Here is a 55,799-nt window from a genome sequence, read left to right as displayed (position 1 = left end):
AGCGAATAGCCAATTTGATGCGAATAAAAAAATGGCAAAGGTGTGGCAGCCTGTCAGCGATAACAAATGGTTATCATGCGAATTATCATAGGGCTCACATTGGCCAAGCTCTACACCTTACATTCCTATTTGCGCTTCAAGCTTTTTTACATGGTACCGCACAGTTCCCGTGCTCATAGGCTGCATACGGCTTCTGCCAGCAAAGATAAAAGCCTCAGGGTCGATTCCCAACTGATCTACCTTCATTAAATGAGGCAGCGGCCCGAGGAGCTCGTAGCGCTCATCATCCACAGTAATGAACACCTTTCGGCTGGATTGCACAACGTGTGCACAGCGAAGCATAAGTACCTTTTTTAATGGCAACTGATAAAGCATTGAAATTGCTGCAGGCATTAAAGCTTTAGCTTCGCGCTCGTTCGGTGTTGAAACAAGCTTTTCCATTACTGCCTTAATTTTTTTAACGTGTTGCTTATTGCTTATCCCTTTATTTTTTTTCTCAGGTAACACGAGATTAACGGCGTATTTATCTTTGGCAAAGGTTCTGAAAACAGCTAAGGAAGCACAATGCCCTGGCTTTTTCTTAGCATGAGATACGATAGCTTCTTCGGGAAGTTCCTGAATGGAAGATACCTTGGCTGACATCAATAGCTCTATAGCTGCTCGCAGATAGTTCCTAACAGTCAAAGGTTTGATTGGTGTCTCTTTGTAAGTAACTCTCTCACTCAATTCTTTTGCATAGTCGACGACCTCACGATGCCAAGGCTGCTTCTCATAACATTGCAAAATATCATTAATCCTCTTATTTTCAATCGCTTGCTCTTTCTCTTCGTTATCCCACTCTATGCCTAGTTTTTCTACTAAGAAATTCACCACATGAAAAGAACGGCGAAGCTTTTCAGCTCCAAATAAATTGAATAAGTGTTGCTGATCAATATCTCTGACGGACAAAGTATTCCGTTCGAGTATGACCAAAAAACGCGCATAACTATCTATTCGCGTCGTCATATTTCCCGCTTGCCTAGGAAGCCTTTCCCAAGAGCAAAACTCAAGAAATAGCGCTCTACACCAAGAAGCTTCAAATAACTCAAGGTTCAGCATTATTCGTCGGTCTAAACGGCGTTTTAAAGAACAGTCTTGGCAAGGGGCGTTGCCACCACCGGGAGTATCTGCTCCACAGTCAGGACATGAGTGAGTTTTTGGATATGGCCCGCTGCAATCTCTACAAACAGCTCGTCCTTCAACATCATATTGATGGAGCTGACGATATTTCCGACAAACCGAGCAGGTTACAAATGCGCAGGCCTTCCTTTCGCATGCCTGGCAGATAATCTCTGAAAGTTCACCATTAGTGATGCGTGAATATCTGCTAGAAAGACATCCACAACGGGAACAGGTATGTTCCTCTCGCCCATGCGGAGCGCAGCTTTTGCAAAACGCAGCGTGACCAATAAGATAACCGGCTCTCGGCAGCGGCTTATCGCAGCGCGCGCAGACACGGTGCAGCCTGAGGCACTCACCGCAGACCGGGTTCTCTTCATACTTATGGGCTCGCACTGACTCGCCGCATTTAGTGCAAGTCTTCTTCTTAAACTCACGGGCATAACATGTCGAGCAGTAAGCGCTCCCTTTGTAGCGCCTTTGCGCCTTAAGCATGGATCGACCACAGTCATCACACTGCAAGTGGGGCTTATGACTCACAAAAATGGGTATCCTAAAAAACTTAATATATGTCGAGCTCTTTCCTGGCGGAACTGTACAAGCTCAGTTCGTCGGCACCGATTTAGACAAGGGCCTTTTGGCTGCTGATTCGTGCTGCGCGTTCTTCGTACCCCCACAGGCAGATATGACAACTGCTCAGCAAAAAAAGCAGGCATTATAGATTTTATGAATGTCCTCTGAGTTAGACCAAGCACACTTGAACCTTCTTGGAATGACGATGGCCAATCAAGAAGCCAATATGCCAAGGTTTCCAAAATTGCAGTCCTATAGGCAACACGCTGATGCTCATACAAGCAACGCTGATTTGAAGGACGATGGAAGGGTTTCAAGTCGTAATGATGCCTCAGTCGATCATGCTGTAGCGAATTAGCGAGCACGCCTGCCATTACCCGAATGACACTCAGAGCTTCCGGACTGGTGGACGCTTGTGGGAGCAAGTTAGTCGGAGTTCCATTCGCTAATTTCAGTAGCTGGGATTGAAGAGCTAACACTAATGGAGAACAGCACAAGGTTGGTAACTTGCGAGAAAGAAGCGACACCCCACATACCGTACAGCGATCCATTCTTTGCACGGTACTTAGATGTGGCATCAATGGCGCATCACAACGTGGGCAAGCATCGCTCATCATGGCGCCATGGTAAGGACAAACAACCATAAACCCTAAACGCCAGTCACGATAATAGATGGCCCCATAATCCTTGAAGCATTCGGAACAATATTGGAGGCCGTGCTGGGTACGTACCTTGTTAGATATCCCCGCTGACAGAAGAAAGGGGACATTTCCCTGACGATGAATTTTTACCAAACTCTGCTCAATTGAACGTAATGTCATCCTTTCGACTGACGCAACATCAAAACCTGAGTGGCGCGACACGGTATAGAGCAGCTCATCACTGGCACTACGATCAATGTCACGGCTCCAGATAGGAATAGATGGAGCCCAGTAATTAGCAAACCGATAGGGGGTCAGGCCGTGAGCAAAGGCGCTACGCATCAACCACGAAGTAAACAGCTCATTCTTAGCTGGTGATAGCATGATCGCCCAGCTTCCTCTGATCACAGTTTAAGCGCCTCCTTGCCATAATCAGAGAGTTTAACCCAGCCGATGTTATCAAGAAGCTTAGCGTCTATATGCTCTTTACCATCTCGGATCGCTTTAACGGTCGCTCTTTTAAGCACGGTCGCTACGCCGCCGATGGTGCCCCCACTCATACTATGTAGCTTTATCGCGATATCCTGACTAGACAGCTGAGAGGGCTCAGCTAATGGCAGTAAGCGTTCAAAGCTGGCCAAGAGGCGCAAGAAGCTAACATCTAACTGCCATCGAGGTAGTGCCAGCGGCTCAAAGCGACTTGAGAGTTGAGTATCGGTGTGCAGCGCGAGAATGGAGTCACGCGTACCGACGGCTACAAGCGGAAGCTGTAGCTTATTGCTCAATCTTTTAAGCATTCCTAGAAAATGCCTCTGTTGTCTTGCACTTCCATGTAGCACATTGTGGATTTCATCAATAATGAGCATCCTGGCTTGTACGTAAGTTAATACCGAAATAGCTTGGTTCTCCTTACGCTGCACGGGATCCGTATCTCTGTGGGCTATCTTTAATGACAGAAGTAACTCAGTCCAAAAACGCCCCTCATTTGGTTCGGAGGGCATTTCCATAACAATGACAGGTGCTAATGGCTCTCCAGAGGGAAGAATCTTCACAGGATGCTTTTCTCTGAAACGGTCGATTAATGTACTTTTTCCATTCCCGCTTTCTCCGACCAGCAACGTGTTGGGCATCCGCTGTACACGGGGATGTGCTAATTGATCCTCAAGCCGGGTCATGATTTCTTTGGCCCTAGGATAGGAAATCCAATGGTTTTGCTGAGCGAAATAAATGCGGTCTTCCGTCGTCCAGGTGAGTGTCTCAGCAATCTCTGGCTTGAGGTGATCAAAATGGGCCATATTCATTCCCTAGGCATCGTCATCGAATGGTTCTATAGGCAGTGCGAATATATCAATCTCACTTTGCACCTCTGTTTGAGGTGGAGCAGGAAAAACACTCTTAGCAGGCGCTTGTGTTTCAACAGATTCCGTTTTCTTGGCGAGTTTCTTCGTCGTATTGATACGAGCCATCTGACGTCTTGCTTGCTTCGTTTTCGTGACGGCCTGTTCAACACGATGACGCATCTTGAGAATGGTCTCAAAAATCACATCCTCATCAACATGCCGCAGTCCTTCCTCTCGAATGCGGCGAGTTGCTTCCCGTAACTCCCACACACTAATCGCTGGTCGAGTAGGATTCCGATAAGGAACCATGTAATAGATCTCACTTTCAGGGTCGTAGAAATAGACTTTACTGATATCGCGTGGATCACGACGGATAGTAAATGAACGAGCCTTCGTTTGATTTTCGGGGTCTTTTGAACCAATCCAAGGGTTCAACACTTCATGGTAGTAATTAATTTCATCCAGCTGGACGCCGTAGCGCTGCACAGTGCGTGAATAAAGAGGAAGGAAGTCTAACTTCAAACGCGTGGGGTCAGTTGGTATAGGCGGCATCCCCAAGCCCGGCTGTGTTGAGTCTCCTAATATACCGAGTTGCCACTTGCGCATTGGTGGCATGTTCAATTCAGAATGCTTGCGACGGTGATACACCCCAACAATAAATTCAACTAAATGCTGCTCAAACTCACGAAGGGTGAGCGCTGATTCTTTTTCTGAGTCATATCCTTTCCGTTGCTCAACGTTGGAAAATGTTGTGCCAGGTAAGGTGTGTATCTCATTTGCAGCAGTACCCATATAACGCTCTATATGTCCGCCGTAGTGGGGAAGCTTTACCGGACGTAATTGCAGGTCGATACCGTATTGTTCACAAGCCCGGCGCAGCATTTTCCCCCGGAATTCTTTCGCGTTATCAGCATGCAGAACACGCATTTTCCCCCAGACTGGCCACTCTTGCCCCACCCCCAGGTTTGCAAGATATTCATGCTTAGGCAACATGGCATTGGAGACACACAAACCCACTGAGATAGCACTGGGCTTTTCCATGCTAACCGCAATCCCCACCACCATTCGTGAAAAGACATCAATAGCCAGAGTTATCCACGGTCGGCCAAGCGCCAGACGATGCTCTTCATCAACTAAGATGACGTCAGCAGGCGTATGATCTATTTGAACAACAGCAAGAGGGAAATCCGCATTTGGAAACTCTCCCCTGATAGGAGCAAAGGTGTCACGCGCCTTATCTCGTAGCCCGCGGCGTCTCATCGTTTCACGTGTCGAAATCTGTTTTATGCGGTTACGGATTGTATTGGAGTGAGGAGGAAGTAAACCGGCCTGTTTGCAATGAGCTTTGACAGTGATAATTACGTCACTGGGCTTATATCGTTGACGACTTAGATATAAGTCATTGATCGCCCCTTCGATTATTGCCTCGACTTTCTTATCGAGCTTTTTCGTACCTGGCTTGCGGCCTCGCGGGGCTGGTATCAATGCTGAAATATGGCCAGCCTCGTGATAGTCCTTAACCCATTGGTATAAAGTGGCAACGTGAACACCGGCTTCTTCTGCTAACTGCTCTGCCTTTGCACGAGTACGAAATGGATCGTCAAGTAGAGGACGGATTGCTGCAAACCGCTGCTGAGCAACTTGCCAGTCTTCGTCTTCGATCTCGGATAAATCCTTTCCTTCAGCAACACCACCTTCTCCAAGCTCTATATCCGTTACGGGACGAAGCTGATGCGCAGACAGACGGTGCACCTCTCCAGTGTCGGTATCTTTAGCAAGGAGGGTTGCTGTATCCAACAAGTGCGAAACTCTATAGGTACGACCATTGGCTGTTATCACAGACCCAGTAGTTACCGATAGAAAAGCGGGCTCTGTAGCCATAAGAAACCTTCTCCGTTAGTAATCCATATGGGGCTGGACATGTTTAATGGGCGTATGAGGTCAGCATGAACACGGCCTATAGCGATCATTTGCCATAAACAACTAAGCGCACACATACGCTTTTCCTCATTCGCATAAGCAGCTGTAAGTAGAATTTCAGGTGTTGTTTCACCGAGCACGGCAAGGGTTCTAGCCAAGTGAGTAGCGGTAGCCGAGTCCTCTGCCAAGTCCCTATAGGCCCTTAGAAATCGTGCATTGTTCAATAGGCCAGTGCCTCTAATCTCTCGCTCAGTCACAATGCGAAAGCCCCAACCTTGCTGCTTGCAATAGCGTATAGCTGCCTGAAATTTAGGCTTCATAATGTGCCAATTTTCTCTCAAATCTTCGCGATACTTAACCTCATACAGAATCGGCGCCGCTTCATCCGAGTAAGTCACGAGCATATCGGGCGTGTACTGACGCCTTTTTCGATCATCATCTTGATACTTAAGGGTTAGCGGCTGCTCACAAACCGTAGCGACCAACGGATCAAAATCGAGGATCATCAGGAAATCGCGCTCTAATGATGACTCAAAATTGCAAGTGCTTCCTCGTAAGAAAGAAACCTGCCCAGTAAGGCTCCTTCGGTTAGTTCCAATAACTCTAACAGGCCGATTCATATTCAGTCGCCTATATATTTGTGATTTTAACACCCAGTCGCTTATATTGGTGTCAATTAGTAGCGTATTTACTTGTCGAAAATAACGTAAGATATTGTTCCAGTATAGCATTAGTAGCTGTTTTTAGTGGAATTCACAGCGGCTCAAAACCCAAACCAGGGGAAATCTCGCTTGCCCATCATGGTGTGCTTTTTTTAGACGAACTGCCGGAGTTTTCCCGCAACGTGTTAGAAGTTTTAAGGCAACCACTGGAAACGGGCGAAATACATTTGGCCCGCGCCAATCATGAACGCCGGTATCCTGCTCAATTTCAATTGGTAGCCGCAATGAATCCTTGCCCCTGTGGGCATTTAGGCGACCCACGCCAGCGTTGCCAGTGCACCGCCAGCCAGATTCAGCGCTACCAGGCGCGGCTTTCCGGCCCGCTGCTGGACCGTATTGATCTACAGGTCGAAGTCCCCGCTCTTCCGCCCGAACAACTTACCGCCCAGACCCAGGGCGAATCTTCAGAAGCCGTGCGCGAGCGGGTGATGGCCGCAAGAGAGCGCCAAATGGTGCGCGGCGCACTCAACAGCCAGTTAAGCGGTAAAGCCCTGGAAGCCGCCTGCGACTTGAACGATGAGGAGCGCGCTTGGCTTGCCAGCGTGCTGGAAAAGCTCAAACTCTCCGCCCGCGCCTACCACCGCGTGCTGCGCGTGGCGCTGACGCTGGCTGATTTACAGGGGGAGCCCAAACCCACTCAGGCGCACTTGATTGAGGCCATTGGCTATCGACAGCTGGATAGGCTGTTGAAGGGGGCCTGAGAGGGGCGTTTGAACTCTGGTTTGTCTGTAGCAGCACCTCGTTTGATTTTTTAGATCGCTGTTTAGCTTGCGCAGGAAGTGGTGAAACATGGCCCAGCTCCCCAACATCCATTCAAGCGAAATCAAGATCAAAGATTGCCTACTACCCATGGGACCTGGTCAGAACACTCTACCCAAGCTATGAGTATCCTTGCCTATCGTACAAATATTAAGCAAAGTATTCATTCATCCGCCATAATGCGCTTGGATAATCAGGAAGGATGCGGAATCCGCCCATACCGTTTAAATTTAAGGCTCTAGAACACGGCCTTGAGTGAAATAGTCATGAGAAATAGCACTAAGTGCGATAAAAGCCGCTTCTCTATTTCGGTTTGAAACAAGCTCTTTAAGCCGGGTTAAATACTCAATCATTTGCTTTTTAGCACTATCGGAAACCTCTGGCGAGACGGCCTGATCCTCATAATAAAAGTGATGTTTTTTAGAAAAATCATGAATCACAAGATAAACAGCTGCATAATCCGGATCATTTATAATCAGCTCGTTCATATCTTTCTTTAGCTTTACGAAGGCATCTGTGCAAGCCGGAAAATTTTCAAACTTTTCGATAGCGTCAATAAATTTCATATCAACCTCCATTTAAACTCTACTTATTAAGTTGCCATAAAGAACAACTCGATTTATAAAAATACGCCTTAACCAATGAAATTAATCAATTAAAATATTTTTCCTTATATAATCAATAGCTTTTGTTCCTTTCAGCGAACGCCCCCAAATATCGCTAGTAATATCAGTATGAAGTTTGACAGCCTCTGGTGCCGACGTGATCATCGCAACCCCTAATCTAACATTAGGAAGATCCCCTAGTGTAAATGGACTTGTTGCAATAGTGTCTCTTTTTGGTTGTTTGAATATTTGAAAAGAGGAGTTTGGCATTGTGTCTTTCAGCAATCCCACTTGAACACCGATTGGCTGATCTTCGATTAAACCGATAATATGCTCCACCTCATTTTTAGCAATAACGATTCTTTTTTTAACCAACTGATTATCAAGATTATATGTTCCAACAAACCCATTCCCAACGAAGCGCTGAAGTTCAGAAGCAGACATTAGGCTTAAAAACCCAGGCTTCTTGAGCATATAGTTTCTCTTTCTCTCCCTTAGGACATTCATGATATTATCTACGACTTTTAAAGTCTCTGAGCATTTTTTTAGATCATCAGGTAGACTTTCTTTCAGAACATCGTTTAAAACTTCATCATACTGTGGCGTTGTCAATAAATAGGCAATGGGACCAAACATTGCTGAAATATGGCGTGTTTCGACTTCTATTTGCCGCATGCGTTCCATAAAGCTGACACAAGACGATAGATATTCCACACCGACGCCTAAAAGGGTCGTCATTGAAACGGATAAAACCTCGGATATTTTTTCCAAGGTCTCAAGCTTAGGAAGTGCGCCCTTTTCATAACGATATAGCGCCGCCCTTGAAACACCGATTTTATCTGCTATAATTTCAGGCGGTATATTACTACCCAGCCGAAAAGCACGCAGCCTATCTCCAATATCATTAAATTTTTCAGACATACCCAAAAGCCTTCTTATTATAAGATATAGGGGGCATGGCCTTGAACCCGATGTATCGAGCAACATACATTAAAATCTCAATGTACTTTCGCATAACGAAGGCGTGATAAGGCTTACCAAATAAATATTTAGAATCACACATTTCGGGCTCCCAACGGCCGCCTTTTATATCAGAATGAGACACTTATCATAATATATGATTTTTGCGCACTTTGTCTCAAGGAAAGATAACACGTGTGGCAATATAGTGTGCACTGGAAGCCTTGTACCATGATAAAGAGTCGGCTTTTGGCATACACGATCAATAAGATATATCCAGGCAGCTGATCAACCAATGGTTTTTTCATCACCATCGCCGGATTTACGACCAGGAAATCGACAATATCGATGCTGTGCCGATGCGATAAGCGTAGCCTGATGCTACCTGCTTGCACGTGAAGCTCATAAAGAAGCTAAACATCAAAACAGTTACCATAAAAAATAATATCAATATCTCGTAATAACCTATATTAAGCTGATGTCGTAATATCGTACCTAGCCAACCAAGCAATGCTGATCAAGGGCCATAAAACTCGATAGTATTTTCTGCCAGAGAAGAGATCTCATCTTCTAATAAAGCTGGCCGAGACGGCTACGACGGTAAACGCTATCATATTTCGCTCAAAGGATATGGCACCTCAATACAGGTCATATTCAAGGTTACACTGTAATACTAACTTCTACGCTTCGCTTACGAAATGGGGGCTACTTTACAAGCCCCCATTTTTAACGACCGCTAAAGGTATTAGCTACCGTTATCTTGAATAAGACGATTGATAATATTGCGACCGTTGCCACAGGTAAACCACGCCGGACATGATGATACCCAACACCGTTGCCCAAACGTTTGGCCAATAGCACAACACCATTGCGATTAACAATAGGATTCGCTGACTGATATTCGTTTTGGTGCGAAAGTAACCCGCACTTACGGCACCTTGTAGAAACACTCCTATCAAGGCGGACAGCCATACAACCGCAATATCGAATGGCTCTCCATTCATCAACATGGGTGAAAAGGCAAACAGCAAGGGCATAATGTAGAGCATTTTTGATAATTTCATTGCCCTTACGCCGGTCGTAAATGGATCTGCTTTTGCAATTGCAGCTCCAGCATATGCGGCAATACATACTGGAGGCGTAATATTTGAGTCCTGACTTAGCCAGTAAACAATCATGTGAGCGGCAATCAATGCAACGCCCAGCTCGTTCAAGGCTGGTACCGCCAACACTGCTATTACGATGTAAGAGGCCGTTACCGGCAATCCCATACCGATCACTAGGCTCGCGAGAGCGATCAGAATGATCGCTAGAAGCAGATTACCGCTTGAAACCGAGAGGAATATCGAGGTGAACTCTTGGGCCATTCCGGTCAAGCTAATCATTCCCAAAATAATGGAAATGACGCCCACGATAGAACCGATAACCAGCGTACTAAGCCCGCCTTGATAAAGTGCAGCATAGATATCGCCGATTCCCATCCTCGTTTCTTTTGTCCCCCATGAGCAAGGGATTGTTGCCAGCACACCCCAAAAAGCGGCAAATGCTGGTGTAAACCCATAGACAAGCAATGCAATTACCAAGAGCAGAGGCAAACTCAGAATGCCCCGTTTGCGTAGAACTGACCTGACCTTTGGCACCTCGTCATCTGACAGGCCACGAAGACCTAATCGCTTGGCCTCAAAATGAACGGCCCACCAGATACTGGCAAAATAAAGGATCGCGGGCACGATGGAGACTGCAATGAGCGTCTGATAAGGAATGCCAGTTAGCTCTACCATGATAAAGACGCCCGCGCCCATAACGGGCGGCAAAAACATACCCCCGATAGATGCCGATGCTTCAATAGCCCCCGCCGTTTCTTTGGGATATCCCGTTTTTTTCATCAAGGGAATTGTCAAAGAACCAGTAGTGACGGTATTGGCAATCGCACTACCAGAAATGGAACCCAATAGCATTGAAGCAACAATCGAGACTTTGGCAGGGCCCCCAGTGCGCTTACCCGCTAACGCCGTCGCTATATCAATGAAAAAAGCGCCGGTACCGGATGCCGAGAGAAAGGCACCAAAAAAAATAAAAACGATTACGTAGTTAACGAACACTCGAGCGATCATTCCGAAAAGCCCATCTTCCGAAATGAAATTGAATAACGCGATGCGCTCTAGCGAAAAGCCGCGATGCGAGATCACATCAGGCATACTGCGCCCAAATATCGTGAAAAGGATAAACGCTATCGCGATACCGGGCAGCATCCAACCATGCACTCGCCGCGCCATCTCGATGGAGAGAACTAAAAGAATAAGTCCGCATAACAAATCGGCCTGTGTCTCTGCTCCCAGCCGGCGTGTTATATCTGGGTAATAGAGCATGAAATATCCACACACGACCAGAGCCAGTCCCGCCAGCCCTATATCAAGAAGGCTTGGCGCGCTTTTAGATGTACCTCTTCGTGTGGGATACGTTATGAAGACCAGTGCGAAGGTGAGAGCCACAAAAACGCCTAGATGGTATTGCATGTCGGCTGCACCAAAAGCGGCGCTATAAAGGTAGAAAGCACTCATAAACGCAGCAAGCAGCTTGATAATAATGCGCCATGGCGACTGCAGCCCGTCAATATTTACTGTGCCATCATCACGTTCGCTGCGTATCTTTTCGTTTTTCCGCAACATGTATTCGACCTACTCTGAGTTAGTAGCCTACGCACTCTTTACCAAGGCATCCTGAGCGAGAAAAGGTAGTAACAAAAGCGTCGCTTTTAGCTACCACCTTTCTTTCAGTGACTTAATGATAAGAACGTACTTAAAATGTTATTGAGGAAGTTCAATGCCTTGATCACGCCAAAACTGCTCTGCGCCTGGATGCAACGGAATGAAGTTGCCGCCACTCACTCCGTTTTCGAGACTCATTTCCCGTGTGGTATTGCTCACCGCACGCATGTGTTCGAGTCCTTCTTCGCTATACAGACTCTCCAATATACGATAAGCAAGATCGTCGCTTACGTCTTCACTGGCCACGAGAATACCAATGTCGCGGATCGATTTGACGTCATAGTCAATACCGGAATAACTACCAGCCGGAATAATCGCTTCGCTGTAAAATGGGTAGGCATCGAAAAAATCGGCGTCTTTTAGTTCGTCGTACGTGCTAATTAACTTGGCATCAAGGCTCGAAGTGGTATCGACGATTGCGCCCGCAGGAACCCCCCACTGCCCATGATAGGCATCAAGTTGGCCATTGCGCAGCTGGTCGGAAGATTGCGATCCATTGATATAACTTGTACTGACACGATCCTCAAGATCGAAGTACTCCAGGATACGATCCATGGTTTGAGCCGTACCAGACCCGGCGCTACCAACAGAAATGCGGTGACCTTCCAGGTCGGCGATAGATTCGATTCCTGAATCAGCAGTGGTTACAAGTTGCGATACGGCGCTGAAAACAAATCCTAAAAACCGCACATTGTCGACTGTCCCCGTTTCAGCGAAATCCTCAAGTCCGTTCGCGGCAAGATAGGAATCGCCTGTGAACGTAATACCCATCTGCAGATCACCCGAACCAATACGCCGAATGTTTTCGGTAGAGCCCGCCGAGCCTTCAACCGTGAACCGCACATCATCAAAGGTGTCATTCATACGGGATGCAACGCCACTTGCAAGAGTGTTAAAAGTGCCCCCAGTTCCTCCTCCCCCGATAGAGATGAACTCTTTTGCCGATGCGGTAAGGCTGGTCACGCCAAGTATGACTCCTGACACAACAGCAACGCTGTAAGTCCAATGGATCTTTTTCATTTTTAATTAACCTCAAATTTTAAAATGTTTCTCAAATACAAAAGCAAAGAAAATTCCAAAAAAAAAGAAAATGTTTATTAATATAGACTTATGTAGAAAAGGAACCATAAAGACCACTCGACAACATCATTATTGATCCAATTTGGTGCAAAAAAAGTTAAATTTATAATAAATGCACTAAAAAAGTGCTCATTAGTTAATCCTCTTTTGAGGACATGGAAAGTATCGAAGTCCCCCCTATGGATAAGGCATCTCTCTGTTAACGTAAAGGGCTCGCTTTTAATTGCATTGATATTAAAGAGCATCAATACGAATTGACAAATTTAACAGACAATCTCATTATCTAAAAAATGAGATAAGTATCTTTTAAGATAAATTCGCAGATATGGTTGGTCACGTAGTCAGTTATGGATGGTATGAGCGTGCTCAACAACAAGGAGACTATATTATGAGTTCCTCTTCCACCCGCTATTTCAGCTACGTCGACTGGACGGGGTTTTCCTCTGAAAACGCATTGGCCGAAGCAATTTTCCATGAGCTGGCTAACGAAACTTCCGACGAAGAAGGAATCACTCGAGAGTGCTACTCTAGCGGTGAAGATGCCGCATTAAAGATTTTTTCTGCCGTGGCTACTGCTCATCAGTTGGAAGTTTTATCCGATAGTGCAAGCAACATTGTCGTCCGAATGCCCGAGGATGATGGACATCGTGCGGGGCACTATATAGGCTCCCATGCCGACTCAGTACCCAAAGGCGGAAACTATGATGGAGCGGCGGGAATCGTCGCGGGGCTGCTTTGTCTCATTCGCCTTCAGCAGGTGCAACCGCCATTGGCCACCCCTGTGCGCTTATTAATGTTGCGAGGAGAAGAAAGTGCTTTTTATGGGCGCGCCAATATAGGCTCACGCGCGCTTTTCGGCATGCTCGACGAGCATGACCTGTCTGCGAAGTCGAGCGGCTCCGGTAGCACTTTGGCCACCGCAATGGAAGGCGTCGGTATCAATCTTGCGCCTATTCAATTAGGAAAATCCTTATTCGACCCGCAAATTGCCAAAAGCTATCTCGAGTTACACATCGAGCAGGGACCAGTGATGATAGAGCAGCAATGGCCAGCGGCCATCGTCTCCGGTATACGCGGCAATGTGCGCCACACTCGTATCGTGTGCCAAGGCGAAGCAGGACATTCAGGCGCTATCCCACGCACTTTGCGAAAAGATGCGGTGTTTGCCTTCGGCGATCTAGTGAACCGCTTGGATGAACACTGGCGCGCCTTTCTCGAAGAGAAAAAGGATCTTGTCGTCACCATTGGAATGGTGGGTACCGATCCGAAAGAGCATGCTATCAGCCGTATTCCGGGGATGTTGACGTTCGCTTTTGAGGCACGCAGTCAGGCAACTGATACGCTGGAAACTTTCTACCAACGTTTCCGTACGGAATGTGAGGAAGTTGCGCACCAACATGGGGTTACTTTTACCTTCGATGATAGAACCGATACCGCACCAGCCCGCATGCATGACAACGTCATCGAACGTCTCTCTCTCGCCGCCGAAGATTGTGGCATCAAACCACATAAGCTGCCTTCTGGTGCTGGACACGACGCCGCCATATTTGCCAATGCCGGTATTCCGTCAGGCATGGTCTTCGTACGTAATGCCCATGGTTCTCACAACCCACGAGAAGCCATGGATGTGGACGACCTTATCAAAGGCACTGATATTCTCTTTAAAGCGATCACTGATTGGTAAGCACTGCCTGGCTCTCCACTGGGCTGCTTCTCGGCTATATTAATACAGGGTCGAAGTCCCCGCTCTAACGCCCGAACAACTCATCGCCCAAACTCAGGGTAAATCATCGGAAGCCGTGCGCGAGCGAGTGATGGCCGCAAGAGAGCGCCAAATGGTACGCGGCGCACTCAATAGCCAGTTAAGCGGTAAAGCCCTGGAAGCCGCCTGCGACTTGAACGACGAGGAACGCGCCTGGCTTGCCAGCATTCTGGAAAAGCTCAAACTCTCCGCCCGCGTCTACCACCGCGTGCTGCGCGTGGCGCTGACGCTGGCGGATCTGGAAGGCAAACCCAAACCTGCCCAGCCGCATTTAATTGAAGCCATTGGCTATCGACAGTTGGACAGGCTGTTAAGAAAAAGTTGAAAGCGTATGAAAAAAGGCCTGCCATCAACCCTCGTGGCGGCCGCTCATCACCCACGCCGTCCATGAACCATCGAACAGCGAAAGGTGCTCGTACCCGGCCAACTCCGCGGCTACCCACACAATGCAGGCGGTGATGCCGGAGCCACAGCTGAAGGTCAGGTGGTCCGAAGGGTAAAGCTCTTTGCTGCGCATGAGCTCTGAAATCTCTTCCCGGCTCTTGAAGTATCCGTTATCCAAGAGCTCGGTAAACGGCAGATTAAAAGAGGACGGGATATGCCCACTGGGAAATTCCGGACGGGGCTCGGGGCCGGCCCCTGAAAAGCGCTCGGCACTTCGGGCATCCACCAGCTTAAAGCGCTGCTGCGGAATATTGTCGTAGACCTCGTCCACACTGACCACGCTTTCGTTGGCCTTTAGCACAGGACGGGAGGACAGCGGCGCTGGCACGGAATAACCGTGCTGCACCGGCAGCGACAGCGAGAGCCAGTGAGGCAAGCCACCATCCAGCAGCTTTACATGCTTGAAGCCCGCTTGAGTGAGCAACCAATAGGCACGCGGGGAGGAGTAAACACCCCGATTATCATAAATCACTATCTCATCATCAGGGGTCAAGCCGAGGCCTTGGCACGCCGCTTCCAGTGCCTCTTTCGAGGGCAGCGTATGCGGAAATACCGCCTCCCGGTCGGAAAAGACCTTCTCGATATCAAACTCAAGTGAACCGGGTATTTTTCGATCATCTTCCGGCACATGAGCCGCAACGGGGCTATTGGGCAGCGACGCATCCAGCACCGTGGGTGGAACATCACTCGCCAGGCGGTCCAACAGGTCATTGGCACTCATCAGAATATCTGACATGCGTAAAACTCCCTTGAGACAGTTGGGTAGGCTATTGAAGGGTGCCTGGTTGAAAAGGCTTATTTAAAATAACGTAGCTAAAAAAACCTAATCCTTCACACGCGCCAGAATATCCACCAGCCGCTGGCAGAGCGCATCCAGTTTTTTGCTATTAGCTTCTTCAATAAACGTACCCGTTTCATCAAAAGCCGTGTGCGCTTTGGAGAGCGACATGGGTTGGGGCAGTACGATCAAGCCCAGATTGGCGAGCAGCTGTTGGGCCAGCGGCATCGCGCGAATGCCACCTAACCCACCAGGCGAGGCCGAGACCAGCGCGGCCCATTTGCCTGAGTAAAGTGCCAGGCCCGGCGTGTCTTCATAAGGGCGTGATAGCCAGTCCAGCGTGTTCTTCAAAAGTGGGGTGATAAAGCCGTTGTATTCCGGCGAGGCGATAATCAGTGCCTGGTGATCAGCCAGCAACTCGCGCAGTTTAAGCACGTTCTCCGGAACGCCTTGGGTTTCAATGTCCTCATCAAACAGGGGGCACGGGTAGTCTTTCAAATCCACAAACGTGGCGACGCCGCCCAGCGCCTCAATACGCTTGGCCGCCAGCCGCGCCAGCTGTTTGTTAAGTGAATCCTGACGACTGCTTCCAGCAAATACTAATACCTTGGGTACTACGCTCATTCGATGGGCTCCTTAATGACAGGCTATTGAGGGTCGGCAGGCGCGTGCGGCCCGTCAGGCATCTGGTCAATAAATATGTTGATAGCGCTAAACAAGGCCTCGCGGATCGGCGCTGCTTCGTTAACTAAATGGTGGCGTGCTTCCGGATGGTAGTGAATCTCGGCGGCGGTAAATTTTTGTGCTAAAACGGTCAGGTTCCACTGCCAATCAACCGTTAAATCCTGCTCACCCTGCAAAATCAATGTTGGCACGTCGACAGGCTCAAGCGCGAGCAGGCGTGGCATCCAGCGCCGCATGGCACTTACCCACGCCACACTTAAGCGCTCGGGCTGCAGTGGGTCGTGATCACGCAGAAATTCGGTAAACGCTTCGTCGGTTGAGTTGGGCCGAAATTTACGCGGAATATCCTTCAAGAACGGGCTAGCGATAAGGTGCATCCAACTCGCCTGAGTCCACCGCCAAGGGCGTACCAACGGCGCGAGCAGCACCAGGCCATCCCAACCGGCCTCTTCGCGCCGGGTGAGTGCGTCGGTTGCAAGAATCGCCCCCCCGGTACTCTGCCCAACACCCAACCACGGCCTGGGAGCTATGCCTAGCGTGATCAGGGTGTTTTGCATGTAGGTGAGGCAGTGCTGATAGTCGTCAAAATCTTCAATCTCTGCGCGCGGGCCACTCGAAAGCCCATGACCCGGCAGGTCCCATAGCACTACCCGCCAGCCCTTGGCCAACAGGTGCGTTAACAGGTGACGATAAAGGCCTAAATGGTCAAAGTAGCCGTGCACCACAAAGGCTGTTCCTGATGGATTGGGTGGGCTCCACACCTGGCACCACAAGGCAAAGCGGCCAGTATCGATAAAACCTGCATGTACCTCATCGGTGCTTTCAAAGAGTGCTTCCAGACCATAATGCAGAAAATAGCCCTTCACGACGTCCCACAGCGCTTCACCCGGCACTAATCGGGAAAAGACTGATTCGCCTGCCGTTTGCCGAAACAAACTTTCCATCTGTTGGAAATCCTGCATCCAAACCTCTCTATGAGCGCCCTGTTTTCTTATCATTTGGTCGAGCATTGTGCCGCTTTAACGTCTACGCTGTTTACATGCCTGCACAGTTGTGGAAGTATTTTCCATAAATGTATTTTGCGCTTATTTTACTCTGGCCGTGGCCATTCACCACCCACGGGCACCTTCACAGGAGAAACCCCATGAGCGAGCGTATCACGCGCCACCGTTTGCAGGTGGCCACCGAGCTGGACCGCTTTATTAACGAGCAGGCACTACCTGGCACGGGCGTTGATGAAAGCGCCTTCTGGGCCGGTGTCGATGCCCTGTTCCATGATCTGACCCCAAAAAATAAACAATTGCTAGCAGAGCGTGATGCGCTGCAAGAAAAAATTGATGCATGGCATCGTGAGAACCCCGGCCCCGTTAGCGACATGCCAGCCTACCGGGCGTTTTTGAAAGAGATCGGCTACCTGGCCGACCTGCCTTCCAACGTAAAAGCGACCACCGCCAATGTCGACCGCGAAGTTGCCATACAGGCAGGTCCACAGTTGGTGGTGCCGGTAAGTAACGCCCGCTATGCCCTGAATGCGGCGAATGCGCGCTGGGGCAGTCTTTATGACGCGCTCTACGGCACCGACGCTATTTCCGAGGAAGACGGCGCGGAGAAAGGCACACGCTTTAACCCCAAGCGCGGCGCTAAAGTCATTGCCTATGCGCGAGGCGTTCTGGACCGTGCGGCGCCCTTGGCCACCGGTTCCCACCGCGACGCAGTTAAATACGCGATTCGTGACGGTCATTTGGTCGTTACGCTGGAAGGCGGCCGGGAAACAGGCCTAAAAGATTCCGGCAAGCTGATTGGCTTTACCGGTGAAACGTCCGCTCCTGAGACGATTCTGCTAGCCAATAATGGCCTGCACCTGGAAATCCAGATCGATGCCAGTCACGCCATTGGCAAAACCGACCCGGCGGGCGTAAAAGACGTGGTCGTTGAAGCCGCGCTCACCACCATTATGGATTGCGAAGACTCCGTGGCTGCCGTGGATGCCGAAGACAAGGTAGGCGTTTATAGCAACTGGCTCGGCCTGATGAAGGGCGATCTGGAAGAGAGCATCGACAAGGGCGGTAAAACCTTCACCCGTAAGCTGCACGCTGACCGCATCTGGAACACCACCGAAGGCGGCAAGGTGACTCTACCCGGCCGTTCGCTGATGTTCGTGCGTAACGTGGGCCACTTGATGACCACGCCAGCGATTCTGGATGAGGAGGGCAACGAGTTGCCGGAAGGTATTCTCGACGCCGTGGTTACCTCGCTGCTGGCCCTGCACGATCTTAAAAAAGATGCCGACCAGCCACGCAACTCGCGCACCGGCTCGGTGTATATCGTCAAACCGAAGATGCACGGCCCTGCCGAGGCTGCATTTGCCAACGAGCTGTTTGGCCGCGTAGAAGATATCCTTGGCATGAGCCGCGACACCCTAAAGATGGGCATCATGGACGAAGAGCGCCGCACCACGGTTAACCTCAAGGCGTGTATTGCCGAGGCCTCTTCACGCGTGGCGTTCATCAACACCGGCTTCCTGGACCGCACCGGCGATGAGATGCACACCGCCATGGAAGCAGGCCCCATGGTCCGCAAGGGCGACATGAAATCCGCCGCGTGGATTACCGCCTACGAGAAGAACAACGTACAGGTGGGTCTTGCTTGCGGTCTACGCGGTTGCGCCCAAATCGGTAAAGGCATGTGGGCCATGCCCGATTTAATGCACAACATGCTCGAACAGAAAATCGGCCATCCGAAAGCCGGTGCCAACACCGCTTGGGTACCTTCGCCCACGGCCGCTACCCTGCACGCGCTGCACTATCATCAGGTGAATGTCACCGACGTTCAACGCGAGCTTGAAGCGCTGGGCGAGCCCGACTTCCTCGACGACTTACTCAGCGTCCCGGTGGCGGAAAACCCTAACTGGTCAGATGACGAGATTCAGCAGGAGTTGGATAACAACTGCCAAGGCATTCTGGGTTACGTGGTGCGCTGGGTAGAGCACGGCGTGGGCTGCTCCAAAGTGCCGGATATTCACGATGTAGGCCTGATGGAAGACCGCGCCACGCTGCGTATTTCCAGCCAGCATATTGCCAACTGGCTGCATCACGGCATTGTCGATGCGCCGCGCGTAGAGGAAACCCTCAAACGCATGGCGAAAGTGGTCGATGAGCAAAACGCAGGCGACCCCACTTACACCGCCATGAGCAGTCACTTTGAGGACTCCACCGCGTTCAAAGCCGCCTCTGACCTGATCTTCAAAGGCCGCGTACAACCGTCGGGCTACACCGAGCCGCTGCTTCACGAGTGGCGCCAGGTGCATAAAGCGAAGTAAACGCCTATCTTGATAGCGCTTATTAAACAGCCCCTCGAGGTGCGAAATGACTGCACCTTGAGGGGCTTTTAGTAGAAATCGACTACGGTAAATAGCTCCCTGCCTTTGCGAAAAGGCAGGGCCCGTTATCGTTTACTGCGGCCTCAACCTCAGTGACTCCATCCCACCATCAACGGGGAGACACACGCCCACTGAGGAGCGATTGGCAGGGTCTGCCAAATAGGCTACCGCTTGGGCTACTTCCTCTGCGCTAACAAGTCGGCCATGAGGCTGGCGTGCCTCTAGCGCTGTACGTTCCGCCGCTGGATCATCAGTCTGTTGCAGGAGCCGCCCAACCCATGGAGTATCAGCAGTTCCTGGGGCCACACAATTCACCCGAATGCCCTCACGCACATGATCAGCAGCCATCGCTCGGGTCAATGCGAGTACAGCCCCTTTGGTGGCGGAATATAACGCTCTTTGCGGCAAACCCGCATTAGAGGCGATAGAGGCCATATTCGTAATCGATGCAGACGCTGACTTTCTTAGATGAGGCAGTGCCGCTCGGGACACACGTGCCATCCCAGCAACATTGATTTCCCATGATTGAGTCCACTCTTTGTCTGAGTTATCAGCGACACTCCCTTGGGCCCCAATGCCAGCGTTATTGACTACAATATCCAAGCGCCCAAACTTATCAACAGTCGCCTGAACGGCACGGTTCACTGAGGTACTATCTGCAACGTTACACTCTTGCCAATAGTGCTGATTTCCTGAATCGACAATATCAAGAACGGCAACACTGGCTCCTTCTTTAGCCAAAAGATCGGCGATCGCTGCGCCAATCCCTGAGGCGCCACCGGTCACAAGGGCCACCAAACCTTCAAAGCGTGCAGACATAACTCACTCCTCCCAAGCTCGATAGGTTTGGCGTTGACGACCCAATCCTTCAATCTCGACTTCAACTACATCGCCTGATTTCAGATACGCAAAGCGTCCAGATACAGCGACTCCCTGAGGCGTTCCTGTCGAGATCACATCGCCTGGCTCAAGTTGCATGTACTGGGAAAGATCGCGCACGATCTCGGCACAGCTGAATATCATGTCGGCTGTACGGGAATCTTGCCGAGACTCTCCATTAACCCAAGAGCGCAATCTCACATCCGCTGGATTAAATTCATCTGCCGTTACGGTCCAAGGTCCTAATGGCATATAGCCGGGGCTGCATTTACCCTTACTCCACTGACCTCCTGAAATTTCTAGCTGGAACGATCGCTCGGAGAGGTCGTTAGCTAATACATAGCCGCCGATATGCTGCGCCGCATCTTCCAAAGAATCACAGTAGGCGGCCGTGCTACCGATAATGATACCCAGCTCAACCTCCCAGTCAGTCTTCAGGGAGCCACGAGCAATGGTAACGGTGTCATTTGGGCCCGCAATGGTATTGGGTGTTTTGAGAAAAACGATAGGGCTCTTCGGCGGCTCCGCACCGGACTCAGCGGCATGGGCGGCGTAATTCTGACCGATACAGATCACCGCTGAAGTGGTAGCCACGGGGGAGCCATAGCGAATATTATCGTCGATATTAACAGCGGTAAGATGACCTTTTTCAACCAATTCACTAAGTTTCCGCACCCCACCAGAGGCCCAGAATTTGGGGCCAAAATCACCTACCGGCGAAGCGTCGTACAACACTCCATCAATCTCAACAAGCGGCATTTCATATCCAAGTTCACCACGGCGTAACAGCTTCATACTTCCTCCTTTAGCAGACCCTGGGCCCACAGATCATTCCAGAATGCTTCGGGTATTTCGGATGACGCTAGCGCAAGATTCTTCTCAACTTGCGCAACCGAACGCATACCGGCCATAACATTCACGACAGCAGGATGCCGCTTGGGAAAGTGCAGCGCGGCCTCCGGAAGGCTCACTCCATGATCGCGCGCCACCGCAGCAATCTGCCGCGTCCGATCCAGCGCCCACTTTGGCGCGGGGCCGTACTCGTACCACGCGTCCTCGGACGGCTCTTCGCGCGCAAGTAACCCAGAGTTGAAAATTCCAACGGCAATAACGCCCACTCCTTTCGCCTGACAGGCTGACATCAACCCCACTTGCTCCTGCTCAAGCAAGGTATACCTACCAGCAAGCATGATTAAATCGGGGTCGGAATGATCCACGAAACGGCGCAGCATAGTGGCGTCTTTAGAACCAATACCCCACGCTGAAATAACCCCTTCGCTGCGAAGTCGGTTCAGCATGGGTACCGCACCGCTGATCGCTTCGTCGAAACGGTCAGTCGGCTCTTCAGGATCATGAATCCAGAGAATGTCGACAGCATCGAGTTTCAGCCGCCCCAACGACTCTTCAAGGCTGCGCTGTACCCCATCGGCTGTGTAGTCACGAAGGCGCGTTAGATTATCGGGGACAAGAAAACCATTTTGATGATCAGAACCCTGCGGCATTGGGTTCTCTCTTAGCAGTCTTCCCACCTTAGTGGAAATAACGTAATCCTTGCGCGACTGCCCACTAAGCGCTCTACCAATCCGCTCTTCGGAAAGCCCTAAACCATAATGTGGGGCGGTGTCGAAGAACCTTAGCCCGCCCTCCCATGCGGCCTCCACGGCATCGATGCACGCCTGCTCTGCCACCTTTTTGCCCATGTTTCCAAATTGCGCCGTACCGAACCCCAACTCACTAAAAGCGGTGTTGAGCTTATTAGGTAAACGAGAAGATGTGGTCATTGACTTGGTCTCCTTGAGTAGATACGAAGGGCGTTCTCGTGGGCAATTGCCGCACGGTGGTCAGCGGGCAAGAGTTCTAATACGCGCAAACACCAATCGTAGGTATCCAGGCTAACGGGATAGTCACTGCCGAGTAGGCAACGCTGAGGGCCGAAAAGCTCAACGGCGGCCCCCACTACGCCAGCCGTAACATCTTCCAGCGCTATAGACCCTTGGCATTCCGCAGGTAATCCGGAGAGCTTGCAATGTACGTTGGGTAGCTCCGCAAGACATGCCAAGTCTCGGTGCCAATTGAGCATGGCCTGTTTATTACCAACCTCAGGCTTTCCCATATGGTCCAGCACCACAGTAAGCTCAGGCACTTGCGAAAGCAGTTGGGTGAGTGCAGGTAATTCCCCGGCTCTAACGCAGGCATCAAACGGAATGCCGTTGTCTGCAAGTCTTTTCATTCCCTGTAAGAGATAAGGCGAGTTGAAGAGGTTACGATCCTGTAGAAGCCTACGCACACCAACCAACTTGGGTAGCGTTGTAACTCTTTCCAGTCTTTCAGCAGCGTCATGTGCCTCGAGCGCCACACCGGCCACGATGCCGTAAACCCGCGAGTCCTTCTCTGCTATATCAGCGAGCCAATCAGCTTCCTTGACTGGGTCATCGGCATCGGCTTCAACGAGAATGTATTGGCGTTTTTCAACCCGCTCAGGAATGGCTGATTTGGATGGCAATCCTGCTTGAGCAAGCCACGAAACATGGACAGTTGACGTATCCCAGATGTGAAGGTGTGTATCGATAATCATGGCACGCCGACCGTCAGCAAGAGATTCGAATACGGGCGTGTTTCACCGGTAGCGACGAGAAGACATACGTCGGGCTCACGACAAGCCGCATAAAATTCCATCCGCGCCAAACTCGACCATATGATGTCTTCTCCGCCACGATGAACATGCGAAGCCAGCAACTGCTGAAATTCCTTAACAGCTTCAGAGGCACCGCCTTCGGCCGTTTGCATATAAATCGCAGACTCCACATAAATCGTCTCTGCCACCGCCTTTAAAACGTCGGCAGCCGGAATCATTCCTGCACAGAGGTTCAAGTGGACTCTTGGGGCAGTAGACGGCGCACCCGTTGAATGCGGGTAAAGCGCATCAGCAATGAGAATCTGCGATCCATGGCCTGCCTCGGCTAGACCAGAAAGCAACGCCGGATGCAGAACGCGTCCTTTAATCATACGGCGGCTCCGTCTCGGCGCTTCTTCCACTCAGCACCATTCGGCCAAGCCCAACTCGCCAGCGACTCCGCTTTTATTTCCGCAGAGTAGCCAGGAGCTGCTGGCAGCAAGTAAGCCCCGTCTTTAACTCTGCAAGGGTCAACGAAATGTTCGTGAAGGTGATCCACGTATTCGGCAACACGTCCCTCCATCGGGCCTGAGACCGCGACGTAATCAATCATCACCAAGTGGCTAACAAGCTCACAAAGCCCGACACCACCAGCATGAGGGCACACGGGTTTCGCGAATTTTTTAGCCATGAGTAAGACAGGAATAATTTCGTTGATACTGGCGAGTCGACAGGAATCGATCTGAACAAAATCTACAGCGTTGGCTTGCAGTAACTGTTTGAACAGTACACGGTTCATACCATGCTCACCGGTCGCGATGCCAATGCCCTCGTCGCGAACACCATCGGCAATAGCGCGGTGGCCTAAAACATCATCAGGGCTAGTGGGCTCTTCAATCCATAGCAGATTGTGATGGGCTAGCTCTCGCACTCTCTGGATCGCTTCTGGCACATCCCAAATCTGGTTGGCATCGATCATTAGCGATCTGTCCGAACCAATTACCGAACGAGCGATACCAAGCCGACGCTCATCGTCTTCAGGGTTTGCACCGACCTTAAGCTTGATATGCTGATAGCCCTCCTCAATCGCTTCGCGGCAGAGCCTTTCAAGCTTTTCATCCGAATATCCCAGCCACCCGGCGGATGTTGTATAGCACTGAAACCCATGATCCTTGAGATCAGAAATTCGTTCTTCACGATATTGGCGCTGCTCTTCCAGCATAGCGATGGCTTCATCGGCCGTCAGCACATCAGAGAGGTAGCTCAAGTCGAGTTGATCGACGAGATCAGCCGGTTCCATTTCACAGATATATTGCCAGAGTGGCAGCCCTGCTCGGCGTGCTGCAAGATCCCATACCGCATTCATCACAGCGGCACGAGCCAAGTGAACGACCCCTTTATCTGGCCCGAGCCAACGAAGCTGAGAGTCCTCTGCAAGTTCACGGTAGGCTTGCCCAGGCTTATCGCATAACTCAGCCACATCACGTCCGACGAAGCGAGAGGCTAATGCGTTAACCGCTTGAAGGCAGATATCATTTCCACGCCCTATGGTAAAAGTAAACCCGCATCCATAGAGCGCATCATCATCCGTTATAAGCCGGAGATAAGCGGCGGAGTAATCTGCATCCTTATTAACAGCATCAGATCCATCGCTACTGTCTGACGTAGGAAATCGCAGATCGATAAGGTCAATGGCAGTAATAGCAGTCATCTTTGAACCCCGAATTCATATGATGTATTTAACTCTGGCTTAATTCTTACGCTAGCTTCAAACTTTCTTAATTCACCGCAATAACCCAGGAAAGCGCATGAGTGAAGACAACCTCGCAGACAACGCTGTACGCCGCCCATCACAAAACGAAGTGGTTGTTCAAGGCATCCAGGACATGATCACTTCGAGAGAGATCAAGCCTGGTGACAGACTCCCTGTAGAGCCCCTACTTGCCGAGCGTTTCAATGTATCTCGCAGCTCTCTTCGAGAAGGTGTACGCGCACTGGTTGCCATGGGCATCCTGGAAACAAGGCAAGGCTCCGGCACTACCGTTACAACGCTTGATCCTCATTTACTTCTTAAACCGCTGGTTTTTTGGGCCAGCATTCAGGGCGACAAATCCTCACTTGACCTGCACGCTGTGCGCCAAGCACTTGAAGTTGAGTCTGCTGCTACCGCGGCTTCGCGAAGAACACCGGAAGATATTGAGCAACTCAAACACCTGCTCAAAACGGCGGAACCTGCCATTCGAGCTAAAGATCACGAAGCGGCCATGGCGGTAGACCTGGAGTTTCATCTCACGGTGGCAAGGATCTCCCGAAACCCCATCCTTATCGCTCTTTTAGAAGCACTGTCTCGCCCAACGCTAAGAATGAGGATATGGCAGTCCATTTACCGCGGGGGCCGCCTGGACACTACACACCATGAACATCTGGCAGTACTGAATGCGATTGCCGCTGGCGACCCCATTTCGGCGCATGCTGCCATGCACACTCATCTGGCTCAGGTTGCCGTTAATCTGGAAGACTGATCCCCAGCGATAAGCACTAGGCTAGATCTTCAGCACTGGCTGACTCCGGCGCAGGATTACGCAACACATACATGCCGTATCCAACGATCACCATGAAACACCCCATCACTACCAGGTAACTGATTCGAGCCGATGTCATATCGATTACCCATCCCTGTAACGGAGGAATAAGTGCGCCTCCAACAATCGCCATAACCAGCCCCGCAGCACCATACTTGGTGTCCTGACCAAGCCCAGTGAGCGCGATGCCATAGATAGTGGGAAATAGAAGTGAAATACAGGCACTCAGCATAACGATGGCTACTGACCCAGCGATGCCGCCAGTTATTACAGCAAACAGGGATAGCCCTACGCCCAGCACACACATAAGCGTCATTAACTTACGTGGATCAAAGCGCCCCATTAAGCCCACCATAAGGAAGCGGGAGAACAAAAAGACCAACAGAGATGCCTGAAGCCAGTACCCTGCGACGGCATTGCTAACGCCCAGGTTTTCAGTAATGTAGTGGAGCGTAAACGTCCAGGCACATGTCTGAGCAGCAACATTAAAGAACTGGGCGACAACACCAAATGAGTAGCGGCGATTTTTCAACAACCGCCCCAGGCGGCTACCAGGCAGCTTCACAGCGTCTGCTTTGCGGTCTGACATCAAAGCCGTATGCGCCGGAACGCGCACCATAGCGATGGCGATAGCAATAACAATGTAGAGCAACGCCAACGTTATATAGGGGCCCATCACAGCTTGCAGTTCGGCTGACTGAATGCTTTCAAGTTCTTGTTGCGAAAGTGCCGCACGATCTACCGCTGTGGCGGGATTAACATGGGGCAAAATAAAGATCGCAGCCAACAACACGCCAAGGTTAGAACCAATAGGATTGAAGGCCTGTGCAAAGTTAAGCCGGCGCGTCGCATTGTGCCGTGGCCCCATAGCCATGACATAAGGATTTGCCGATGTCTCCAAAATAGAGAGCCCCGCCGCCAGCGTGAACAAAGCGACAAGAAACATTGAGTAGGTCATTACAATCGAGGCAGGAAAGAAAAGAAAACCGCCTGTGGCGGCCAAAAGCAGACCGATCAGCACACCCCCCTTATAACCAAGCTGCGAGTTAATCCAGGCGGCTGGAATGGCTAACGCGAAATATGCCCCGTAATAAGAAAATTGAACCAACGAAGACTGAAACGCGCTCATTGAGAAAACTGAACCGAAAACCGATACCAGCGGGTCGGTCAAGTTTCCAGCCAACCCCCACGCCGCAAAACAGGCAACTATTAACAAGAATGGCAGGCGCATGCCTTTGTGGAGGAATGGTTCTTTTTTTAATTCTGAATTCTCTTTAGACGATAGTTCAGCAAGCTGTGATTGCACAAGCAACTCCTTGTTATATTATTATCCAAAGTGAATTCATCTGATGAATTTCGCTGAAAGTAAACTAGCCAACTTGGCTGTATATGGCAAGCTTCGGCTTGCTAGCCATTCGTCTAAGGTTTCTAGCGAGAATTGGTTTTCTTGAATACTAGAGTTGCTATACGTATACCTGATCCAGTTGTGTCCAATGTTAGCCACTTGACTATTGCTTTCTCTTTGAAAGGCTGACTTTGTAGCAGCAAAATTGTGTAAAAATAACCAAACAGGACAACAACAATGACCATCATGACTGTCGAACAGATCGAGCACTTTCTGGATGAGGTGTTTCCCCAGCGAATGGGCAGAGTTGAAAGCGTAGGCGAGATGTGTGCCACGATGCGCTTAACGGTAGGGTATGAACACCTACGCCCCGGCCCTCGAGTAAGCGGCCCTACGATGATGGGCTTTGCCGATGTGGCGCTGTATGTGGCGATTCTGGCCCAAATCGGCCCTGAACCCATGGCGGTGACCAGTGACTTAAACTGTCACTTCCTGCGCGCCGCTTCAGGCGAACACGACATTATCGCCCGCGCCAAACTGATCAAGCTGGGCCGCCGTTTAGCGGTGGGTGAAGTACAGATATTCTCCGCAGCCGATGAACACCGCCCAGTTGTGCACGTCACCGCAAGCTATGCCTTGCCCGCTACGTAGCAGCCGACAAACAGGGTAAGCAGCGATCGTAGAGAATGGCTTGCAAAAAAACGCCCCGGGCCCTGGCTATCAAGAAGCCAGGGCCCGGGGCGTTTAGCAGCCAGGTAGCTTAGTAAGCGGCTTCTGGCTCGTAGTACTCTTCTACATTGTCGAGAGTGATTAGATCAGCGTTAAGGATGAGCCGTGAAGGCACGCCGTGGTACATATCGCCCAGATGTTCGCCTTTAACGCCGTGTACCGCTACCGCCATGGCAGAGGCAATCATGTTCGGCGGATAGGTAACGGTGCCTTTAACCATCGGGTGCTCGTTACGAATCATTTCAATCACTCGCTGAGAGCCGCCACCGCCCACAATCAGTTGGATATCGTCGCGGTTGTTTTCATCCACCGCCTGAAGGGCCGAGATCAATACGTCATCATCACCCGCCCAAATGGCGTCCACTTCCGGGTTACTGCCCAGCAGGTCTTCCGTTACGCTAAGCGCCTGCTGTGGGTTCCAGTTGGTCGTTTGAGAGGCCAGGATATTGATGTTGGGGTAGTTTTCCATCACCCGATTAAAGGCATCGACACGCTGGCTGTTGATGGGAATAGGCGGACCTTCCAGCACCAGAATATTGCCCTCGCCGCCCAACTCTTCAGCGATATAACGCGCGGCGTGCTCGCCTAAGCCTGGGTTATCGCCCGCAATAAAGACGTTTTGCGCAGGCGTTTCAAGCTCGCGGTCCACCACAACGGTATAGATGCCTTCATCGTAGGCTTCGGAAATAACTGCCTGAAGCGTTGCCGGGTCGTGGGGAAGAATGACCAGTGCATCCAGGTTGCGGATCATCAGATCTTCCACGTTAGAGACCTGGGCCGTGCCGGAGTTAGCGGAGAGTACCGTAAAACTGACATCCGGATACTCCTCGCTTAGCTCATCGGCGGCTTGCTGTGCCCACCATAAAAGGCCTGCGGTCCAGCCATGGTCAGCGGACGGCACGGTGACGCCAATATGGTAGTCGTCGGCCAGCGCCAGGCTGGACGTACCCGCTATGGCCGTTGCCAGCGCGGCAGTCTTGAAAAGGCGTGATAGTGTCATTGTTATTGCTCCCTTTCTAACGTACATCGTGGATGGGCGAGCCAACCCCGCCCAGTGTGATCGTCGGCCCTGTTTGGGCATAGCGACCGAAAAGACCGTTTTTAACGTCCGCTTTTACAAATCAGGCACGCTTGTACTGCAGCAGCACCGCCAGCAAAATGACGCCACCCTTGACCAACCCCTGCAAATAAGGGGAAACGCCGGTCAGGTTAAGCATGTTGTTGATAATACCCAGAATCAGCGCACCGATGACCGTGCCCCATATCGAGCCGCGCCCGCCGGAAAGCGCCGTGCCTCCGATGACGACGGCGGCGATAGCATCCAGTTCATAAAAGTAGCCTGCATCACTCGGGCTTACCGAGTTGAGCCGTGAAGTCAGCATGATGGCCGAAAGACCCACACAGATGCCCGCAATCACAAAGGTGGAGAGCACAATGCGCTCAACCCGAATGCCCGAATAGCGTGCTACCTGAGGATTAGCGCCCACCGCGCACACATGCCGCCCGTAAGGGGTATGAAACAGCAGCACATGCGCGATGATCGCTAAGCCAAAGAATACGATCACCGGAACCGGAATGCCCAGCAAAAAGCCGCCGCCCACGCTTGAGAAGTGCGGGTTGGGGGTAGAAACCACCGCCGCATCGGTGAAGTAGAGCGCCAGCGAGCGAAAAATCGACATACTGGCAAGCGTTACCACAAAGGCGGCAATACGCCCTCGGGTGACTAACAAGCCGTTGAATAGCCCTAACAGCCCGCCCGCTGCGATAGCGGCCAACAGGCCGAGAAGCACCGCCTGAATGGGGTCACTAATACTATTGACGATATACAGGATAACCACGCCCACCAGCGCCACCATCGACCCCACCGACAGATCGATCCCGCCGGCGATAATCACAAAGGTCATGCCGATGGCGATAATGCCGGTATAGGAGACCTGACGCATCACGTTGGAAATATTGCGCGTATTTAGAAAATATTCGCTGGCGATGGACGACACTACGAACAGCAAAATCAGCGCCACCAGCGGGGCCAGAATCGTCGCGTTAAGGGGCAGCCTGCGCAGGCCTTGGCGTGCAACGCTCCCCATTGTCTTGGTATTAGGCGGTTGAGCCATCTTTATTCCCCACTTGTTCACGGTTGGCGTGCTGCCGTGCGCCAGCGGCATACAGCATTATTTGTTCTTCGTTGATCTCGTCACCGTTAAGCTCAACGGCTATTTGCCCCTCACGAATCACTAACACCCGATCCGCAATACCAATGACCTCTTCAAGCTCAGAGGAGATCACGACAACAGCTTTATTTTGTTCGGTAAAGTCGCGAATCAACCGGTAAATCTGCTGTTTAGCGCTGATGTCGATGCCGCGGGTGGGCTCATCGAGCATCAGGATCTCGGGCTCGATATCGAGTAGCTTCGAGAAGTAAACCTTCTGTTGGTTACCACCGCTCAACAGGCTCACCGGCGCCGCGAGGTTGGATGCCTTGATGGCCAAGCGCTGCTGGTAATGTTCAGCTTGACGCCGTTCAGCGCGATGTTTGATAAACCCGCGCACATAGCGCTTCAGGCTAAGGGCGGTAATGTTCTGCATGACGTTAAACGAGAGAATCAGCCCCTTGCCCTGGCGGTCTTCCGACAGATACGCCAAGCCGTGGGCGTGGGCTTCGTTGGGCGAACGAAGATCAACAAGCTCGCCATCGATTAATATTTCGCCCTGCTCTTTACGGTGCAGCCCCATGATGGTTTCAGCAATTTCGGTGCGCCCCGCACCTACTAACCCGGCAAGCCCCAACACTTCACCGCGGCGTACTTCAAGGTTGATGTCCTTGAGCTTGCCTTTAAGGCTCAAGCCCCGCACCCGCAGCGCGGGCGGCGTGTTATCAGCACGTTGCGCAAGCTTCTCAGGGTAAATTTGTGACAGCTCACGCCCGACCATTTTGCGCGCCATGCCCTCTTCATTAAGCGTCGCGGTCTCGCACAGTTCTACTTGCTGGCCGTCGCGTAAAATCAGCAGCCGATCACAAAGGTCTTTGACCTCTTTTAGCTTGTGAGAAATAAACAGAATCGTGACGCCCTTGGCGACCAGCGCGCGCACCACTTTAAACAGCACTGCGACTTCGCGGTCGGTCAGTACCGTAGTGGGCTCATCCAGAATCAGCAGTCGCGCGTCGTTAACCAGCACCCTGGCCACTTCTACCATCTGCTTTTGGGCAACGCTTAGCCGCTCGATGGGAAGTTCAGGGTCCAGGTCCACTTCAAGCGAGCTGAGTAGTTGCTGGGTTCGCTTACGCATACCAGCGTGGTCAAGAAAACCATGACGGCGTACTTCCTGGCCGAGAAAGACATTTTCGTAAACACGCAGCGTGGGGATTAAATTGAATTCCTGGGGGATCATCGCCACGCCGTGAAAACGCGCCGTAATCGGGTCCAGTGCGTTGAATATCTGGCCATTCAGGTGAATCGTACCCGCCGTTGGCGTGTAAATACCGCTGATGATCTTTAACAGCGTGGATTTTCCGGCGCCATTTTCCCCCAGAATACCCAGCACTTCGCCCGGCATAACGGAAAGGGAAATATCATTCAGTACTTGAACGGGGCCGAAGGCTTTACCGATCCCTTCAAGCTTTAAAATAGGCTCGCTCATGGGGCGCCCCCAGAAGCGCCTGACGCTTTACTCAGATGCAGCGGCGTCCAGCTACCCTCCGCCTGGTGTGAGGTAATCGCCGCGGCAATAAAGCGCATGCCATCCACACCGTCTTCAATGCCGGGCAGCCAAGCGGGATACTCACCAGCCGCGTGACCATCGGCCAACGCCTGATACAGGTTGGCAAAGGCTTCAATGTAGCCTTCCGGATGCCCGCCCGGCACGCGAACGCCTTGAGCAATGTTCGCACTTAGCCAGTCATCGCGCCGCGTTAAGCGCTGGCTTGGCCCATTAAGCGGTTTCAGCCACAGCTCGTTGGGCTGCTCCTGGGCCCATTGCAGGCTGGCCTTCTCGCCGATGACGCGAATGGTTAGCGCATTTTCATAACCAGCGGCCGTCTGGCTTGCCCACAGCATGCCGCGCGCACCGCCGTTAAAGCGCAGCAGCGCCTGAACGTTATCGTCCAGCGCCCGCCCCGGCACCGCTGTCACCAGCTCAGCGCTTACCTCACTGACGCGCTGACCGCTGATAAACTGGGCCAGCTGAAACGCATGCACGCCGATATCTCCCAAACAACCCGCCGCGCCCGCCTGAGTAGGATCCAACCGCCAAGCAGCTTGGCGGTTATCGGCTTCAGGGGGTTCACTTAACCACTCTTGAATATATTCGACCTGTACATGGCGAAGCTGCCCCAGCGCGCCTTCGGCAATCAGTTCACGGGCATGCTGAACCAGTGGATAACCCGCATAGTTGTGCATTAATACAAAGTGGCGAGCGCTTTTCTCAGCCGCCTGCGCCAGCTGCTCGGCTTCCTCAACACTGAGCGTCATGGGTTTTTCACACACCACGTGAAAGCCCACTTTCAGGCTTGCCAGCGCCGCCGGGTAATGCAGATGGTTGGGCGTCACAATCGCCACGACCTGCGCACCATCTTCACGAGCGGCTTCGCCTGCCAACAGCGCGGCGTAGTCGGTATAGCAACGCTGCTCATCAATACCTAACTCGCTGGCGGTCGCCAGGTTGCGCTCGGTCTGGGATGAAAAAGCCCCGGCCACCAGCTCAAAGCGGTCGTCCAGGCGTGCCGCCATGCGGTGCACACCGCCAATAAAAGCCCCCTGGCCGCCGCCTATCATGGCGAGGCGAAGTCTGCGCGGCGTGTTATTGATTATTGTCATGAAGTAACCCCTGAGCGTTAATTTAACCGAGGCCCAGCAGCGTGCGGTTGGCCTGGCGATCCGTTCCGGCATCGGCAAAATCATCAAACGCGCGGTCGGTCACCTGAATGATGTGCTCGTTCACGAACGTGACGCCTTCCGCCGCGCCCTGCTCAGGATGTTTGATCGCGCACTCCCACTCGATGACTGCCCAGCCATCAAAATCGTACTGGGCCAGTTTCGAGAACACCGCTTTGAAATCCACCTGCCCGTCGCCCAAGGAGCGAAAGCGGCCTGCCCGCTCGACCCAAGAAGTGTAGCCGCCGTAAACGCCCTGCTGGGCGGTGGGATGAAACTCGGCATCTTTGACATGAAACATGCGGATATAGGGGTGATAGCGGTCAAGAAAGGCAAGGTGATCAAGCTGCTGGAGCACCAAATGCGAAGGGTCATACAGCATGCAGCAGCGCGGGTGATGGTCCACTGCGGCTAAAAAACGCTCAAAGGTCGCGCCATCGTGCAAGTCTTCACCGGGGTGAATCTCAAAGCATAAGTCCACACCCGCCGCATCGAAGGCATCCAGAATAGGGCGCCAGCGCTTGGCAAGCTCGGCAAAACCCTCTTCAACCAGCCCTGCGGGGCGCTGCGGCCACGGGTAAAGAAACGGCCAAAGTAGCGAGCCGGAGAACGTGGCGTGGGCCTTCAAACCCAGATTGGCGCTGGCCTGCGCAGCAAGCTTTAGCTGCTCGACGGCCCAGGCTTGGCGCGCGACCGGGTCGCCGTGCAGTTCAGGCGGGGCGAAGCCATCAAACAGGCTGTCATAAACCGGATGCACGGCCACCAATTGGCCCTGCAAATGCGTCGAAAGCTCGCAAATTTCCAAGTCATATTGCGCTAAAGTCGCCTGCACTTCCTGGCAATACACCTGGCTTTCTGCCGCTCGTTCAAGATCAAAAAACCGCTTATCCAGCGTGGGCATTTGCAGCGCTTTAAAGCCCAGCTCCGATGCCCAGCGAGCAATATTCTCCAGGCTATCGAAAGGCGGCTCGTCACCAATGTACTGGGCTAGAAAGAGCGCGGGCCCTTTAAGGGTCTTCATCATCGACCTCATTTGTTTTGTTGTTTTGGCGTCAGCAACCAGCGCTGAAAGACGCAATGTAATGGATTACATTGCAGCAGAGCAAAGTACATCGGTCAAGCATGACAAAAAGAATGAAATAAAATGGATAACGCACTGCTGTAAAAGGATTTTAAATCTTAAACCTCTCGGTAAGCGCTTATATTTTAGACTAAAGAATAAATAAAAAGAGGGAATAAATAGCCGCATAATTAACGCGCTAATAGTAAGGATGCGTTTATATATTGTGGTTAACACTGCTAGAATTTTGATGTAAACATTTACATTTTAGCGAATAGCGCGCCAACATTGTCTTTAACCGCCCGCTTTCAGGCGCGTTTTTTTTCAGGACCATCGTTCAATGCTTAACACCCAGGTAACGAGCAAACAGCCGCATAGCGTGCCGACGATTAAAGACGTGGCGAAAGCGGCGGGCTGTTCGACAGCCACCGTATCACGCGCCCTGGCAACGCCTGAAAAAGTCAGCGATGCCACCCGAAAGCGGGTGAATCAGGCAATTGCTCAGGTGGGCTATTCGCCCAACATTGCCGCACGCAACTTGCGCCGCGCGGAGTCCAAAACCATCGTGGCGCTCTTGCCGGATATTTCGAATCCGTTCTTCTCCGAAATTATTAGCGGCATGGAGGATGTTGCCCATCAGGCGGGTTACCAGATACTGATTGGCGACTGCGAACACGACCCTGCGCGCGCTGAGGCCTACTTTCGGCTGCTTTCCACCAACCAGGCCGATGGCATTGTGCTGTTGACCTCCGAGATCCCCAAGGCGCTGGTCAAGCAAGCGGATAATCAGGCGGACTTTCCGTTGGTCATGACATGTGAATTTTTTAGCGATATCGACCTGCCGTTAATTGCTATCGACAACCATCAAGCCAGCTGCCAAGCGATTGATTATCTGGTGTCGCTCGGCCACCGACGTATTGCCACGCTTTCCGGTCCCGCGAATAACCCTATTTGCCAGGAACGCAATCGCGGCTATCGCGATACGCTCGCGGTGCATCAATTGAGCAATGAAGCGCGTATTGCAGAGGGTAACTTTGGCTTTCGCTCCGGGTATCAGCAGGGGCTAGCACTGCTGGAGGGGAAAACGCCCCGCCCTACCGCAATTTTTTGTCATAGTGACGAAATGGCGGTTGGCGTGCTGAAAGCCGCCCGCCAGTTGGGTATTAGCGTGCCCGACCAGCTGTCGGTTGTCGGCTTTGATAATATCGGCCTAAGCGAATACTGCGACCCGGAACTGACGACCATTAGCCAGCCGCGCAATGAAATCGGCCAGCAGGCCATGCAGTTGCTGCTCCACCTTTTGCGCGGCGAGCAGCCCATTCGGCATCAGACGCTAAGTAGTCACTTGATCGTGCGTAAAAGCACCGGGCAGCTTAAAGGTCAGCCGTAAAAAGTCTACCGGGGCTTCTTGATTAAGGGCTTCTGATCACCGCTACCGCCAGCATCAGCCACCCGGCAATCAGCAGAGCGCCACCTATCGGCGTGACGATGCCTGCATTCAAACCGGCCATCGCCATGGCATAAAGCGAGCCGGAGAAACCCACCATGCCCAAGCCCCACAGCGCAACTGGCCACTGCCAGCCCTTGAAACCGAACACACGCTGACCGACCAGTACCGCCATTATCGCCAGTGTGTGCCAAGCCTGATAGCGCACACCGGTTTCGGCCGCGTGCACCAACTCCGCCGATACTCGCGCGGCCAGACCATGAGCAGCATACGCGCCCACCATGACCGTGATAGCTCCAGAGAGCGCTACCAGGCACCAAATGATTCGTTCGCTACGTTGCATTGCTGCTCCTTTCAAGGTGTTAGCGCGCCTGTATAAGCGCGCGTACGACTCGGCATACCTTGCGCCGCAGGAAACCGCTACAATAGAGGCACTTTTTGGTATTTCGCTAGGGTTAGCCCTAACTCTTATAGACCCTATGCCTCGATAGACGAGACGCCCTTATGCAAATTCAACTCAATGGCGAGCCTTACGCGCTGGAAGCGGGCCTGACGGCTGCGGATCTAATCGATCAATTGGCGCTTACGGGTCGGCGGGTCGCGGTAGAGATCAACGAAGAGATTGTGCCACGCAGCCAGCTAGCCATCACTCCCTTGGCCGAGGGTGACCAGGTCGAAGTGGTGCACGCCATTGGCGGTGGCTAGCCCGCAGCTCTCATGACTATTCCACTGGCTACGCCCTATTTCTTGCGCTTTATCCAGGATTCGCTATGACACTTCAAAACGATGCGCCGTTTACTATCGCCGGACGTAATTTTAGTTCTCGCCTGCTGGTCGGCACCGGCAAATATAAAGACTTCGACGAGACCGGTGCGGCGATTGCCGAAAGTGGCGCCGAGATTGTTACCTTTGCCGTACGCCGTACCAACCTGGGCCAGGAAGCCGGACCCAACCTGCTCGACGTGATTTCACCGTCGCGCTATACCCTGCTGCCTAACACGGCAGGCTGCTACACCGCCAAAGACGCCGTACGCACTTGTCGCTTGGCCCGCGAACTGCTGGATGGCCACAAGTTGGTCAAACTGGAAGTGCTGGGCGATGAGACCACGCTCTACCCCAATGTCGTCGAAACCCTGAAAGCCGCCGAGACGCTGTTGGCCGATGGCTTTGACGTCATGGTGTACACCAGCGACGACCCCATTGTGGCACGCGAACTTGAAGCCATGGGTTGCTGCGCCATCATGCCGCTGGGCTCGCTGATTGGTTCAGGCCACGGCATTCAGAACCCACACAACGTGCGCCTGATTGTGGAACAAAGCAGCGTACCGGTGCTGGTGGATGCCGGTATCGGCACGGCGTCCGACGCGGCCATGGCCATGGAACTGGGTTGTGATGGCGTGCTGTTGAATACCGCCATTGCCCACGCTCGTGAACCGCTGCGCATGGCGCGCGCCATGAAGAGCGCCGTAGAAGCCGGGCGCGATGCTTTCCTGGCCGGGCGCATGCCGCGCCGCCAAACGGCAGACCCTTCATCACCTTTTGCTGGCCGCATTAACGGTTAAGAGATTTTATGACTGATATTAAAAGTACCGACGAGTCCTCAACCGGGCCAGAAAGCGCTGAAGCGCCGCTGCATCGTCGCGGTATTAAAAGCTATGTAATCCGTGCTGGGCGCATGACTCAGGCCCAGAATCGAGGCCTTGAAGATGTATGGCCGCGCTTTGGCCTGACGATTGCCGATGGTCTGCAGGACCTGACGGCACTGTTTGGCCGGGAAGCGCCCCGCGTGGTTGAAATCGGCTTCGGCATGGGTAACTCGCTGATCGAGCAGGCAGAAACCCACCCGGACACCGACTTTATCGGTATCGAAGTGCATTCGCCGGGCGTCGGCAAGCTGCTGGATGAAGTGGACAAGCGCGGCCTGACCAACCTGCGTATCTACAAGGAAGACGCTTTGGCCGTGCTGGAAAAATGCCTGCCGGAAGGCTCATTGACCACCGTGCAACTGTTCTTTCCCGACCCCTGGCCGAAGAAAAAGCACCACAAGCGGCGCATTGTGCAGCCCGCATTTGTCGAGCTGATTCGCACCCGCTTAAAACCCGGCGGCACCTTCCACATGGCGACCGACTGGGAAGCCTATGCCGAATGGATGGCCGAGGTAATGGAAGCCGCCCCCGGCTACACCAACACAGCCGATGCCGACACGGCGCCCTATGTACCCCGCCCCGCCTTCCGCCCGCTGACCAAGTTTGAAGCCCGCGGTGAGAAGCTCGGCCACGGCGTGTGGGATCTGATTTATCGGCGCGAGGCGTAAGTTACCACCACTTTCAAGCAAAGGCCGTCAGCGTAAAGCTCTCGCTGGCGGTCATTCACAGTGGGCTCAGTCTTTTAAAGGTGCACAAAAAAAGAAAGCCACTCCAAAGGAGTGGCAAAAGACCGTGACTAGCAATGAGAGGGAGAAACCATGACAACGAACTGGCGGCTCGCTGTCGTGGTCTGTAGCGACTCATTAAACGCTACAAGCACAATATAATCATTATCATTTAACCCGTCAATACAAATGCGAATACTTTTTATTTATTTTTACATCTTACCCTGCAAGCTGTAACCAGAGCGGAAGCGTGAGCATGGCGAGTAGCGTTTGACCGGTGATAATGGCTGCCATTAGCTCAGCGTCACCACCTAACTGGCGGGCCAGAATATAGGCCGAGGTTGCCGTGGGAAGTGCTGCAAACAGCAGCGCCACGTCCCGGCTAACGGTATCCAGGCCTAGCGCCCACGCCAGCACCAATACCAGCGCTGGCATTAGTAACAATTTGATGCTGTTGGTCGCTAACAGGCCACGGTCAATGCGTAACAGCGCGGCCGGGCGTAGTGCCACCCCCACGGCAACCAGCCCTAGTGGTAGCGCGGCACGCCCTAGCAGGCCGACGGTGTCCTCACTCCACCCTGGCAGGCCAATGCCGCTCAGGTTTAATCCTATGCCTGCCAGGCAGGCGAGGATCAGCGGGTTTTTCACCAGCGCCATGACGCTTTTACCCATGCTCGCACTGCCTAATGTGCCAGCAGCCACAAAACTTGCCACACACATGATGTTCACCACGGGCACCATCAGCGCTACGGCAACCGCTGCCGTGGTTGCACCTAACTCGCCATGCAATGCCGCGGCCCCCGCTACGCCTACATAGGTGTTAAAGCGCACCGCGCCTTGAAACACCGAGGTAAATGCTGCAGGCGTTAGCTGTAGCCAATGGCGAAACCACCAGATCAGCAGCCCAAAAAACGCAATGGCGCCTAATAGCACCAGGGCCAAGCGCCCTACCGGTACCTGGCTGACATCGGCGGTGGCCAGCGTTCCCACCAGCATGGCCGGGAAAAGCACAAAGTAAATTAGCCGCTCCATTTGCGGCCAAAAATCTGCACCGGGCCAGCGCCAGTAGCCCATGCCCGCTCCTAATAGAATGAGTAGGAACAGGGGCCCTAACGCAGCGGTAATACTCTCCATGGGTTTTCCTTAGTGACTGCGACATCACAGCACAACGACATCGACACGTTTACTGTTACCATGAAACGACACCCCGCCTCACGGCCTGCGTAGCGGTATTCTGCCATGAAGATACTACCTAAAACTGCTGGTTTTTCAGGTTTACAGGGACTCAAGGTGCTGATTTTAGTCACCGGTTTAGCACTGGCGATGTCTACATGGTACCTATTTTTTCATCAATATCACGATAACAGCCACGTTACCTGGTTCCCTTCCGCCGCCAGTTGCGATGTCCATGCTCACCCTTGTTCAGTCGCACTGGGCAGTGGGCGCCAGTTGACCTTTCATATTGATGTCAACGGCCCTATAGAAGCGCACGCTGCTTTACCGTTGGAAGTCGATATTCAAGGCATTCCAGCCCATCAGGTCAACGTGGATTTGGTTGACCGCTATCGAGATTCGAGGATTGAGCGCTTTGTGCTGGATGCCATCACACCAAGCCGTTTTCGTGGTCAAGGCCAAGTGGATAAAGAGGTGCAAACTGCTACGCCTTGGCGGGCACGCGTGATTCTTGAAACACCGGAGGGAGATGTGGGGAGCTGGTTTGACTTTGAAGTGGTAAAGAAGAGCTAGCCAGGCAGAACTAGTCAGACATAACCGGCGCGGCTTCCAAACGGTCAAGCATACGCATGAGCGCGCTCGCCTGGACGCCTTCACGGGTATCGTGCAGCGGGTTTTTCTGCCAGAGGCTTTCTGCATACCCCCACCAATCCCAGCACCCTTGCGGGTTCGACAAGCTGCTGTCGACTTGTGGGTAAAGCACTATCTGCTGGTGGCTGGCGGCCCAACGATTCAAACCACTATGGCTAACAAAGGTATCACCAATAGCGCTAGCGCTCATTTGGCAGCCGTGCAGTGCAATAGTGACCGGGCATGCTTCCTCTTCACACGCTGCAGGAATAAATACATACCCCGTGTCCGCTAGCCCTTTAACCGCAAACTCCGACTGATCGAAAGCAACCAGCTCTCCCGTTGTGGAAGTAGTTGTGGAAGTAGCTGCGGAAATAGAAGCGTCGCGTTCGGGATATAACCAGGCAAGCATTTCTTGCGCAACATCTTCATCACAGGCCAGCACATGGCTACCACCGCCCTGGCGGCAGTTGCCCAATTCCTGCGGACCAACAGCTTCCTCCTCGCGTAGCTGGACTGGCCAGCCATGCCCCGCTGCCTGACTACGTACCCGTTGCAGCTGCTCAGGCGATGTCAGCCAGCCCAACCACTGCTTGGCCAATAGCTCAGCCAGCTCGGGCTGTACGACATCATCGGCATCGCCATACCAGACAAAGGCACGGAGCTGAGCCAGGTCTTCACGAGCACCGACCCAGTCATGCCTTTTATAACCCGCCCAACGTGCGTCTAGCCTGTCCAAGGCTGGCTGGCCTGCACGGGTTTGCATGCATTGATTAAGCGCAAGATTTAAGGAGCCCTGCGAACAGCCCCAAGGCCCTGCCGCCAGCACGCCTACACCGCTAAAGCGCTCAGGCCAGGCAACCGCTAGCTGGGTTGCCATATAACCGCCTGATGAAACGCCGACGACGCTTGCCTGCTCTGACATGGCATTTAGCGCGGGCAAGCGCTCAGGCGTTTCAGCCATTGCACTGGCTGCCAGCGGGCCGCTTAGCAACAACAACGCACTTAGCGTGTGAGCTACCCGCAGGGCCATAGGCATGGATTATTCAACGCCTAACAGTTCAACCCGGAACGTGAGCATTTCATTGGGGCCAATTGGGCCTTGGCCGTTTTCGCCGTAAGCCAGGTCAGCAGGGATATACAGCATCCAGCTATCGCCAACGCTCATCATCTGCAGGCCTTCCTGCCAGCCTTCAATAACTTGATTGACCTGGAAGCTAACCGACTCGCCGCGCTCAAACGAGCTGTCGAATATCGTGCCATCCAGCAGCATGCCTTCGTAATTCACCTCAACAGTGTCCTCAGGCCCGGGCGTTGCGCCATCGCCCGACTCAAGCACTTCGTACTGCAGGCCAGAATCCGTCACCTCTACGCCCTCACGCTCGGCGTTTTCTGCCAGGAACTCTTCGCCTTCCTCGAGGTTTGCCTGGCCGATCTCAGCGGCTTCCTGTTCACGCGCCTCCAAAGAGCGCTCCTGGAAGGCCATAATGGCCTCAACCATTTGCTCTTCGTCGAGCGCCAACTCATTGTCCTCGAACACATCGCGCATGCCGTCGTTAAACGCATCCAGGTCAAGGTCGCCGATATCCGCTTTCATGCTTTCACCCAGCGTAACCCCAAGGCTGTAGGCAAGGCGCTGATCGTCAGTTTCAGGGGCCGCAGCAACAAACGGTGCCACTAAAAGCAGACCTGTCAGAGCCGTTGAGGAGAGCAGTGTTTTCATAAAAAAGTAACCTTATTCGACGGCGCAATACGCCAGATATTAAGTGCTTCAAAGCCTAACACCCGCTTCAGGGTGTATCTACCTGAAACGGGCGCTGTTGTTACGACTGTAGTTAAGACCGTAGTTAAAACCGTAGTTAAGACCGTAGTTAAGACCATAGTTAAGACTGTAGCTACGCCTGTTACGACCTCGCTTTTACCAAGAGGTTTAACCTTGTGAAGCAATGCTTACGTCAATCGTGGTGCCTACAACGAAGCTACACCACCAAGGTGGGACAATGCGCCGCACCGGCCACCCGCTGAGATACACTGCCCAGCAGCATGCTCTTTTCGCCGTTAGTGCCTTGAGCACCAATCACGATCAAATCGCACTCTCGCTTCCAAGCGAAGCGTGCAATGGTACGTGAAGGCCGACCACCTTTAACAAAGGCACGCACGCTTGTGCTGCCCGCGCCTTGCTCAATGGCATGGTTTTTCGCGTGTATAGCGATCTCGGTGGCGTACTCTTTTAACGCATCGTCGGGAATATCCAACTGATTGGGGCGTACCATGGAAAGTGACGCCTCAAGCAGGCTGTGGTGCTTGAATACGCACAAGAAATAGAGCTCAGCGCCCGTTAGCAGATGTAATCCTACTGCTTTATCGAGCGCCTTAATGGCACCTTTCGAGCCATCCACTGGGACTAAAATGCGGTTAAACATGCAGTTCTCCTTAATGGAAGGCTAGCGGAACGCCAGGTCGCGTAGAAACAGCGCAATCTGCGGGAACATGATTAGAAGCGCGGCCGCCAGAATGAGCATAAAGATAAACGGCGGCGTGCCTTTAATAACTTCCCAGTAAGGCCGCTTAAAGATCGCAATCGCGGTAAAGATGTCGCAGCCAAACGGTGGTGTGGCCGAGCCAATCGCCACCTGCAGGGTAATCAAGATGCCGACCAGTACCGGGTCGAGTCCTGTTGCGGCAATGGCAGGGGCAAAGATAGGCGTAAGCACGAGGATAACCACGATAGGGTCAACGAACATGCAGGCGATAAAGAAGGAGATACAAATCGCGATCAAGACGCCGGTCGGCCCGGCATCATTCACGCCTACGGCTTCCAGGATCGTTTGGGGAATTTGAGCGAAGGAAATAATCCAGGAGAAGCTATTACCGACTGCTACCAGGATAAACACCACAGCGGTAATCAAGCCGGTAGATTTGGCAATCGTGTAGATATCGGCCATCTTGAGGGACCGAAACACCACAAATTCCAGCAGCACCGCATACAGCACACACGCTGCAGCAGCCTCCGTAGGGCTAAAAATACCGCCATAAATACCGCCGACAATAATAACCGGGAAACCCAGCGGCCAGAGCGCTTTTTGAACCGCAACGCCACGCTCTCTCCAGTTGGCTTTCGCCTCGGTCGGTACATCCTTAACGATGGCGTAGGTAATACAGTAGGCTGAAAACATCAACAGAATCAGAAGGCCGGGGCCAATACCGGCGATAAACAGCTCACCAATCGATGTGCCCGACACGACCCCGTAGATGATCATGCCAATACTCGGCGGAATCAAAAAAGCGATATCGCTGGCATTAATAATCAGCGCCAGCGTAAAGGAGTCGGAGTAGCCGGCTTTAAGCATTTTGGGCCGCAACGGCGAACCCACCGCAACCACGGTTGCCTGGGTTGAACCTGAAACAGCGCCAAACAACGTACAAGAGGCCGCCGTACTGACCGCAAGCCCGCCCTTAATATGGCCGATAAACGACATTACCATCGCGATCAAACGGTTAGCCGATTGGCCGCGGGTCATAATATCGGCCGCTAAAATGAACATGGGTACCGCGATCAGCGAGGCTGGTCGTATGCCTGCCATCATTTGCTGAATCAGCGTATCCATCTGGCCGAAGCCGTTAAACATCATGTAAAAACCGATGATCGCCGCTGCAATGAGCGGCACCATCATGGGAAAGCCCAGCAGTAGCAGGGCAATCATGGTGACTATCATTATTGTCGTCATAGCTCTTTCCTCAGGATACGATGCCCTGCGTCAAACTTCAGTTTCGGTATCTTTATAACCATCGACCACACCCGTTGAGAGATACACATCCCGACTCGTGAGGTTTTTAATGGCGGTTAGCAGGTACTGAATACCAGTGATGAAAAAGCCCATCGGCACCCATAGGTAAATTATCCAGACCGGCAAACTTAACGAAGGCAGCACGCGTCCTTTGCTATACAAGTCGAGGATATAAACGATCGAGTAGTAAAACAGGAAGAACATAATGAAAGAGGTGACGAGCGAAATGCAGATCATCAACGCTTTACGCCCACCCACCGGTAAAGCATCGTAAATTGCCGACATGCGTATATGACGCCCATGGCGCGCCGCATAGCCAATACCGGCAAACGTAATCATGATGATCAAAATGCGGTTTAATTCACCGGAGAACATGATGCTATTGCCAAATACAAAGCGGGCAATCACATTGGTGACCGTATTCAGCGCCATTAGCAAAACCCCTAGCGCCAATATCACTGACTCGATTTTGCTAATTGCAGTGTCGATCACTCCCAACACGCCGGGTAAACCAGAATGATAGCTCTTTTCGGATTCTTCATCGGTCATGGCCGGACTCCTTTTTAACGGCATGTTTAGCAGCATGACGATGGCTAGCAACGGCCAATAACATGCTAGTCATCAAGGTTATTCCACGTTCAAAGTTGAAGGGTGAGAGAGCAGTACCGACATACGTTTAGCGTAGGGGGTACTCAAGCTTTTCGCCTTTTGTATGGGGCTACTATCCACCAACGTTGCTCCCCTTAAAGGTATCGATAAACAATAGAAAAGGGGCAGCCGTGGCTGCCCCTGATATGAGTCACCCTTTCTGCCTTAAACGGCAACTCAACATTACGGGTTTGTGGCTTCCAGGTCGGCTTTGAACTGCTCCAGCAGCTCGGCGCCACCCTCACCCGTCATTTCGAGGAAGGTTTCTTCCACTTGTGGCGCCCGTTCACGGAACGCCTGGATCTGCTCTTCGTTCAGACGCGTAACGGTCACATCGCTAGAAGCGGCCTGGATTTTCTCCAGCGCTTCGTCGGCCAAGCCCTGGATGTGCTCCATGGTTTGGTCATAAGCAGCTTCAGAGGCATCTTGAACCAGCTGCTGGTCTTCTTCAGAAAGATCTGAATAGAAGTCCTGGTTCGCCATCATGGCGGTGGTGAACCAGCCATGGCCGGTAAACGTCAGGTGCGGAGAGACTTCATAGAGACCGCCCGACTCGATCCAGAAGATCGGGTTTTCCTGGCCGTCCAAAATCCCGGTTTGCAGACCACCGTACACTTCACCCCACGGCAGTGGCGTGGGTGTTGCACCAAACGCGCTGTAGGTTTCTGACAACAGCGGGTTGGTCATGGTACGGATTTTCTTGTTCTGCAGATCCTCGGGCGAGCTGACCGGCTCATCGGTGGTAATCACCATTTCGCCTTCTGGGTACATCTTAAGAAGTTCAAGACCCTGCTCAGCGTAAAGCTCAGGGAACATCTCGTTAATCGCTTCGCTTTCGTCGAAGAACGTTAGCACCGTATCTTGATCGGTAGGCAGAAGGTAAGGAATAAAGAAAATCTGAGCTTCTGGAATCAGCGCGCCGGTAAAGCCCGGTGACTGGTTAACAAACTGGAGAATGCCGTTTTGAGTCTGCTCCATGATGTCGTCAGACTCGCCCAGTTCGCCAAAGCGATAAACCTGAATGGTGTGGTCGGAATTATCTTCGATATACTCTTTGAATGCGTAGGCGAACACATCCTGTACATCACCTTCGTACTCTTCGTGAGCGTAGCGCCAGTTGTCTGCCTGGGCAGCCGCGGTCATGCCCAGCAACAGTGCGCCAACGCTAGCCGTCGTTACTAACTTGCTTGCCTTCATGCGATGTTCCCCTTGCAGTGGTTAGCGCGCCGTACGAGTGCGCAAAAATTCTGCCTTTGTTTTTTTACATTCGCTTTTTAACATTCGCTGACACGCAAAAACGTTATCCATTGCTGTGGGTCAGCGGACGCATAACGAAAGATTATTCAAAAGCAGCTTATTTTCAGGCTAGCGCGGTGACTCGAAGTGGTCAAGCCGGGCTGCCAGGGTTTGCCAAGCGTTAACCACGCTTTCGCGCGCGCTTGGCTCACCCTGGTAACCCTTGTCAAGTTCGGCAAAAAACAACTTATCTTGCAGCCATTTTTCACTATCGTTCGAAAACAACGCGCAGTTTGTTAATCGCTGGGCGCTGTCAGAATTTTCGATCGCCCACCTTTGCCAACGTTGAAGGTTTTCACGTTCGGCCTGCAGCTCAGCCTGCTGAATCGTTTTACGCAGAGCGGAAACAGAGGCGCTGTGTAGTGCCTGGGGCTTTAACGTGCGGCGTAAATGACGCAGCACTTCTGTGGTCTCACGCTGCCATAGCTGACGCTGCTCACGCTGTGGCGCCAGCGCTTCTGGGCGTGCTTCAAGCCCATTCACAAACAGCCAGCCGTGAAATAACAGTTCGCACACATCGACGCCTAATGTGTCCTGTAGCGTCAGGCAGGCGTCTTCAACGCCGGGGGCTTTATAAAACGAGAGGGCAAAATCCCATAATGGCATCTGCTCCAGGCGGCGCAATCGGTTAGAATCGAGCATTGGTTTACCCACTTTTCATTGGGAGAGAGCATGATCGCACTGCGCCAAGTCGCCCTGCAACGCGGCACGCAAACGCTACTCGAGAACGCCGACTTGACCCTGCACGACGGTATCAAGGCGGGTATTATCGGGGCAAACGGCGCTGGTAAATCGAGCCTTTTCAAGCTCCTGCTGGGTGAATTAGGCCCCGACCAGGGCGATGTTGAAATGAGCGGTGGGCAACGCATCGCACATATGGCCCAGGAAGTTGAAGCGCTTGATCGGCCAATTATCGAATATGTGCTGGATGGCGATAAGGCCCTGCGCCAAGCTGAAGCCGAACTGCTCGCCGCCCAGGAGGCGGGCGAAGCGCACCGCGAAGCCGAGCTTCACGGGCTGATCGAAACCCTGGATGGCTACCGTGCGGAGTCTCGCGCCGCCCAGTTACTGGTTGGGCTTGGCTTTTTCCAGCCAGATCTTTCCCGTCCGCTTTCCGACTTTTCAGGCGGCTGGCGAATGCGCGTTAACCTGGCGCGCACGCTGTTTATGCCCTCTGACTTATTGCTGCTGGATGAGCCCACCAACCACCTGGACCTCGACGCGCTGCTGTGGCTAGAGCAGTGGCTAAGCCGCTACCCGGGCACCCTGCTGCTGATTTCCCACGACCGCGATTTTCTGGATGCAGTATGTGACCACATTGTACACATGCACCACCAGACGCTTGAGCTTTATCGGGGCAACTACTCCCTCTTTGAGCGAACGCGAGCCGAGAAGCTAGCCCTGCAACAAGCCGAAGCCGCCAAGCAGCAGGCCCGCCGCGAAGAGATTGAGCGCTTTATTGCACGCTTCAAAGCTCAGGCAACCAAAGCGAAGCAGGCGCAAAGCCGGGTCAAAATGCTGGAGCGTATGGAAGATATTGCCATCGCCCACGTCGATTCGCCCTTTCACTTCACGCTGCCCGCCGCCGATAAAACCTCGCACCCGCTGCTGGTACTTGATCAGGCCCAGCTGGGCTATCGGGGTAAAGAGCACGATACCGTTCAGCTCGACAAGGTCAATATTACCCTGCTGCCGGGCAGCCGTATTGGCCTGCTGGGGCCTAACGGTGCGGGTAAATCAACGCTGATCAAGTCCTTGACCGGCGAGCTTGAGCTGCTAAACGGCAAGCGCGTTCCTGGTGAGCACTTGGCGATTGGCTACTTTGCTCAGCACCAGCTGGAAGGGCTAGATGTCACCTCTACCCCGTTTGTGCATGTCCAGCGCCTTTCACCTAGAGCCAGCGACCAGGAGATTCGTAACTTTCTGGGCGGCTTTGGTTTTAAAGGCGATGACGCCTTTGGCAAAGTGGCTACTTTCTCAGGCGGTGAAAAAGCGCGTTTGGCACTGGCGCTGGTCGCTTGGCAAAAGCCCAATTTGCTACTGCTGGATGAGCCGACCAACCACCTGGATCTGGAAATGCGCGAAGCGCTTACCGAGGCGCTGGCCGGTTTTGAAGGCACGGTGATTCTGGTATCCCACGACCGCCACCTGCTACGCGCTACGGTCGATGAGTTCTGGTGCGTGGCGGACAACCGTGTAGAGCCGTTTGATGGCGACCTTGAGGATTATCGCGCGTGGTTAAAAGCGCGCCTTGAAGAGAGTCGCCGCGATTCGCGTAGCGAAAAAGCCGAGCGTCAGAGCCAGCAACCCAGCGGGGATAGCCGCGACGCGCGCAAGGCAGCCCGTAAGGCCGCTGCCGAGCTGCGTGAAAAGCTGCGTCCGCTGAAAAAAGAGCGCGACCAGGCTGAAAAAGCCATGGAAAAAGCCCAGGCCGAGCTGGAAGACGTAGAGTCTGTACTGGCCGACCCCGAGCTTTATACCGACAGCAGCCGTAAGGCCGAGCTTACCGAGGCGCTGTCCCAGCAAGCCACCATCAAGGCCCGCCTGGACAGTTCCGAGCAGCAGTGGCTAGCAGCGGAAGAGTCGCTGGAAGCCATGGAAGCCGAACTGTTGGCCAGCGAAAACGCTTAGTACCAGGATGTTTGTACTCTGCGAAACCAAATAGTTAGCTTTCCAGCAGGAACGTCACCGGGCCATCGTTAATCAGCGCCACCTGCATATCGGCACCAAACTGGCCGGTGGCCACCTTCGGCCAAGCCGACTGGGCCTGGCTGACCAGCGCATTAAACAGCCGTTCACCTTCGGCAGGGGGTGCGGCGCTGGAAAAGCCCGGGCGCAGGCCCTTATGGGTTTCAGCGGCCAGGGTAAACTGCGATACCAGCAGCAAGCCACCGTCTATCTGCTGAAGATTGAGGTTCATTTTGCCCTCGGCGTCGCTAAAGACACGGTAGTGCAAAAGTCGGTGAAGTATTTTCTCAACGGCGGCGTCAGTGTCGCCCTTCTCAACGCCCACCAGTGCCAATAACCCTTGCTCAATAGCACCCACCGTTTGCCCCTCGACACTGACGCTTGCCTGGCTCACACGCTGTATCAGTACTTTCACTTGCGCTTCTCCTGACGATATCAGCGCCTAGTGTACCTATTCACGTCACCAGGCGCGGCATAACATCAGGTCGCAGTGGGGCTCGCTGAGCAGCGCTTGCGTTAGCTGGCTGGAGTGAAAAGGCTGGCTACGGCTACTCATCACCGCCAGGTCAGGCGAGTGGTACCTGATATAGTCCTGGGTCACCTCGCACGGCGTGCCGGGTTCAAGCACCAGCTCAATATCGGGGGCATCGTCGAGCTCGCGCACCAGCTCATCAATCTGGTGTTTTAATGCCTCCCGCAGGCGCGCCACTTCCTGCTCACGCCACTGAGCGAAAGTGACCTCAGAACCCAGTGCCTCTTCACCGGGCACTGTCCAGGCATGCAGCAGTGTTAGTTTTGCATCGGGAAAGTGACTTAGCGTCTGTTTTAGCATGTGGCGAGCGCTCAAACAGGCATCAACGGGTATCACAATATGCTGCCAGGGCTGGGTGGGCGTGTACTGGGTAATCACCACAGGACACGGCGCATTGCGTACGACGCGCATTAGCGTGGTGCCCGCCAACAGCGCTTTCTGACCACGCTTGCGGTGCATCCCCAGTACAATCAGCCTGGCCTGCTCTTCATGGGCCTTGCGTGCAATTTCAACATGGGGTTCGCCGGTAACGGTTTGCACCACGGTCTTGGGGGCTTCCAACGCGTAGTCTTCACGAATATCGGTCAACGTGGCGCCAATATCTTCATTGATCGCTTGCTCTACTGTTTGCAGTAGCCGATGCGGCAGATGGGGGTCCAGCACATGCAGAACATCCAGATGGGCGTTGTGCGTATAAGCAAGGCGCAAGGCGCGCGCAAAGCCAGCGCGATTTTCAGCAGAGAGGTCAGTGGCAAACACAAACGTGCGGGTCATGGCATAACGCTCCTCAGACAAGCATCCAGGCAGTCGTTTCACAGACACCCTTCAGCATGGTGGGCGAAGCCATATCCCGCAAGCTAACGATTCATTTTAGTGTGTAGCGCGTTACCACCAGGCATGAAAATGGTGCACCGGCCCGCGCCCTTTACCAACGCTTAGTTGAACGCTGGCCTCAAGAGCAGCATGCAGCCACCGTTTAGCATCGCTAATAGCCGCAGCGGGGGCCTGGGCAGGCGCATCCATGGGCAGCTTTGCCAGGCAGGCCGCAATAGCGGATGACAAGGCGCAGCCGGTGCCGTGTAAGTTCTCTGTTTGGATACGTGACGCAGGTAGCCACTCGTGACCATCCGGCGTTGCCAGCAAGTCAGGGCATGTCTCGCCACGCAGGTGCCCCCCCTTTAACACGACATAAGGCGCGCCCAGTTGGGCTAAGCCAGGCAGCATGGCTTCCATGGCGTCCAGGCTCGTAGGTGAGGCGGTATCAAGCAGCACGGCGGCTTCTGGCAGGTTAGGTGTGATCACATCGGCCAGCGGTACCAGAATGTCGCGTACCGCCCGAATCCCCACATCGTCTACCAGAATATCGCCACTTTTGGCGACCATCACCGGATCAAGCACGATCCAGCGTGGGCGGCGCTTGCGCAGTACATCAGCAATCACATCAGCGACATCCTGGCTTGCGACCATGCCAATCTTGACGGCATCCAGCTCCACATCGTCCAACAGGGTTTCCAACTGCTCACGGATCGCCTGGGGGGATACCGGATAGACCGAGGAAACGCCGCAAGTATTTTGCGCAATCACCGCCGTAATCACATTGGTGCCATAGACGCCCAGCGCCGAGAACGTCTTTAAATCACCCTGCAGCCCTGCGCCACCGGAGGGATCAGAGCCTGCAATCGTCAGTACATTTACATTTCGTGTCATGGGGTTTCCTAAATAACCGACGGTAGCCACGTGGCAAGCTCAGGGAACAGCGCCAGCGCCAATAGCATTCCCAGTTGCAGGAGAATAAACGGAATGACGCCTCGGTAGATGGCGGAGGTCGGCACACTTTGTGGCGTTACGCCCCGCAGGTAAAAGAGCGCAAACCCAAACGGCGGCGTTAAAAACGAGGTTTGCAGGTTAACGGCGATCATAATACCTAGCCAAATGGGGTCAACGCCCATGGCCAGCAGAACCGGGCCGACAATCGGCACCACAACAAAGGTAATTTCGATAAAGTCGAGGATAAACCCAAGCAGGAAGATCACCAGCATGACCACGATCGTGGCGCCTACAACGCCCCCCGGCATCGCTTCAAACAGGTGGGTCACCAGCTCTTCACCGCCGAAGGCACGGAAAACCAGCGAAAACAGCGCCGCCCCAATCAGGATTAAAAACACCATGCTGGTGACTTTAGCGGTGGAGTACACCACCTCGCGCAGCATGGGAACACTCAGTTGGCGATTAAAAGCGGCCAGCAGCAAGGCACCAAACGCGCCCACGGCGGATGCCTCAGTGGGCGTCGCAATACCGCCCAAAATAGACCCCAGCACGGCAACGATCAGCAGTATCGGGGGTAAAAGCCCTTTTATGAGTAACGGCCAGATACTGCCGGTGTGCCCAAGCTCTTGCATCAACGCCTGACGATCAGCGGCAGGAGCGGCGCCCGGCTTAAGCCACGCCACCATCAGTAAGTAGATGATATACGCAACCACCAGTATCAGGCCGGGCACCAGCGCGCCAACAAACAGATCCCCTACGGAAAGCGTTTTCGGGCTCCAGGCGCCCATGGCAAGCTGGGCCTGTTGGTAGGCGTTGTTGAGCACGTCGCCCAGTAACACCAGCGCAATGGACGGTGGAATAATCTGACCAAGCGTTCCGGTCGCACAAATAGTGCCGGTCGCAAGCGCAGGCGAGTAGCCACGCTTTAGCATCGTAGGTAGCGAGAGCAGGCCCATGGTGACCACCGTGGCCCCCACAATACCGGTAGACGCGGCCAGCAGCATACCGACCAATACCACAGCAATGCCCAGCCCTCCGCGTAGAGCGCCAAACGCCATAGTCATCGCGTCTAACAGTGTTTCAGCGACCTTGGACTTCTCAAGCAGCACACCCATCAGCACAAATAAAGGCACCGCCAGCAGGGTGCTATTGGTCATGATGCCGTAAATTCGGTTGGGCATGGAGTTCATCCAGCGCGCTTCAAACGGCACCGCAACGCCCATCGACTGAAGCAACCATCCCAACCCGGCAAATGCCAGCGCAGTGCCCGCCAGCGACAGCGCCACCGGATACCCCAGCATTAAAACAACGCAAACCGTGGCGAATAGTATCAGCGGCATACCTTCCAATAGAGTCGCCAGCACTAGATGATCTCCTCATGCTCAGAAATAGGCGCAGGCAGTTTGCCGCGAATGATCAATATTTTGCGGATTAACTGGGCCACCGCCTGGAGAAGCATCAGTGCCACCATCGCCAGGATCATTGACTTGAGTAGAAAGACGGCAGGAATACCGCCATTGGCGGAGCGCTCCATGATCGACCAGCTGCTGTAAATGTAGTGAAAGCTCGTGATCGCAATAAATAGCATCACCGGGATCAGTAAAAACAGCGTACCGAGAAGATCGATCCAGGCACGGCCACGGTCGGACATGCGCCGATAAAAGATATCCACCCGCACATGGCCCTCATGTCGCAGCGTCCAGCCAGCGCACAGCATAAATACGGCGGCATGCATATACATTACCGACTCTTCCATCACGATACTGTTCATACCGAAGGCGTAACGCATGACAACGATGGCGAACTGAACCAGCATCATGATCACAACCAGCCAGGCAATGGCCCGGCCGACTCTCTCCGTCACGCAGTCGAGCCAGCGGAGCAACCGCGGCTCATGAGCATTGGCGTGCATGTTAAATGTCCTACACAAAGAAACGGCCTGGAATCATCGCTGATTCCAGGCCGAACGTCATCCCTAAACAGGCAATTATCTACCGGTTAAAGCGGCTTAAAACGCACATATTCACCCGTTTGGCGGCCTTAAGCGTTAGTTGGCGTTTTCAATCGCCAATAGACAGGCGTTAGGTAACGGTAGATCAACGGCAATAGGCAGGTGATCAGAGAACAGATGATCCATTACCCGCACCTCAGCGGCCTCCAGCGTTTGCGAGAGCAGAATATGGTCCAGCGCACGTCGTGGCTGCCACGAGGGATAGCTCAATAGCGGTTTAACCGGATGAAGCGGCAGCGAGGCACTAAACCGCTGATGGGCGTGCAACTGATCCGGCGTGCAGTTGAGATCGCCCATCACCACCACGTGATGTAGCGGCTCAATAATTTCACTCAAGTAGTCAAGCTGACGCCCACGCCCACGCTGGCTAAGCGCCAAGTGAGCAATAAAAATATGTAACGCATCCGGCCCGTTACCAAAACGTACGTGAATGGCCCCGCGACCAGGTAACGTACCGGGCAAACGGTGCTCTTCAATTTTCGTAGGTGTCAGACGCGAAAGCAGGCCGTTACTGTGCTGGGCGATACGCCCCAGATTACGGTTTAACTGTTTAAAGTGATGCGGAAACCCGGCCTGAGCGGCCAGGTACTCCACCTGATTGATACGACTGGAGCGAAAACTGCCGCCATCGGCCTCCTGAAGCCCCACCACATCAAACTGGCTCAACACATCGCCCATAATATCCAGACGTTTAACGCGCTGAGGGTTCGGCAAGAAGTGCTGCCAACTGCGGGTAAAGTAGTGATGATAAGCAGACGTTTGGATGCCCACCTGCAAATTAAACGTCAGCAAGCGAAGGTGCCCCGTTTCTAGCAGAGACGATAACTTGCCCGGCTGATTCACTGTTGTCAGATTGACCATCTGCTTATCACCCCATGCCCTTACACCTTACTGCGCGCGCTCAGTACGCACGCGCTCGATGAGTGCTTCTGCCACTTGCGGCATATTCTCAAGGCTGCCTGCGGTGCTGGGGGTAATAACGTAACGGCCATCAACCACCAGCGCGGGCACACCCATCAAGCGCATTTCACGAATACGACCGTGGGCGTTGTTAACTTCGCTACGTACGCCAAACGAAGTTAAGGATTTTTTGGCATCGTCTTCACTGACACCATAATCGGCAAAAAAGTCGGCAATATCGTCAGCATCCGTTAACGCGCGGTCATCCTGGTGAATCGCCGTAAAGAAATCAGCATGCAAATCGTCTTCAATGCCTAGCGACTCGGCAGCATAAAAAGCCGTCGCGTGAACATTGGAGTTTCCGCCCATGACAGCGGGCATATGCACAATACTTACGTCATCATCCAGTGTTTCGTACCATTCAGTGATGGGTGCTTGAAGGCGGTTGCAGTGAGGGCAGCCGAACCAGAACACTTCGGTCACTTCGATGTGATCCTCATCGACCTGAGTCGCGACCGGTGAATCAAGCAGCGTATAGTCTTTACCTTCTACCAATTCCTGAGCACTGACAGATGCTGAAAGGCCTAAACCGGTCAGGGCAACCAATAACGTTTTGAACATGCGACAATTCTCCAAGGGATAAGCGAAGATAGGACTATCTCTAACGCTATCAGGTTCCCTCACCGATAGGAAAGAGCATTCATTTTCAGGATACAACTTAGTGTAAACCAAAGAGGTAGTTAGCCACGGCCTGCATATCCTCCTCGCTTAGCCGAGTCGCAATATCGTGCATGCTACCGCTTGGGTCGTTCGTTCGTTCACCGCTAGCAAACGCGTGTAACGCTGTCATCGTATAGGCGGGGTACTGACCAGCAATCGCCGGGTAAACGGCGCTGCCAATACCGCCACCCGTGGGCGTATGGCATGCGCTGCAGGCAGGCACACCACGCGAGCGCACCCCTGCGCGATAAATCTCTTCTCCGCGAGCCAATAGCGCCTCGTCTTCCGCATTGGCATGGCCCAGATTAGCCTCCTGGGCGGCATAATAGGCGGCAACGTTCCAGGCATCCTGGTCAGAAAAGTCGTCAACCATGCCTGTCATTTGCACAACCACCCGCTCGCCATCACGAATATCTCTAATCTGTTTGGCCAGGTAAGAGGCTTGCTGCCCCGCTAAATGCGGAAACGCACTGGCCGGACTGATGCCCGTTTGCCCATGACAAGCCGCACACGTTTGCGCGCGCTGTTGACCGGCGATGATATCCGTTGCTTGCGGGTCAGCAGGCTGCGCATAAACACTAGCTGGGGCACTTAAAACAGCCGCCAGGCTTGCCAGCGTTGCTTTTACACAGATTTTCGTAAAGACGTTCATAACGACGCTCATGATGACTCTAAGGACGGTTCTAATAACGACTCACTATGCGATTCAAGGGCTACGCTATTCATAACGGTGGGCGCTATCTGGCATGTCAAATAGGGTGCTCAACCTACCGATTAGTCGCTGTTGGCTTAAGCCCAGTGGTACACTAACGCCCCAGGTCACAGGTATCACCGCTTTTTAGCACAATGCTTGACCTGACTGACGGGGCAATTCGTCGCAGTGCGGCGTGCCATGTCATTATACGCGTGGTTAACGCAGACTGTTTTATAGGTTCGATTTTCAGGATTCATTCCATGTCCACCCCTCAAGATAGCCCCGTCGCTCGGTTGAACTACCCTACCGCCAAATTTGTTATCAGCGCCCCGACACTGGCTACCTGCCCTGACGATACGGGTGCGGAAGTGGCGTTTGCAGGACGCTCTAACGCGGGAAAATCGAGCGCTATCAACGCGCTCACGCAACAGAACGGCCTCGCCCGCACTTCGCGCACGCCAGGGCGCACGCAGCTGATCAACTTTTTCAGCGTCATGAACGACGAGGCGCGGCGTCTGGTTGACCTTCCAGGCTACGGTTATGCGAAAGTGCCAGAAGCCGTCAAAATCGAGTGGCAGCAGCATTTGTCCGACTACTTGCGGGGTCGGTTTAGCCTGCGCGGGCTGGTGCTGCTGATGGACGTTCGCCACCCGCTGACCGAGTTTGACCAGATGATGCTGAGCTTCGCCGACCAGCGCAATATGCCGGTACATATCCTGCTAACCAAGGCCGACAAGCTGAAAAAAGGCCCGGCAAGTGCCTCGCTGCAAAAAGTCCGTTCTCGCTTAAAAGAGTGGGAAGACCTGGTGTCAGTTCAGCTTTTCTCATCGCTCAAGCGCCAGGGCGTCGATACACTTTCGCAAAAGCTTGACCAGTGGCTGCATACGCCACCGGAAGACACCTCAGGCCACTGAACCGTCCAGCTTATCCAATATACCCGGCAGCTCTTTAATATGTGCGATGCGGTGTACCCTGGGCGGCAGCGCCTGGCTCTGGTCGGTTGAGACCCACACCGCATGCATGCCCAGCTGCTGAGCCGGTAAAATATCCTCTTCCCACGAGTCGCCGACGTGCATCGCGCACTCGGGCGTGACATTAAGCCGTGAAAGCGCCGTTAGAAAAGGCGTGTGTTCCGGCTTGGGTGCCAGAAGCTCGCCTGCAGCAATCGCCACCGGGAAATACGCCGCCAACGGCTGACGCTTTAAATGAATATTGCCGTTGGTAATGGCCGCCAGCTGGTAGCGCTCGCCTAACGCGGAAAGCAGACCCGCCGCTTCCGGATGCGGAGAAACCTGGATACGCAGGCGATGAAACTCGTTCATGGCCGCTGCCGCCCACAAAATGGCCGCACTCCGGGGCAGGCCCTCGGCTTCCAACTGCGCCTCCAGAGCGCGCAGGCGTAGCCAGGTAAAGTCGCCGCGCCGCTCGGGCACATCTTTAGCGAACTGCTGGCGGCGCTGTAAATAGTCCTCCACGCCCGC

Annotated in this window: 53 protein-coding genes and 2 pseudogenes (1 of these 55 only partly in view); 13 read left to right on the top strand and 42 right to left on the bottom strand. The window is 53.1% G+C overall.

The window, feature by feature from the left end; genetic code table 11:
• Nucleotides 1–117 precede the first annotated feature (117 nt).
• The 5 genes from ACT3TJ_RS03890 to ACT3TJ_RS03870 form a co-directional block, all read right to left on the bottom strand.
• Complete coding sequence (locus ACT3TJ_RS03890) at nt 118–1,005, bottom strand: hypothetical protein (protein ID WP_096277095.1); 888 nt, start codon at nt 1,003–1,005, stop codon at nt 118–120.
• A gap of 689 nt (nt 1,006–1,694) precedes the next feature.
• Entirely contained in the window at nt 1,695–2,756 is a 1,062-nt protein-coding gene (locus ACT3TJ_RS03885) for a TniQ family protein (RefSeq protein WP_192524527.1), read from the bottom strand.
• Between the two features lie 20 nt (nt 2,757–2,776).
• Complete coding sequence (locus ACT3TJ_RS03880; RefSeq protein ID WP_176483352.1) at nt 2,777–3,667, bottom strand: TniB family NTP-binding protein; 891 nt, start codon at nt 3,665–3,667, stop codon at nt 2,777–2,779.
• A gap of 9 nt (nt 3,668–3,676) precedes the next feature.
• Nucleotides 3,677–5,512 (bottom strand): Mu transposase C-terminal domain-containing protein, encoded by a 1,836-nt coding sequence (locus ACT3TJ_RS03875; protein ID WP_192526910.1) that lies wholly within the window; start codon nt 5,510–5,512, stop codon nt 3,677–3,679.
• A gap of 50 nt (nt 5,513–5,562) precedes the next feature.
• The gene (locus tag ACT3TJ_RS03870; protein WP_217990263.1) at nt 5,563–6,252 is read right to left on the bottom strand and encodes a TnsA endonuclease N-terminal domain-containing protein; all 690 of its coding nucleotides are present in this window, start codon (nt 6,250–6,252) and stop codon (nt 5,563–5,565) included.
• A 131-nt stretch (nt 6,253–6,383) separates the two neighbouring features.
• Between ACT3TJ_RS03870 and ACT3TJ_RS03865 the strand changes: the two are divergent.
• A pseudogene (locus ACT3TJ_RS03865) lies at nt 6,384–7,055 on the top strand (ATP-binding protein); the annotation flags it as partial.
• Between the two features lie 288 nt (nt 7,056–7,343).
• Here the strand turns inward: ACT3TJ_RS03865 and ACT3TJ_RS03860 are convergent.
• From ACT3TJ_RS03860 to ACT3TJ_RS03845, 4 genes are all read right to left on the bottom strand, one after another.
• On the bottom strand, nt 7,344–7,679 hold the full coding sequence (locus tag ACT3TJ_RS03860; RefSeq protein ID WP_192526909.1) for a hypothetical protein: 336 nt from the start codon (nt 7,677–7,679) through the stop codon (nt 7,344–7,346).
• An 81-nt stretch (nt 7,680–7,760) separates the two neighbouring features.
• On the bottom strand, nt 7,761–8,639 hold the full coding sequence (locus tag ACT3TJ_RS03855) for a helix-turn-helix domain-containing protein (protein WP_192526908.1): 879 nt from the start codon (nt 8,637–8,639) through the stop codon (nt 7,761–7,763).
• A gap of 794 nt (nt 8,640–9,433) precedes the next feature.
• The gene (locus ACT3TJ_RS03850) at nt 9,434–11,347 is read right to left on the bottom strand and encodes a TRAP transporter permease (protein WP_193057260.1); all 1,914 of its coding nucleotides are present in this window, start codon (nt 11,345–11,347) and stop codon (nt 9,434–9,436) included.
• Between the two features lie 138 nt (nt 11,348–11,485).
• Nucleotides 11,486–12,466 (bottom strand): TAXI family TRAP transporter solute-binding subunit, encoded by a 981-nt coding sequence (locus tag ACT3TJ_RS03845; protein ID WP_192526906.1) that lies wholly within the window; start codon nt 12,464–12,466, stop codon nt 11,486–11,488.
• Between the two features lie 448 nt (nt 12,467–12,914).
• On the opposite strand from ACT3TJ_RS03845, the gene ACT3TJ_RS03840 reads away from it, so the two are divergent.
• Both ACT3TJ_RS03840 and ACT3TJ_RS03835 read left to right on the top strand, forming a co-directional pair.
• Nucleotides 12,915–14,210, top strand: a complete 1,296-nt coding sequence (locus ACT3TJ_RS03840; RefSeq protein ID WP_192526905.1) for a hydantoinase/carbamoylase family amidase — start codon at nt 12,915–12,917, stop codon at nt 14,208–14,210.
• Between the two features lie 46 nt (nt 14,211–14,256).
• A pseudogene (locus ACT3TJ_RS03835) lies at nt 14,257–14,613 on the top strand (YifB family Mg chelatase-like AAA ATPase); the annotation flags it as partial.
• A 24-nt stretch (nt 14,614–14,637) separates the two neighbouring features.
• Here the strand turns inward: ACT3TJ_RS03835 and ACT3TJ_RS03830 are convergent.
• The 3 genes from ACT3TJ_RS03830 to ACT3TJ_RS03820 form a co-directional block, all read right to left on the bottom strand.
• The gene (locus tag ACT3TJ_RS03830) at nt 14,638–15,468 is read right to left on the bottom strand and encodes a sulfurtransferase (RefSeq protein WP_192526904.1); all 831 of its coding nucleotides are present in this window, start codon (nt 15,466–15,468) and stop codon (nt 14,638–14,640) included.
• Nucleotides 15,469–15,555: 87 nt separating this feature from the next.
• Nucleotides 15,556–16,134 carry an NADPH-dependent FMN reductase gene (locus ACT3TJ_RS03825; protein ID WP_192526903.1) on the bottom strand — a complete coding sequence of 193 codons (579 nt, stop codon included), beginning with the start codon at nt 16,132–16,134 and terminating at the stop codon, nt 15,556–15,558.
• 23 nt (nt 16,135–16,157) lie between these two features.
• Nucleotides 16,158–17,156, bottom strand: coding sequence for an alpha/beta hydrolase (locus tag ACT3TJ_RS03820; protein ID WP_193057261.1), 999 nt, complete (start codon nt 17,154–17,156; stop codon nt 16,158–16,160).
• 182 nt (nt 17,157–17,338) lie between these two features.
• On the opposite strand from ACT3TJ_RS03820, the gene ACT3TJ_RS03815 reads away from it, so the two are divergent.
• Nucleotides 17,339–19,513 carry a malate synthase G gene (locus ACT3TJ_RS03815; protein WP_444621769.1) on the top strand — a complete coding sequence of 725 codons (2,175 nt, stop codon included), beginning with the start codon at nt 17,339–17,341 and terminating at the stop codon, nt 19,511–19,513.
• Nucleotides 19,514–19,645: 132 nt separating this feature from the next.
• On the opposite strand, the gene ACT3TJ_RS03810 is transcribed toward ACT3TJ_RS03815, so the two are convergent.
• Genes ACT3TJ_RS03810 through ACT3TJ_RS03785 form a run of 6 tightly spaced genes read right to left on the bottom strand, consistent with a single transcriptional unit; the run spans nt 19,646 to nt 24,777 of the window.
• On the bottom strand, nt 19,646–20,392 hold the full coding sequence (locus tag ACT3TJ_RS03810) for an SDR family NAD(P)-dependent oxidoreductase (RefSeq protein WP_444621768.1): 747 nt from the start codon (nt 20,390–20,392) through the stop codon (nt 19,646–19,648).
• 3 nt (nt 20,393–20,395) lie between these two features.
• Entirely contained in the window at nt 20,396–21,247 is an 852-nt protein-coding gene (locus tag ACT3TJ_RS03805) for a fumarylacetoacetate hydrolase family protein (RefSeq protein ID WP_444621767.1), read from the bottom strand.
• Nucleotides 21,244–22,233 (bottom strand): aldo/keto reductase, encoded by a 990-nt coding sequence (locus ACT3TJ_RS03800; protein WP_444621766.1) that lies wholly within the window; start codon nt 22,231–22,233, stop codon nt 21,244–21,246. The genes ACT3TJ_RS03805 and ACT3TJ_RS03800 overlap by 4 nt, the downstream gene beginning before the upstream one ends.
• A complete protein-coding gene (locus tag ACT3TJ_RS03795) occupies nt 22,230–23,027 on the bottom strand; it encodes an amidohydrolase family protein (protein ID WP_444621765.1) in 798 nt (265 codons plus the stop codon). Before ACT3TJ_RS03795 ends, ACT3TJ_RS03800 begins: the two co-directional genes overlap by 4 nt.
• Nucleotides 23,024–23,458 carry an RbsD/FucU family protein gene (locus tag ACT3TJ_RS03790; protein WP_444621764.1) on the bottom strand — a complete coding sequence of 145 codons (435 nt, stop codon included), beginning with the start codon at nt 23,456–23,458 and terminating at the stop codon, nt 23,024–23,026. Before ACT3TJ_RS03790 ends, ACT3TJ_RS03795 begins: the two co-directional genes overlap by 4 nt.
• A complete protein-coding gene (locus ACT3TJ_RS03785) occupies nt 23,455–24,777 on the bottom strand; it encodes an enolase C-terminal domain-like protein (protein ID WP_444621763.1) in 1,323 nt (440 codons plus the stop codon). Before ACT3TJ_RS03785 ends, ACT3TJ_RS03790 begins: the two co-directional genes overlap by 4 nt.
• A 97-nt stretch (nt 24,778–24,874) precedes the next feature.
• On the opposite strand from ACT3TJ_RS03785, the gene ACT3TJ_RS03780 reads away from it, so the two are divergent.
• Nucleotides 24,875–25,588: a FadR/GntR family transcriptional regulator gene (locus ACT3TJ_RS03780; RefSeq protein ID WP_444621762.1), complete on the top strand. Its 714-nt coding sequence runs from the start codon at nt 24,875–24,877 to the stop codon at nt 25,586–25,588.
• A gap of 16 nt (nt 25,589–25,604) precedes the next feature.
• Here ACT3TJ_RS03780 and fucP read toward each other — a convergent pair whose 3' ends face one another.
• Nucleotides 25,605–26,954: an L-fucose:H+ symporter permease gene (gene fucP, locus ACT3TJ_RS03775; RefSeq protein ID WP_444621761.1), complete on the bottom strand. Its 1,350-nt coding sequence runs from the start codon at nt 26,952–26,954 to the stop codon at nt 25,605–25,607.
• A 276-nt stretch (nt 26,955–27,230) separates the two neighbouring features.
• Between fucP and ACT3TJ_RS03770 the strand changes: the two genes are divergently transcribed.
• Nucleotides 27,231–27,644: a PaaI family thioesterase gene (locus tag ACT3TJ_RS03770; RefSeq protein WP_444621760.1), complete on the top strand. Its 414-nt coding sequence runs from the start codon at nt 27,231–27,233 to the stop codon at nt 27,642–27,644.
• 109 nt (nt 27,645–27,753) lie between these two features.
• Here ACT3TJ_RS03770 and ACT3TJ_RS03765 read toward each other — a convergent pair whose 3' ends face one another.
• From ACT3TJ_RS03765 to ACT3TJ_RS03745, 5 genes are all read right to left on the bottom strand, one after another.
• Complete coding sequence (locus tag ACT3TJ_RS03765; protein WP_444621759.1) at nt 27,754–28,722, bottom strand: substrate-binding domain-containing protein; 969 nt, start codon at nt 28,720–28,722, stop codon at nt 27,754–27,756.
• Between the two features lie 121 nt (nt 28,723–28,843).
• Entirely contained in the window at nt 28,844–29,836 is a 993-nt protein-coding gene (locus tag ACT3TJ_RS03760; protein WP_192526899.1) for an ABC transporter permease, read from the bottom strand.
• Nucleotides 29,820–31,361, bottom strand: coding sequence for a sugar ABC transporter ATP-binding protein (locus ACT3TJ_RS03755; protein ID WP_444621758.1), 1,542 nt, complete (start codon nt 31,359–31,361; stop codon nt 29,820–29,822). The genes ACT3TJ_RS03760 and ACT3TJ_RS03755 overlap by 17 nt, the downstream gene beginning before the upstream one ends.
• Nucleotides 31,358–32,536, bottom strand: coding sequence for a Gfo/Idh/MocA family protein (locus tag ACT3TJ_RS03750; protein ID WP_444621757.1), 1,179 nt, complete (start codon nt 32,534–32,536; stop codon nt 31,358–31,360). Before ACT3TJ_RS03750 ends, ACT3TJ_RS03755 begins: the two co-directional genes overlap by 4 nt.
• 22 nt (nt 32,537–32,558) lie before the next feature.
• Nucleotides 32,559–33,614 (bottom strand): sugar phosphate isomerase/epimerase family protein, encoded by a 1,056-nt coding sequence (locus ACT3TJ_RS03745; protein ID WP_444621756.1) that lies wholly within the window; start codon nt 33,612–33,614, stop codon nt 32,559–32,561.
• A gap of 379 nt (nt 33,615–33,993) precedes the next feature.
• Here ACT3TJ_RS03745 and ACT3TJ_RS03740 point away from each other — a divergent pair, with 379 nt between their 5' ends.
• Nucleotides 33,994–35,043 (top strand): LacI family DNA-binding transcriptional regulator, encoded by a 1,050-nt coding sequence (locus ACT3TJ_RS03740; protein ID WP_442353438.1) that lies wholly within the window; start codon nt 33,994–33,996, stop codon nt 35,041–35,043.
• Between the two features lie 22 nt (nt 35,044–35,065).
• On the opposite strand, the gene ACT3TJ_RS03735 is transcribed toward ACT3TJ_RS03740, so the two are convergent.
• Nucleotides 35,066–35,443: a DUF423 domain-containing protein gene (locus ACT3TJ_RS03735; protein ID WP_442353439.1), complete on the bottom strand. Its 378-nt coding sequence runs from the start codon at nt 35,441–35,443 to the stop codon at nt 35,066–35,068.
• 161 nt (nt 35,444–35,604) lie between these two features.
• On the opposite strand from ACT3TJ_RS03735, the gene thiS reads away from it, so the two are divergent.
• From thiS to trmB, 3 genes are all read left to right on the top strand, one after another.
• Nucleotides 35,605–35,805 (top strand): sulfur carrier protein ThiS, encoded by a 201-nt coding sequence (thiS, locus tag ACT3TJ_RS03730; RefSeq protein WP_442353440.1) that lies wholly within the window; start codon nt 35,605–35,607, stop codon nt 35,803–35,805.
• A 65-nt stretch (nt 35,806–35,870) separates the two neighbouring features.
• Nucleotides 35,871–36,662 (top strand): thiazole synthase, encoded by a 792-nt coding sequence (locus tag ACT3TJ_RS03725; protein ID WP_087110513.1) that lies wholly within the window; start codon nt 35,871–35,873, stop codon nt 36,660–36,662.
• 8 nt (nt 36,663–36,670) lie between these two features.
• The gene (gene trmB / locus ACT3TJ_RS03720) at nt 36,671–37,414 is read left to right on the top strand and encodes a tRNA (guanosine(46)-N7)-methyltransferase TrmB (RefSeq protein ID WP_444621755.1); all 744 of its coding nucleotides are present in this window, start codon (nt 36,671–36,673) and stop codon (nt 37,412–37,414) included.
• Between the two features lie 276 nt (nt 37,415–37,690).
• Here the strand turns inward: trmB and ACT3TJ_RS03715 are convergent, their stop codons facing one another.
• A complete protein-coding gene (locus tag ACT3TJ_RS03715; protein WP_444621754.1) occupies nt 37,691–38,605 on the bottom strand; it encodes an AEC family transporter in 915 nt (304 codons plus the stop codon).
• Between the two features lie 105 nt (nt 38,606–38,710).
• Here ACT3TJ_RS03715 and ACT3TJ_RS03710 point away from each other — a divergent pair, with 105 nt between their 5' ends.
• Complete coding sequence (locus ACT3TJ_RS03710) at nt 38,711–39,217, top strand: hypothetical protein (RefSeq protein WP_192526892.1); 507 nt, start codon at nt 38,711–38,713, stop codon at nt 39,215–39,217.
• Between the two features lie 10 nt (nt 39,218–39,227).
• On the opposite strand, the gene ACT3TJ_RS03705 is transcribed toward ACT3TJ_RS03710, so the two are convergent.
• From ACT3TJ_RS03705 to ACT3TJ_RS03675, 7 genes are all read right to left on the bottom strand, one after another.
• Entirely contained in the window at nt 39,228–40,313 is a 1,086-nt protein-coding gene (locus ACT3TJ_RS03705; RefSeq protein ID WP_444621753.1) for a poly(3-hydroxybutyrate) depolymerase, read from the bottom strand.
• Nucleotides 40,314–40,316: 3 nt separating this feature from the next.
• Entirely contained in the window at nt 40,317–40,997 is a 681-nt protein-coding gene (locus ACT3TJ_RS03700) for an FKBP-type peptidyl-prolyl cis-trans isomerase (RefSeq protein WP_192526890.1), read from the bottom strand.
• Nucleotides 40,998–41,253: 256 nt separating this feature from the next.
• Nucleotides 41,254–41,697, bottom strand: coding sequence for a universal stress protein (locus ACT3TJ_RS03695; RefSeq protein ID WP_442352940.1), 444 nt, complete (start codon nt 41,695–41,697; stop codon nt 41,254–41,256).
• Nucleotides 41,698–41,718: 21 nt separating this feature from the next.
• On the bottom strand, nt 41,719–43,002 hold the full coding sequence (locus ACT3TJ_RS03690) for a TRAP transporter large permease (protein ID WP_192526889.1): 1,284 nt from the start codon (nt 43,000–43,002) through the stop codon (nt 41,719–41,721).
• A gap of 30 nt (nt 43,003–43,032) precedes the next feature.
• Nucleotides 43,033–43,611, bottom strand: a complete 579-nt coding sequence (locus tag ACT3TJ_RS03685) for a TRAP transporter small permease (protein WP_192526888.1) — start codon at nt 43,609–43,611, stop codon at nt 43,033–43,035.
• A gap of 282 nt (nt 43,612–43,893) precedes the next feature.
• On the bottom strand, nt 43,894–44,907 hold the full coding sequence (locus ACT3TJ_RS03680; RefSeq protein ID WP_442352939.1) for a TRAP transporter substrate-binding protein: 1,014 nt from the start codon (nt 44,905–44,907) through the stop codon (nt 43,894–43,896).
• A 168-nt stretch (nt 44,908–45,075) separates the two neighbouring features.
• The gene (locus ACT3TJ_RS03675) at nt 45,076–45,648 is read right to left on the bottom strand and encodes a TIGR02444 family protein (protein WP_442352938.1); all 573 of its coding nucleotides are present in this window, start codon (nt 45,646–45,648) and stop codon (nt 45,076–45,078) included.
• A gap of 30 nt (nt 45,649–45,678) precedes the next feature.
• Here ACT3TJ_RS03675 and ACT3TJ_RS03670 point away from each other — a divergent pair, with 30 nt between their 5' ends.
• Nucleotides 45,679–47,637 (top strand): ATP-binding cassette domain-containing protein, encoded by a 1,959-nt coding sequence (locus ACT3TJ_RS03670; protein WP_442352937.1) that lies wholly within the window; start codon nt 45,679–45,681, stop codon nt 47,635–47,637.
• A 34-nt stretch (nt 47,638–47,671) separates the two neighbouring features.
• Here the strand turns inward: ACT3TJ_RS03670 and dtd are convergent, their stop codons facing one another.
• The 8 genes from dtd to ACT3TJ_RS03630 all read right to left on the bottom strand — a co-directional run bounded on the left by dtd (nt 47,672) and on the right by ACT3TJ_RS03630 (nt 54,276).
• The gene (gene dtd, locus ACT3TJ_RS03665) at nt 47,672–48,109 is read right to left on the bottom strand and encodes a D-aminoacyl-tRNA deacylase (protein ID WP_442352936.1); all 438 of its coding nucleotides are present in this window, start codon (nt 48,107–48,109) and stop codon (nt 47,672–47,674) included.
• Between the two features lie 45 nt (nt 48,110–48,154).
• Nucleotides 48,155–49,000 carry a universal stress protein gene (locus tag ACT3TJ_RS03660; RefSeq protein ID WP_444665474.1) on the bottom strand — a complete coding sequence of 282 codons (846 nt, stop codon included), beginning with the start codon at nt 48,998–49,000 and terminating at the stop codon, nt 48,155–48,157.
• A gap of 111 nt (nt 49,001–49,111) precedes the next feature.
• A complete protein-coding gene (thiD, locus tag ACT3TJ_RS03655) occupies nt 49,112–49,933 on the bottom strand; it encodes a bifunctional hydroxymethylpyrimidine kinase/phosphomethylpyrimidine kinase (RefSeq protein WP_087110476.1) in 822 nt (273 codons plus the stop codon).
• An 8-nt stretch (nt 49,934–49,941) separates the two neighbouring features.
• Entirely contained in the window at nt 49,942–51,357 is a 1,416-nt protein-coding gene (locus ACT3TJ_RS03650) for a TRAP transporter large permease (protein WP_442352934.1), read from the bottom strand.
• Complete coding sequence (locus ACT3TJ_RS03645) at nt 51,357–51,905, bottom strand: TRAP transporter small permease subunit (RefSeq protein ID WP_442352933.1); 549 nt, start codon at nt 51,903–51,905, stop codon at nt 51,357–51,359. The genes ACT3TJ_RS03650 and ACT3TJ_RS03645 overlap by 1 nt, the downstream gene beginning before the upstream one ends.
• 135 nt (nt 51,906–52,040) lie before the next feature.
• Nucleotides 52,041–52,865 carry an endonuclease/exonuclease/phosphatase family protein gene (locus ACT3TJ_RS03640; protein ID WP_087110470.1) on the bottom strand — a complete coding sequence of 275 codons (825 nt, stop codon included), beginning with the start codon at nt 52,863–52,865 and terminating at the stop codon, nt 52,041–52,043.
• A 27-nt stretch (nt 52,866–52,892) separates the two neighbouring features.
• Complete coding sequence (locus ACT3TJ_RS03635) at nt 52,893–53,525, bottom strand: thiol:disulfide interchange protein DsbA/DsbL (RefSeq protein ID WP_172116845.1); 633 nt, start codon at nt 53,523–53,525, stop codon at nt 52,893–52,895.
• 97 nt (nt 53,526–53,622) lie between these two features.
• On the bottom strand, nt 53,623–54,276 hold the full coding sequence (locus ACT3TJ_RS03630; RefSeq protein ID WP_444665473.1) for a c-type cytochrome: 654 nt from the start codon (nt 54,274–54,276) through the stop codon (nt 53,623–53,625).
• Nucleotides 54,277–54,578: 302 nt separating this feature from the next.
• Between ACT3TJ_RS03630 and yihA the strand changes: the two genes are divergently transcribed.
• Nucleotides 54,579–55,232, top strand: a complete 654-nt coding sequence (yihA, locus tag ACT3TJ_RS03625) for a ribosome biogenesis GTP-binding protein YihA/YsxC (protein WP_444627356.1) — start codon at nt 54,579–54,581, stop codon at nt 55,230–55,232.
• Here the strand turns inward: yihA and ACT3TJ_RS03620 are convergent.
• A protein-coding gene (locus tag ACT3TJ_RS03620) for an HAD family hydrolase (protein WP_444639551.1) crosses the window boundary here: on the bottom strand, nt 55,221–55,799 show its 3' portion. 162 nt of this gene lie beyond the right edge of the window; only the last 579 of its 741 coding nucleotides appear in the window; its start codon lies beyond the right edge, outside the window; the stop codon is at nt 55,221–55,223. The two genes, yihA and ACT3TJ_RS03620, sit on opposite strands and share 12 nt — an antisense overlap.

It is taken from the genome of Halomonas sp. AOP30-A1-24 (assembly GCF_052378165.1).
GTDB lineage: Bacteria > Pseudomonadota > Gammaproteobacteria > Pseudomonadales > Halomonadaceae > Vreelandella > Vreelandella citrativorans.
The sequence above is the reverse complement of the archived record's forward strand: the minus strand, read 5'-3'. Positions and strand labels throughout refer to the sequence as shown.

Coding starts and splice junctions, on each gene's coding strand:
- ACT3TJ_RS03890 (WP_096277095.1), bottom strand. CDS start 1,005: ATGACGACGCGAATAGATAGTTATGCGCGTTTTTTGGTCATACTCGAA.
- ACT3TJ_RS03885 (WP_192524527.1), bottom strand. CDS start 2,756: ATGCTATCACCAGCTAAGAATGAGCTGTTTACTTCGTGGTTGATGCGT.
- ACT3TJ_RS03880 (WP_176483352.1), bottom strand. CDS start 3,667: ATGGCCCATTTTGATCACCTCAAGCCAGAGATTGCTGAGACACTCACC.
- ACT3TJ_RS03870 (WP_217990263.1), bottom strand. CDS start 6,252: ATGAATCGGCCTGTTAGAGTTATTGGAACTAACCGAAGGAGCCTTACT.
- ACT3TJ_RS03860 (WP_192526909.1), bottom strand. CDS start 7,679: ATGAAATTTATTGACGCTATCGAAAAGTTTGAAAATTTTCCGGCTTGC.
- ACT3TJ_RS03855 (WP_192526908.1), bottom strand. CDS start 8,639: ATGTCTGAAAAATTTAATGATATTGGAGATAGGCTGCGTGCTTTTCGG.
- ACT3TJ_RS03850 (WP_193057260.1), bottom strand. CDS start 11,347: ATGTTGCGGAAAAACGAAAAGATACGCAGCGAACGTGATGATGGCACA.
- ACT3TJ_RS03845 (WP_192526906.1), bottom strand. CDS start 12,466: ATGAAAAAGATCCATTGGACTTACAGCGTTGCTGTTGTGTCAGGAGTC.
- ACT3TJ_RS03840 (WP_192526905.1), top strand. CDS start 12,915: ATGAGTTCCTCTTCCACCCGCTATTTCAGCTACGTCGACTGGACGGGG.
- ACT3TJ_RS03830 (WP_192526904.1), bottom strand. CDS start 15,468: ATGTCAGATATTCTGATGAGTGCCAATGACCTGTTGGACCGCCTGGCG.
- ACT3TJ_RS03825 (WP_192526903.1), bottom strand. CDS start 16,134: ATGAGCGTAGTACCCAAGGTATTAGTATTTGCTGGAAGCAGTCGTCAG.
- ACT3TJ_RS03820 (WP_193057261.1), bottom strand. CDS start 17,156: ATGCAGGATTTCCAACAGATGGAAAGTTTGTTTCGGCAAACGGCAGGC.
- ACT3TJ_RS03815 (WP_444621769.1), top strand. CDS start 17,339: ATGAGCGAGCGTATCACGCGCCACCGTTTGCAGGTGGCCACCGAGCTG.
- ACT3TJ_RS03810 (WP_444621768.1), bottom strand. CDS start 20,392: ATGTCTGCACGCTTTGAAGGTTTGGTGGCCCTTGTGACCGGTGGCGCC.
- ACT3TJ_RS03805 (WP_444621767.1), bottom strand. CDS start 21,247: ATGAAGCTGTTACGCCGTGGTGAACTTGGATATGAAATGCCGCTTGTT.
- ACT3TJ_RS03800 (WP_444621766.1), bottom strand. CDS start 22,233: ATGACCACATCTTCTCGTTTACCTAATAAGCTCAACACCGCTTTTAGT.
- ACT3TJ_RS03795 (WP_444621765.1), bottom strand. CDS start 23,027: ATGATTATCGATACACACCTTCACATCTGGGATACGTCAACTGTCCAT.
- ACT3TJ_RS03790 (WP_444621764.1), bottom strand. CDS start 23,458: ATGATTAAAGGACGCGTTCTGCATCCGGCGTTGCTTTCTGGTCTAGCC.
- ACT3TJ_RS03785 (WP_444621763.1), bottom strand. CDS start 24,777: ATGACTGCTATTACTGCCATTGACCTTATCGATCTGCGATTTCCTACG.
- ACT3TJ_RS03780 (WP_444621762.1), top strand. CDS start 24,875: ATGAGTGAAGACAACCTCGCAGACAACGCTGTACGCCGCCCATCACAA.
- ACT3TJ_RS03770 (WP_444621760.1), top strand. CDS start 27,231: ATGACCATCATGACTGTCGAACAGATCGAGCACTTTCTGGATGAGGTG.
- ACT3TJ_RS03765 (WP_444621759.1), bottom strand. CDS start 28,722: ATGACACTATCACGCCTTTTCAAGACTGCCGCGCTGGCAACGGCCATA.
- ACT3TJ_RS03760 (WP_192526899.1), bottom strand. CDS start 29,836: ATGGCTCAACCGCCTAATACCAAGACAATGGGGAGCGTTGCACGCCAA.
- ACT3TJ_RS03755 (WP_444621758.1), bottom strand. CDS start 31,361: ATGAGCGAGCCTATTTTAAAGCTTGAAGGGATCGGTAAAGCCTTCGGC.
- ACT3TJ_RS03750 (WP_444621757.1), bottom strand. CDS start 32,536: ATGACAATAATCAATAACACGCCGCGCAGACTTCGCCTCGCCATGATA.
- ACT3TJ_RS03745 (WP_444621756.1), bottom strand. CDS start 33,614: ATGAAGACCCTTAAAGGGCCCGCGCTCTTTCTAGCCCAGTACATTGGT.
- ACT3TJ_RS03740 (WP_442353438.1), top strand. CDS start 33,994: ATGCTTAACACCCAGGTAACGAGCAAACAGCCGCATAGCGTGCCGACG.
- ACT3TJ_RS03735 (WP_442353439.1), bottom strand. CDS start 35,443: ATGCAACGTAGCGAACGAATCATTTGGTGCCTGGTAGCGCTCTCTGGA.
- thiS (WP_442353440.1), top strand. CDS start 35,605: ATGCAAATTCAACTCAATGGCGAGCCTTACGCGCTGGAAGCGGGCCTG.
- ACT3TJ_RS03725 (WP_087110513.1), top strand. CDS start 35,871: ATGACACTTCAAAACGATGCGCCGTTTACTATCGCCGGACGTAATTTT.
- trmB (WP_444621755.1), top strand. CDS start 36,671: ATGACTGATATTAAAAGTACCGACGAGTCCTCAACCGGGCCAGAAAGC.
- ACT3TJ_RS03715 (WP_444621754.1), bottom strand. CDS start 38,605: ATGGAGAGTATTACCGCTGCGTTAGGGCCCCTGTTCCTACTCATTCTA.
- ACT3TJ_RS03710 (WP_192526892.1), top strand. CDS start 38,711: ATGAAGATACTACCTAAAACTGCTGGTTTTTCAGGTTTACAGGGACTC.
- ACT3TJ_RS03705 (WP_444621753.1), bottom strand. CDS start 40,313: ATGCCTATGGCCCTGCGGGTAGCTCACACGCTAAGTGCGTTGTTGTTG.
- ACT3TJ_RS03700 (WP_192526890.1), bottom strand. CDS start 40,997: ATGAAAACACTGCTCTCCTCAACGGCTCTGACAGGTCTGCTTTTAGTG.
- ACT3TJ_RS03695 (WP_442352940.1), bottom strand. CDS start 41,697: ATGTTTAACCGCATTTTAGTCCCAGTGGATGGCTCGAAAGGTGCCATT.
- ACT3TJ_RS03690 (WP_192526889.1), bottom strand. CDS start 43,002: ATGACGACAATAATGATAGTCACCATGATTGCCCTGCTACTGCTGGGC.
- ACT3TJ_RS03685 (WP_192526888.1), bottom strand. CDS start 43,611: ATGACCGATGAAGAATCCGAAAAGAGCTATCATTCTGGTTTACCCGGC.
- ACT3TJ_RS03680 (WP_442352939.1), bottom strand. CDS start 44,907: ATGAAGGCAAGCAAGTTAGTAACGACGGCTAGCGTTGGCGCACTGTTG.
- ACT3TJ_RS03675 (WP_442352938.1), bottom strand. CDS start 45,648: ATGCTCGATTCTAACCGATTGCGCCGCCTGGAGCAGATGCCATTATGG.
- ACT3TJ_RS03670 (WP_442352937.1), top strand. CDS start 45,679: ATGATCGCACTGCGCCAAGTCGCCCTGCAACGCGGCACGCAAACGCTA.
- ACT3TJ_RS03660 (WP_444665474.1), bottom strand. CDS start 49,000: ATGACCCGCACGTTTGTGTTTGCCACTGACCTCTCTGCTGAAAATCGC.
- thiD (WP_087110476.1), bottom strand. CDS start 49,933: ATGACACGAAATGTAAATGTACTGACGATTGCAGGCTCTGATCCCTCC.
- ACT3TJ_RS03645 (WP_442352933.1), bottom strand. CDS start 51,905: ATGCACGCCAATGCTCATGAGCCGCGGTTGCTCCGCTGGCTCGACTGC.
- ACT3TJ_RS03640 (WP_087110470.1), bottom strand. CDS start 52,865: ATGGTCAATCTGACAACAGTGAATCAGCCGGGCAAGTTATCGTCTCTG.
- ACT3TJ_RS03635 (WP_172116845.1), bottom strand. CDS start 53,525: ATGTTCAAAACGTTATTGGTTGCCCTGACCGGTTTAGGCCTTTCAGCA.
- ACT3TJ_RS03630 (WP_444665473.1), bottom strand. CDS start 54,276: ATGAACGTCTTTACGAAAATCTGTGTAAAAGCAACGCTGGCAAGCCTG.
- yihA (WP_444627356.1), top strand. CDS start 54,579: ATGTCCACCCCTCAAGATAGCCCCGTCGCTCGGTTGAACTACCCTACC.